Raw genomic sequence first — 57,671 nt, forward strand, 5'->3', positions numbered from 1 at the left:
GAGGGGCTCCAGCCTGGAGGACACGTCCTGGCTGCTGGGTCTGTTGGACGGTGTGCTCGATTGCCGTGACAGCCGCTGGCGTCAAAGCGTGGTGTCCGGCGTGGACATGCCGGGGTCAGACTGGCGCGGTGCCCGCTTGGAAGAAAGCAATTTGCGTGGGCTGGACTTGTCGCAATCCTGTTTTGAACAGGCCCAACTGATTCGCTGTGATTTATCCGGTGCCAATCTCCAGGGGTCGCAATGGACGCAGGCCCGCCTAAGTGACTGCATTCTGATCGAGACTGACTTTAGCCAAGCCATCATGAACAAGGTGGATATGAGCAATAGCCTGGCCGGGGGCGCGAATGTTCAAGGCACGATGCTGGATACCGTGAACTTCTTCCGCGCTGATTTGATGGGTTTGCAAACGGATGCGCGTACCCGCAGCCGCAATCTGTATTTACGCACGGCACGTCGCGACCCTGCTGGGGGGCAAGCCTGATGGACGCACATGCTTTGCGTTTGCGCATTCGGCAAGGCGAGCCTTTGCTGGGGCTGGACATCAGCGATCTGTATTTGCCACCGGGCGATTATTCAGGAGCGGTGTTCATCGCTTGCCGCCTGCCGCGTGTGCAAGCCTTGGGTGTCAATCTGGCGGGTAGCCGCTTTCATCAATGTGACTTGAGCGGAGCAGTACTGGACGCCAGTGTGCTGGATGGCTGCGCCTTTATGGAATGCGTGTTGATCGGCTTGTCCTGCAAGCATGTCCAGGCCAGGGAGGTGATGTGGCAGGACTGTGATTTACAGGGCGCTATCTGGCAAGGCGGAGCCTGGAGCGACACTCACTGGGCGCAATGCATCTTGCAATCGGGCAACTTCGACCAAGCTCTTTTGCAGCGCTGCACTTGGACTGGCTGCCGCGCAGGGGGCTTGTCCTTGCAGTCGACCCGTCTGGAAGATGTGGTGGTCACCGAAATGGATTGGCGGGGCAGCACTCTGGCCGGTAGTCGCTGGCACAGGGTGACGGCCAAAACCTGCAATTTCCAGGGCATGGATCTGTCGGGGCTGGATTTCAGCGGCAGTGTCTTGATGGAGTCCGACTTTACTCAAGCGGATCTAAGCCACGCTCGTCTTTGCGGCACCAATTTCAAGTCTGCCATCTTGAATCAGGCCGTGCTGAACAAGGTCCAAGCCAAGCAGGCTTTATTTGTTCAGGCACAGGCTCAAGGACTGCAGATTCGGGAGGCGGATCTGACACAAAGTCTGTGGGCTCAAGCCCACGCTCCCGAGGCAGATTTTCGTGGCTCTTTTTTGCAGCAGGCCTACTTCGCGCAGGCAGTGTTGGAGCGGGCCCGTTTCGAGCATAGCCAACTGCGCTATGCGGATTTCTCGTATGCAGATTGCCGTCGTGCTCGCTGGGATGGCGCACATTTTGAGCGCACCCAGTTTCATCGTTGCTTGCTGGACAAGGCCGGGCAAGAACAGGCCGCAGGCTGCCTGCCCAATGACCCGGCTTTGCACGAGTCTGAGAGCTGGACTGCGCGTCACATGAATCTTGAATAAGGAGCCCTGATGTTTGCCAATTGCCAACGGGGCGGCATGGATATTGCCTTCCCCGACATCTGCAAGACACCACCGGCTCTGTTGCCGATTCCTTACCCGAATTTTGCGACGGGCCTGATGGGTATTCCCAATGCCTGGAACATCCTGTTGCAGGGTGGGCCTGCCCATAACTTGCTCACAACGATACCCTTGAGTAATGGTGACAATCCGGGTGTGGCTTTGGGCTTGATCTCGCAAACCGTGATGTCGCGCTCGCGCTCCATTACCTGCGTACCTAATGTGCTGTGGAAGGGAATTCCGGCGACCCGTCTGACTAGCTTGAGCATGCAGAACACGGTGAATACGGTGGGCATGCGGGTAGTGCCCAGCCAGTTCAAAGTGCTGTTGCTAGGTGGCGGTGGTGCCGGGGGCGGCGCCGGTAAAGGCGGCAAGGGTGTGTCGGGCAGTGGGCCGGAGGCGGCACGCAAGGCAGCGGCACGCGAAGCCAAGCGGGCACAGCTGAAACGCAACCGGCGTCGGGGTGCGCAGCGAGAGCGTGAGGTCGAGGCCGAGCTGAAGCAGGAAGGCCACGAGGTCATGGGCACGCAGGTGTCTGCAAAAACCCCATTGACCCGCCGTGTGATCGATATACTGATCAAGGACAAGAACACGGGCAAAATCCGGGCGGTCGAAGTCAAGAGCGGGGGAGCGCGCCGCTCCGCAACCCAGAAGGCCAAGGACAAGGCAATGGAGAGCAAGGGCGCAGAGTTGATTGGCAAGAATGCACCCAAGCAGCCACTTCCCAAGAACATACGCATACCTACGGAGGTACGACATTGAAAACGCACACTGATCCCGTTAAATATGACGCTGTGGACTGGCATGTGGGCGGGGACTACCCCTCTGATCTGGGCCCGCAAGGTGGTCGCACGCACATCGGCATGTATCTGGCCTGGCTGGTGGAAAAAGGCCTGCTGGCCAATGCTTTTATGGACCGCTACCCCAACGAGGTGCGCCAGTGCCGTGATCACATGATCAAAGGCTCGCAACTGCTGCAAGAGTGTTGCGACGATGTGCTGGTCAGCGAAGACATGTCCGAGCAGGGCAAAGCCTTTAGCGATTTTTACTACGACGAGCTGTATCTGGATGATTACGTGGATACGCTGGACGACGAGGTTTTGCCATCCATCTATCACGTGCCTGACGATTGGGACAGCTACGAAACCTTGCGGCCGGTTCTGGAGCAACGCTACCAGCACTGGCGACAGGAGCAGGGGTTGGACGACTAGCTTCTCGCCAGTTTTTTTCCTTTGAAAAGCGCTGCCTGCGGGTGGCGCTTTTTCTTTATTTGCTTCAAAAAGAGCGTAAATACATCCATTTTGCAAAATAAGTAAGGAAAAATTTTCGTCAAAAAGGTGTCACCTTCAGTTCCTAGACTGGCTCCATGATCAGTTATCCGAGACGACAGCTATGGTCGAAGGAATACAGGAGCAGTGGCAGCCAGCCTGGATTTTGGCTCCCGAAAACGCCCACTACGGCGAGAACCTGGAATACGAAGCCGACTTTCTGGCCTTGATGCAGGCTTTGCAAGTACAGGGCGAGCAGCAGTTTGGCCAAACCATCATTCCGGCCCAGGTGCCGGAATGGACGCGCATCGTGCGCCTTGTGCAGGACTTGCTGGACCGCTCGGCAGATATTCGCTTGCTGGTGGTGCTGGCCCAGGCGCGTTTGCAGACAGGTGGGCTGCCCGCTTTGGTGGAAGTGTGCGACTGGCTGCTCAGCGCCCTGCAACAAGGCTGGGAGCACGTTCATCCGCGTCTGCACGACGATGGCGAGCTGGACCCCTTGCCGCGCGTCAATGCGCTGGCCGGGCTGTCGGCTATTGATGGTCTGGGTCGCCTGATGCGTGAGGCTCCCGTGGTCAGCCTGGGGCATCGTCAACTGAATTTACGTGAAGTCGGCTATGTGCTGGATGGCAGCCAGAAAGATAGCGGCCTGCCGGGTCGTGACCGTCTGGTTGAAGAGCTGCGCCGTGCCTTTGCCGCCGGCCAAAGCCAGACCGTGGCCTTGAGTCGTTTGCGTCAGTTCCGCCATGAGCTGGAGGCCCTGGTGCATCGCCATCTGGATGCCGAGTGGTCCGTGCGTCTGGACGGAGCCTGGGACACCGTGGAAGCCGCCTGCGCAGTGCTGGACGCGGCAACCTCACTATCTGCTCCTTCCGCTCCCGAACCTGTGCAGGCAAGCGACCCCACCATTCCTGTGCCCCCGCAACCTGCTCATCAGGTCGCTCCGGTGATGGGCTTGGCGAGTTGGCAAAACCTGCATGTTTCATCCCGCGAAGAGGTGGTGTTGTTGCTGGACAAGCTGGTGGCGTATTTCGAACAGCACGAACCCAGCCATCCTGCCCCTTTGCTGCTGCGTCGCGCCCAGCAACTGGTGCCCATGGGTTTTCACGAGCTGATTCGTGACCTGGCTCCCGGTGCCTGGGATCAGATCCAGGTTTTCATGCCTCGATCCGAAGTGGCGACAGCCGCTTCTTAATTCCATAAATCAACTGGAGAAGACCTGATGTCTGTGAAATCCAATTCTGGCAGCGGCCAGAAATTCCTTGGGCGCAATCGGGCTCCGCGTGTGCAAATTGAGTACGACGTTGAACTGTACGGCGCCGAGCATCGTGTGCAACTGCCTTTCGTGATGGGTGTGCTGGCGGATCTGGCCGGGCACAACACGGAGAGCCAGCCGGAGCTGGGCGAGCGCAAGTTTATGGAAATCGACGTGGACAACTTCGATGACCGCATGAAGTCCATCGCACCCAAGCTGAACATGCAGGTTCCCAACAGCCTGAAGGGCGATGGCGTGCTGGGTGTGGAAGTGTCTTTTGACTCCATGGACAGCTTTTCCCCGGCTGAACTGGCCCGTCAGATCGAACCTCTGGCCCGCCTGCTGGAAGCTCGTACACAGCTGGCGAATTTGCTGACTTATATGGATGGCAAAAGCGGGGCGGAAGAACTCTTGTCCCGTCTCCTGCAGCAGCCCGAACTCTTGCGCGCCCTGGCTGGCCGCCCGCCTCAGGCCCTGACGGTGGACGAGTCCCAGCCCGATCAGGACAACGAGCCCAAAGCATAAGGAGCCTATCCCATGACTTCCACCCAGACATTGACCGCAACCCGCGACACGGCCCAGCTGGATGAACTGTCCAGCCTGTTGCAGCAAGAGTTTCGTCCCAAAACCGAGCAGGCCCAGCAGGCGGTTGAGTTTGCTGTTACCACGCTGGCCGAGCAGGCGTTGGACCAGTCCGTGACCTTGAGCGACGACGCTTATCAAACCATTCAGGCAGTGATTGCCCAGATCGATCAGAAGATGACCGAGCAGATCAATCACATCCTGCATCACCCCGAATTTCAGCGCCTGGAAGGGGCATGGCGGGGCCTGCACCATCTGGTCAGCAATACCGAAACTGATGAGCTGCTGCGTATCCGCGTGATGCCTGCGACCAAGAAGGAATTGGCGCGCAACCTGAAGCGCTACAAAGGCGTGGCTTGGGATCAAAGTCCCTTGTTCAAGAAAGTGTACGAACAGGAATACGGCCAGTTTGGTGGCGAACCCTTTGGTTGCCTGGTGGGGGATTATCACTTCGACCACAGTCCGCCTGATGTGGAAATGCTGGGTGAGCTGGCTCGTATCGGCGCTGCCGCGCATAGCCCCTTTATCGCCGGTGCTGCGCCGTCCGTGATGCAGATGGAATCCTGGCAGGAGTTGGCCAATCCGCGTGATCTGACCAAGATTTTTTCCAATACCGAGTACGCCGCCTGGCAAAGCCTGCGCGAATCTGATGATGCCCGTTATCTGGGCCTGGCCATGCCGCGTTTTCTGGCGCGCTTGCCCTATGGCGCACGTACCAACCCGGTTGATGAGTTCGACTTCGAGGAAGACACCGACGGAGCCAGCCATGACCGCTACACCTGGGCCAACTCGGCCTACGCCATGGCGGTCAATATCAACCGATCCTTCAAGCATTTTGGTTGGTGCACGGCAATTCGCGGTGTGGAGTCGGGCGGTGCGGTCGAGAACCTGCCTTGCCATACCTTCCCCACGGACGATGGCGGTGTGGACATCAAATGCCCCACGGAAATTGCCATCAGCGACCGCCGCGAGGCCGAGCTGGCCAAGAACGGATTCATGCCCTTGGTACACCGCAAAAACTCCGATTTTGCGGCCTTTATCGGCGCCCAGTCCTTGCAGAAGCCCCAGGAGTACTACGACGCAGACGCTACCGCCAATGCCCGTTTGGCTGCGCGCTTGCCGTATCTGTTTGCCTGCTGCCGTTTTGCGCATTACCTGAAGTGCATTGTGCGCGACAAGATCGGTTCCTTTCGCGAGCGCGACGATATGGAGCGTTGGCTAAACAGCTGGATCATGAATTACGTGGACGGCGACCCGACCAACTCTTCGCAGGAAACCAAGGCACGCAAGCCGCTGGCCGCCGCCGAAGTCTCGGTGCAGGAAGTGCCGGACAACCCCGGTTATTACGCTGCCAAGTTCTTCTTGCGCCCGCACTACCAGCTGGAAGGCCTGACGGTTTCCCTGCGCCTGGTGTCCCGCTTGCCGTCACTGAAAGGCGAGCAGAACTGATTCCCACCCTGGCCTTTTGATGGCCTTATTCGACCTCCAAGGAGAAAAGCGTGTCTGTTGATATGTTCATGAAAATTGAAGGCGCCAATGGCGAATCCAAAGATTCCAACCACAAGGATTGGACCGATATCCAGTCCTTCTCGTGGGGCGCTTCGCAACCCGGCAGCATGAGTTCGGGCGGCGGTGGCGGCCAGGGCAAGGCCAATTTCAACGATCTGCATGTGGTTGCCCGCATCGACAAGGCCGCCCCTGCCGTGATGAAGCATTGCGCCAGCGGCAAGCACCTGGGCAAGGTGGAGCTGTCGGTGTGCAAGGCCGGTGGCGAGCAGGTGGAATACTCCAAAATCACCCTGGAAGAAGTGCTGGTAACTTCGGTTCAGCTCAATGCCGAGCGCGATGTGGAAAGCGTAATGGTCAATTACTCCTTCCAGGCCGCACGCGTCAAACAGCAGTACTGGGAACAGTCCGACCGCGGCAGCAAAGGTGCTGAAACGCTGGTGGCCTGGGACATCAAGCAAAACAAAGAAGCCTGATCGGGCTTGGGTTTTCAGGCAGGGCCGCTATGGACCGCTTTCGCTTACCGGGACGCCGCGGGGCCGCGCTGATGCGCGGTCAGGCGGATCGCTTGCAACCTTGTCTGCTGGACAGGCTGACCGACGAGCGGCCCGATCAAACCTGGGAGCCTCCTCAGCCCATGAGCCAGTACCAGATGCGTCAGGCGGTATTGCGCGATCTGGGCCATTTGCTCAACACGCCCAATCAGGGGGCCACCCCCTTGATGCAGGCCTTGGCTCATGTGCGCCGCTCCTGCCTGAACTACGGCATGAGCCCGCTGGCGGGCAAGACCATGAGCGAGGTGGAGTGGCTGGATGTGGAAGAAGCGCTGCGTACCGCCATCCTGCATTTCGAGCCTCGCATTTTGCCCGATACCTTAGAAGTGCATTGTCTGGATCACAGGGCTCAGCGCGATTTGCATAACGTCTTGAGCTTGCGTATTCAGGGCCATGTCTGGTGCGAGCCGTATCCGCAGGAATTCTTGCTGCGCACCAGTATTGATCTGGAAAGCGGGCAGTTGGACCTTGAAGAGAGTTACGCGTCGGGATGAATCCGGAGCTGCTGCATTACTACAACCGTGAATTGGCTTACCTGCGCGAGCTAGGAGCCGAATTTGCGCAAGCCTACCCCAAAGTGGCGGCTCGTCTGGGTGTGCACGATACGGCGGTGGCTGACCCCTATGTCGAGCGTCTGCTGGAAGGCTTCAGCTTTCTGACGGCTCGCATTCAGATGAAGATGGACGCGGAATTTCCCCGTCTCAGCCAGCAATTGCTGGATGTGATTCAACCTTCCTGGTTGATGCCCACCCCCAGCATGGGACTGGTGCAGTTTCGTCCCAGCATGAGCGAAGGTGCTCTGGCCAAAGGTTTTACCATGCCGCGCCACACCGCCTTGCGCTCCCGTATTCCAGCCGGAGAACAAACCGCCTGCGAGTTTTCTACTTGCCATGCCGTGGACTTGTGGCCCATGAGCTTGTCGCAAGTCCGTTTGGGGGATGTGGCGGCTGATCTGCCTCTGGCGGCTTTAGGTAGCCGACAGGCTGCACAAGCTCGTTCGGCCTTGAAACTGGATTTCACGGTGCATGGCGGTTTGACACTGGAGGAGCTGGCTCTGGATGAGCTTAGCCTGCATCTGGACGGCCCGGAATCTGACAGCAGCTTGCTGCTGGATGCCTTGCTGCGGCAGGCGTTGGGGGTGTTCATCCAAATGGAGGACGAGGCCCCACAATTTCTGGCTACGTCTGATTGTCTGAAACACGATGGCCTGGAAGATGATCAAGCCATCTTGCCCATGGTGTCTCACGAGTTCTCCGGCCATCGCTTGCTGCGGGAGTATTTCGCCTTGCCGGGCCGTTTTGCTTTTGTACGGCTGCGTGGTCTGCAAGCAGCTATCGCCAGAGGACGTGCGCAGGAGCGAAAAAGCCGCCGCTGGAGCCTGCATATTGTCCTTAAGCAGGCTTGGCCCGATCTGGCGGCACGCGTTGGCCCTGGCCATGTGCGTTTGTATTGCACGCCGGTCGTGAATTTATTTCGTCGACGCAGTGAACGCATGGCCTTGCGCCCTCAGGCAACAGATCATCATGTGGTCATGGACAGAACGCGTCCCATGGACTTTGAAGTTTGCTTGATGGAGCAAGTGCAAGGACATGGCCGACAGGGAACAGACGATGTGCTGTTTCGACCCTTGTATGCCAGCACGGCGCAGGATGCAGGACGCTATGGCAGTTACTACACTGTGCGACGCGAACCGCGTGTCGTGTCTGATACCCAGAAACGCTGGGGTGGCCGCAGCAGTTATGGCGGTAGCGAAGTGTATTTATCGCTGGTGAATCAGCACGAGCAGTCCGAGTTTTTTGGCATGAATCAGATCAGTGTTACGGCCTGGTGCAGCAACCGTGATTTGCCCTTGTTGCTGCCGCGCTCGCCCGAGTCTGACTTCAGCCTGCAAGTCTCGGCGCCCGTAGCCGGTGTCAGTTTATTGGGTGGTTTGACCCGTCCTCGACCTGCGTCAACCGGCGGTCGTCAGGCCTGGGATTTGATTTCACAGATGAGTCTGGCCCAGTTGGGTGTGGCCCAGTCCGACCCTAAGCAGGCTGCAGGTCGCTGGCGTGCCTTGCTGGCCCCGCATGTGGACAGCGCGGATGCCGGTGCCTTGCGTCAGTTGGCTTCCATTGTGGCGGTGCAGGCGCGGCCTGTGCAGAGGGCCATGCCGGTGCCAGGACCCTTGGTGATGGCGCGTGGCGTGCATTTTGAGGTCACGCTGGACCAAAGCGGTTTTCCCGGCGGTCGTCCTTTTGTTCTGGCCGCCGTGCTCAGTCGTTATCTGGCCCGTCATGTCAGCCTGAACAGTTTTGTCTCTACCGAGTTTCGTTCCGAGACAGGGGTGGAACTGGGAGCGTGGGGGCCGCAAGCAGGTACGCGGGCGGTGCTGTGAACCGGGCCGAGCAGGAGCAGCTAAAGCCTCAGGCTTCTTTGGAAGAGCTGGGCCGGATCATTCAGCAATGGCCTTATGGCCATGATCTGTTTCGCGTTTTGCGGGCCGTCGATGCCTTGCAAGCCGCCCAGGGCCAGCCTCGTTTGGGAACCGCGTCTACGCCTCGCCAAGAAGATGTGCGGGTAGGCCAGCCGCCTAGTTTGGCTTTTGCGGCCTCCAGTGTGCAAACCGCTCGTTGGGACGATGAACAACTGCATCTGGATGTGCAGGGCTTTGGTTTGTGGGGGCCCAATGGCCCTTTGCCGCTGCACATGACGGAGTACTTTTTTCAGCGTAGTCGCAACTTTGGTGACCGTGCTGGTGTGGCCTTTCTGGACCAGTTTCATCACCGTCTGTTTTTACTGTTTTTCAGAGCCTGGGCACAAGCGCAAGCGGTCTGTGATCTGGAACATGATCAGGATGGTTTTACGCGCTGGCTGGCCAGCCTGGTCGGAGTCGGGAGCCAGAGCGAATCGGCTCCCATGAGCGACCATGCGGTCCATTTTCAGGCACCTGCGCTGGCGTCTCAAACCCGTAGTGCGCCTGCTCTGCAATCGCTTCTGGCCAGCTATTTCCAATTGCCCGTCAGCATTCAGCAGAACGTGCCTGTGTGGGTGTCGCTAGATGATCAAACCCAGGTCAGCCTGGGTCGCAGTTGTTCGGGGCTAGGGAAAAATTCCGTTCTGGGTGCACGTATTCTGGACGTGCAGCAAACCATACGAATACGGATTGGCCCTTTGAGTCGGCAGGACTATGGCCGCTTCTTGCCAGGTCGTCCGGCCTGGCGGCAATTGCGCTATTGCCTGGCTTTGTATCTGGGCTTGGAGTGGTCGGTTCAGTTGCAATTGGTGCTGCAAGCCAGCGAACAGCCTGATCTGGGTTTGGGGGCGGGCTTGGGCCTGGGCCAGGAAACCTGGCTGGGCTCGCCCGGCACGCAGGACAGAGCGGATCTGTGCCTGTTTCTGGACAGCCGTCCAGATTGGCAAGATCCGCGCAGCTAAGGCCTAGGCCTGACGCATTCCCTGCAAAAGATCGAACTCGTTTTCCTTGTCGGACAAGGTGCTGACCCACTCCGGGGCGCGACCCAACTCTGGCTGCCAACTGGCTGCCGGAATGGTGCTGTCGGTGCTGGGTGAGCTGGCTGGTTTGGCTGCTGTATCGAAGGGATGCTTGTCCGAGGGCGCAGGCATGGGACCACCGACCGGGACCATGCCGGGAACATGCAGATCTGCGAAAGGATCGGCCGCCGGCGCAGCTGCCAAAGGCGTTTCATCCTGTGTGACGGGGCTGACTCCCGATTCCACCCGGTAGTGCATTTCCCCCAGGGTCAGGCGATCCCCATTCTGCAAGGTCTTGACCTGTGCCAGTGCCAATTCGATGCCATTCACGGCGACCTGACCGTCTGAGCTGGCTCGTTGAATCGTCAGCACATCGTGCTGGCGACGCAGGTAAGACAGCACGGGCGGCGTTTGATTGTTATCGGGCAAAACCAGATCAGCCTGAGTCCAGGAACCGCAGACCAGACCAGGTTCAGGAACAGGGCGCGCAGCTCCACCGGACTCTGCTTGCAAACGCCAATCTACAGTTGTGCTCATGGCTGTGCTCCTGCCACTTTTTCATAAACCGGGCCCCAGGTGGGATGACCGCGCTCGGCCTGGGCCAGGGTAAAGCCAGGGTCTACAGCCCGTGCCTGCTTGAAACGCTCTTCACACAAAAAAGTGTAGTCGCGCACGCAAAAGCTGAAGGCCTGCAGTTTCAAGGCTTCGCTGTATTGATTGGGCGCGGCAGCAGGCAGGGTGCTGGAGCGGCCCACTTGCCGGATCACGGTGCTGTAGTCACCTTCATTAAAGGCAGAGCGTATTTGCTCCAGTTCAGCTTCGGCAGTTGGGCTGAAAACAGCCACTGGCTTGTTCTGGGTTTGGGCGCAGGCTGTCAGTAAAAGGGCCAGAGCCGGAACGATCAGGCGGGCAGGTAAATACATGGCAGGAAAAAGAAAAGTTGTACTTGCCCTCAAGACTAGGAAAGGAAAAAGACAGCCACATGACATGACGCGGACGGTTTTGTAAGAGTTGTTGCGCAAGGGTAAGCACCGAAACACCCCGTGTCCTTAACAAAGTTGTCGCATTCATGCTTTTAGATGGGGCGCATTGCCATTCAAGGAGACATCGTGACCGCTTGCCGATTGCTTCGTGTGTGTTCGCTGCTGATGCTGGGTTTGCTGGCCTCATGCGCGTCCACCTCCAGTCGCATGGCCGTGCCCTACGAGATTGTTCTGACTGCTGATGAACAGCTCAACCCGGATGCCACGGGTCGGCCTTCCCCGGTACAGGTGTTTGTGTTCGAGCTGCGCTCGGGCAGCACCTTTGAATCCCGGGACTTCTTTGCCTTGCAGTCTGACCCGCAACAAGCCTTGCAGGCGGATCTGCTCAATGTGGAGCAGATCGTGCTGCGCCCCGGCCAGACTCATACCTTCAAAAGGCCAGGCGATTTGCAAGCCACTGCTGTTGGCGTGGTCGTAGGGTATCGCGAGCTGGATGCCAGTGTGTGGCGTGTCCTCTTGCCGCTGCCCGAGTCGCGCACCACCAATATCTACAAGTTCTGGCAGTCGGCCCCGGACGCCGTCCAGGTCAGTCTGCAATTACGCAAGAACGCCATTCATGTCGTTGATTGATGGGCGTGGAACGGATTATTTCAATGGATAAAGTCATTTGGACCGAAGGGCTGTTTTTACGGCCTCAGCATTTTCAGCAGATGGAGCGCTATCTGGAGCACTATGCCCACGCCGGAAGGCGGGCTGCGCAGCCGTTTTGCTGGGGCTTTGAAACCTTGAGTCTGGACGAACAGGCCCTGAGTATGGGCAGTGTTGCATTGCGCGAAGCCTGCGGCTTGTTGCCGGATGGCACGCCCTTTGATTGCAGGCCGGGAGCGATGCAGATTGTGGCCTGGACAGCCCCCGAAGTGGTGCGTCCCGAGCGTCTGATGCTGGTGCTGCCTCGTCGTCAGGCCGGGCGGGCAGAGATTCAGTTTGATGGGCACAGCTCGCGTCGTTCCCGTTATGTGGTCAGCGAGCAGGATTTGTATGACAGCAGTGGTTTGTCACCTGAACCGTGCCTGTCGCAACTGGGGCGTTTGCAGCCTGTTTTGCTGCCCGAATCCGAGGTGTATGAAGACAGTGTTGCCATGCCCGTGGCCCGCATTCTGGAGCGCAGACCCGACCGCTCGCTGGTGTTGGACCCGGAATTCATTCCCCCTATCTTGTCCATTCAGGCCCATGCCCGGCTAAGTGCTCTAAGCGCGGATGTGCAGGCTTTACTGCAGGCCCGTGCCCAAGCTCTGGCAGAACGCCTGGGGCCGGGAGGGCGCGGGCAGGGCGATGTGGCCGACTTCATGATGCTGGAGCTGGTCAATCGCTATCGGGCTGCCTTGTGGGCCATGGAGCAGCGCGTACACGTACATCCTGGCGAGCTGTATCAGGCCTGGATGGAATTACATGGTGCTTTGGCTACCTACACCCAGGACGGGCGTCAGCCGCTGATCTGGCCTTCCTATCAGCATGACGATCTGGCCCAGTCCTTCTTGCCGCTGGTGCTGGAGTTGCGCCGTGCCTTGTCCGTGGTCCTGGAACAGCAGGCTGTGTCGATTGCGCTGGAGGACAAGGGGCAGGGCGTACGTCTGGCCCAGATTGCGGATCGTGCGCTTTTGCGACAAGCGGGTTTTGTATTGGCCGTGCAGGCCGATTTGCCCGCCCAAACTGTGCGGCAGCATTTTGCGGCACAGGTGAAATTGGGGCCGGTAGAACGCATCCGCGATCTGGTGCATCTGCAATTGCCGGGCATCGGTTTGCAGCCTTTGTCTGTCGCGCCACGAGCCTTGCCGTATCACGCAGGATTCACCTACTTCGAGCTGGAAAAAGGCGGCGAGCTGTGGCGTCAGCTGGAGCAGAACGGCGCATTAGCCCTGCATTTGGCCGGAGACTTTCCTGGCCTGCAACTTGAGTTTTGGGCAATACGCCGCTGACCCGGAGCATGGCTATGAATGAGACAGTTTCCTGGAATAACGGCCCGGTCCCGGACGAGCGCCGATCGCGGGCGGATGCACCGCGCTTTGTTGCGCAGGGGGCCAATCCCCTGTTGGAGGCCGCCAACCCTTTGCTGGTGATGGTGTCCGATATACGCCGCAGTGCCCGACATGCAGACCCGGCGGGTCTGCGTGCCAAGCTGGTCGCTGAAATCCGTCAATTTGAATTGCGCGCCCAGGCCGTGCCAGTGGCCAATGAAACCATTTTGGCGGCGCGCTACTGCCTGTGTACGACCCTGGACGAGGCGGCTGCGCTCACCCCTTGGGGGCAGGCCGGAGTCTGGTCCTCGCACACTTTGCTGGTCACCTTTCACAACGAGACCTGGGGCGGGGAGAAGTTCTTTCAGCTTCTGGATAAATTGATGCAAAGCCCGGCAGCGCATTTGCAGTTGCTGGAGCTGATGTACTTTTGCCTGGCTTTGGGGTTTCAAGGCCGCTATCGCGTGCATGAGCAGGGTGCCAGCCAGCTGGAAACTGTGCGTCAACGTCTGTACATGAGCTTGCGCCAGTATGGGCAGACGGTGCCAGCTGCTCTGTCCCCGCACTGGCGCGACAACCCGGCGCAGAAAGTTGGCAAGCCTTTGCCTGTGCCCATCTGGGTAGCTGTTTGCGTGGCCTTGCTGCTGTGCTTGTTGATGTATCTGGGGGCCAGTCTGTTGCTGAACCGGCAGTCTGATGAGGCTTTCGAGGACATCGTGGCCCTGCGCCTGCCAGCCTTGCAGACACAGGGCCAGCCGCCGTCCAGTGGCGTTGCGCCGCAGGCACCCTTGGCCTTGGCAGAGCTGCTGGCCCCCGAGGTGGCCGAGGGTCTGCTGACCGTGCGAGATCAGGCCGATCGCAGCGTCATTATCCTGCGCGGCGACGGCCTGTTCGATTCAGGAGCTGACCAGATCCGTGCGCCGTTGCTTCCCGTTATTGCACGTATCGCCGATGCGGTGGAAGCCGCGCCGGGCTTGGTGCTGGTAGATGGCTATACCGATAACGTCCCCATACGCAGTGTGCGCTTTCCTTCCAATTTTCATCTCTCGCAGGCTCGTGCCGACTCGGTCAAGGCCGTCTTGCAGGAGCGCTTGAGTCAGCCTGAGCGTGTGCGCGCACAAGGCCGGGCCGATGCTGCGCCTGTGGCGGACAATGGCACTGCTCAAGGTCGGGCACAGAACCGACGGGTGGAGATCACGATCGTGCCCTTGAGCAAGGAGGCCGGGCAATGACACGTCTTTTGAGTCTGGTCTTTAGCCGTAGCGTCTGGACCTTTGTGGGTGTGCTGATTCTGCTGGTGCTGATCTGGTTGCTGGGGCCTTTGTTGGCGATTGGCCAAACCCGGCCATTGGAAACCGAGCTGTCACGCTGGATTGCGATGGCTGTGGTGGTGGTGTTCTGGTTGCTGCGCTTGTTGTGGCGCAGCTGGCGAGAAGGTCGCCTGAACGCGCAGTTGCTAGGCCAATTAAGCCGCCCGGCGCAGAAGGCGTCTGCATCGAGCAATACGGCTACGCCGCATCCTTTGCAAAGCCAGTTTGATGAGGCCATCGAACTGCTCAAGCGGATTCGCTTCGGTTCGCATATGGGCGGACGCTTGCGCTCCTTGCTGTCGCGTCAGTACGTGTATCAGTTGCCCTGGTATGTGTTCATCGGTGCACCCGGAGCAGGTAAGACCACAGCGCTGGTCAATTCCGGCTTGCAGTTTCCCTTGTCGGAGCGCTACGGAAAAACGTCGCTGCGAGGTGTAGGGGGCACGCGCAATTGCGACTGGTGGTTTACTGACGAAGCCGTCCTGCTGGATACGGCAGGACGCTACACCACGCATGAAAGTGATCCGGTAGGAGATGAGCAGGAATGGCGTGGTTTCCTGGGCCTGCTCAAGCGCTATCGCCGCAGGCAGCCGATAAATGGCACTTTGCTGACTATCAGCGTGCCAGATTTGTTGTCCAGCACGGCCGCGCAACGTCACGATCATGCGCAGGTCTTGCGCCAGCGCCTGGCCGAATTGCGCGAGCGTTTGGGGATTCAGTTTCCTATCTATGTGCTGGTCACCAAAATGGATTTGCTCCAGGGCTTTCAGGAGTATTTCGACCATTGTGATCGTCAGGAGCTGGAGCAAGTCTGGGGCTTCACCTTGCCCTATGAAAGCTCGCGCGAAGCGGGATTTTCCTTGTCGCATACCTATGGGCGCGAGTACGAAGCCTTGCATCAACGCCTGGAGCGTGGTCTGGCGGCCGTGATGGCCGAGCAGCCCAACGAAAGCGTGCGCGCCGAAGCCTATCTGCTGCCACAACAGTTTGCTCGCCTGGGGCCGGTGCTGGAGGAGTTTCTGGAACAGGTGTTTAGCCAGTCCCGCTTCGAGGCACCCCTGTTGCTGCGCGGCGTGTACTTCACCAGTGGTCGGCAAGGAGGTGTGCGTCTGGATCAGGTGCGGGACTCCATGCGCGAGTATCTGGAAGTGGATGTGCAGGCGGATCAAGCGCAGCCGGTGGCCGGTCAGGGCCGCAGCTATTTTCTGACCCAGCTGCTGAAAGAGCTGATCTTTCAGGAGGCCGGTGTTGCAGGCCGCGACGAGCGCTGGGAGCGCCGCGTGCGCTTGCGTCATTTTCTGGTCTACGGTCTGGTGGCGGTGGGTGTGTTGCTACTGGGGCTGGCCTGGAGTCGCAGCTTTCTGTTGAACCGCAGTTATGTGGAGCAGGTTGAAGGACGTGTTCCGCAGGCTCAGCAACAGGCGGACCAAACACAGGTGCTGGATACCACACCGGCGGTCGGCTTGCTGCCTTTGCTGGATATGTTGTCGCTGCTACCGCAAAGCGATCAGTTTCCCTTGGATGCGCCCGGTCTGGAGCGGCGCATGGGCCTGTATCAGGGCGACAAGATGAAGGCCGCCGCCGATACCGTCTACCAGCGCGCATTGGAAAAACTGCTGGCCCCCTTGCTGGCGCGTCGTATCGAAACCGTGTTGCGTAGCGAGCAGGCGCAGGATCTGGAGTACGGCTACGAGGCCCTTCGCGCCTATCTGATGTTGTACGACACGCGACGTTATGACGCGGCCCATTTGCAGACCTGGTTGCTGGGTAGTTTGAAACAGGACTTGCCGGCAGGCTTTACCCAGTCGCAATACGACAGGCTGGAGAGCCATGTCCGTGCAGTGACACAGGCGGGCTTGCTCTTGAATCCCTTCCCGCGCAATGAAGCCTTGATTGAGCAAAGCCGAGAACGTCTGGCGCGTATCAGCCTGGAGCAGCGCACTTACAGCCGCATGCGCCGTATTCTGGCGGCCACGCCCGGTTTGATACCTATGTCGGTCTCAGGCATGGCCGGGCCATACGCGGCCTCTGTATTCAAGCGTGAAAGCGGCAAACCGCTAACTGAAGGAATAGACGGTCTGTACACCTACGAGGGGTACTGGACCGTGGTTGAACCACGCATCGACAGCGAATTGCAGCAGATGCGCGAGGATGACCGCTGGATTCTGGGGCTGGATACGGGCGCAGGGCAGTCCGAGGCGGCGCGTCGTGCGGCAAGCCAGGAGCTGCGTCGTCTGTATCTGCTGGATTATGTGCGTGTGTGGGATGAGTATCTGGCTGACTTGCGCCTGCTGCAAGGCGGCAGCTTGCTGGAAAACATTCAGCTGGCCCGCACCCTGTCCATGGCCGATTCTCCCTTGAAGCAGTTGGTCCAGCAGGTGGCTTTGCAAACTCGTCTGTTGCGAGAGGATGCGCAGCAGGGGGCCTCCTTGGGGGCACAAGCCAAAGTGCGGCTGGACGATACCCGGCAGGCGCTGGAGCAGATGTTTGGCCCGGTCGGGTTGGAGGGTAGTCGTCGTAATGAGCCTCAGGCCAAGCAGGTAGAGGCCATCGTGGATCAGCACTTCGAGCCTTATCACCGCCTGGCTTCCAGTAGTGGCGGGGCACCAGCGCCTATTGATGGAACCCTGGAGTTGCTGGATGAGTTCTATGCTTTTTTGACCTCCTCGGATGCTGCTCTGCGCAGCGCGGGTACACCGCCGCAGTCCAATGTCTTGACCAAGTTGCAGGCAGAGGCAGGTCGGTTGCCTGGGCCTTTACGTGATGCGCTGGATCAGTTTTCGGTAGGTGCTTCTGCCGAGATCGCGTCGCGGACTCAAGCCAGTTTGGGGCAGTTGGTAAACGCCACTATCGGTCAGTTTTGCCGTAGTGCGATTGCGGGGCGTTATCCCTTCGCCGCTCAATCCAGGCAGGATGTCGCACCTAACGATTTTGCCCGCATGTTTGCGCCGGGTGGCTTGATGGATGCCTTTTTTCAAGAGCATCTGATGCACCAGGTGGATATGTCAGGTGGACGCTGGCGTTTCAAACCGGGCATAGATGGGCAGGCGGCGGCCAACTTCCGTTATCTGGATGCGTTTCAGCGTGCGGCTGTGATTCGGGACGTGTTCTTCCCGGCAGGCAGTAATCAACCGCGTATTGATATGGCGTTCACCCCGGTTCAGCTGGATGCAGAACTGGCGCAAGTGCTGCTGGATGTGGATGGCCAGGTGCTGCGTTATGCCCATGGCCCGCAGGTCGCCATGGGCGTGCAGTGGCCGGGGCCGCGTGGGGGCCGTCAGGTCAGTCTGGAGGCACAGCCACAATCCGAAGGGTCAGGGATGAGGGCGACAGGTGCCTGGGCGTTGTTGCGATTGCTGGACAAGGCACAGCCTGTATCGGGTGCGTCTGCTGGGGCACAGCGCTTGTCTTTTGCTTTGGGGAGTCGTCAGTTTGTGGTGGATGTGGTGGCCAATAGCTCCAGGAATCCGTGGCGTTTGGCGGAGATGAGAGGGTTTAGCTGCCCAGGGAGCCATTGAGATGCGCCAGGATGATTTCGACTCCAGCCCGGAGGTGATGTGGTACGGCAAGATTCCGGCCATGGGGGACTTTGTGCGCAGACGTATGCCCGAGCCGATTTTGTTGCCGTGGGAGCGCTGGTTCAGCAGTGGTGTCAGCCAGATTCGTTCGCCCAGCAAGACGGCTGGAGCCAATATGCCCAGCTCGCCCGTCCATGCCTGGGGATTTCTGATGTCCTTGCCGCATGGGGGTGTGCAAGCAGGGGCGGTCATGCCCAGTCAGGACCGGGTTGGGCGCGAGTATCTGGTGTGCGCTTTGGTGCCTTTGAATGCCGAGCAATGTCGGCGTGTCCGTCTGCCTGTACTGGCCAATATGGTTGAGCAATTGGGCCTGTCCTTGCAGCAAGGGGTGCGGTTTTGCTGGGCGGCAACCCAGTTGGATCAGACTTTGTGTAGTGCCGTGCCTTATGCCGGTTTGCTGGCGGAGAGTGCCGCCGCCCAGTCCGAGCAGCGTGATGCCGGGCAGGACATTCTGGATGTTTTGTATGGCTCTCGTGCGCCGTCTGTGCCACAAGACCCGTGGGCTGTCCTGCAGCCTTGTCTGGAGCCCGGCTCCCACCGTAGTTACTGGTGGTGCCTGGGCATGAACAATCCTAGCTGGCGCAGCGTGACGCACAGTGGCGAGCTAAGTCTGGCTCTGTTTCGGCGCTTGTTCGTGTCAGCAACAGCGGCAGATGCAGCAAACCGCGCCTATCAACCATGGTGAGACCTTTCATGAAACGTACAAACTCTGCCAAGGATATTCAAGGTCGCCCTTTGGGGCAGATTCTGGACTCTTTGCTGCTGGACCAACGGCTGGTGATTCTGGATCAATTGGCTTTGCAACTGGCCGAGCTGCATGAGCACCAGGAATGGTATGGCGTGCTGGGGCTGGATACGGTGGTTTTGAGTGATGAAGGTCTGGTTCAGTTATTGCCGCTGGAGCAGAGCATGCACAAGCGCAGTCTGGCACAGGCGCGTGCTCAGGGTATGGCCTTTGATGAGCCTTGCGCGGCCCCCGAGCAATATGTGGATGATCCTGTGCGGCCTGCCGGTCCCTGGACGGATGTCTACGCTTATGCGGCCTTGCGCTGGCAACTGACAACGGGCTTTCCTCTGATGGCCGCCCCTTGGCGGCAGTTGAAAGATCCTGTGGTGATGGACGAGGACGCGGACGGTCCGACGCAGGCCATGTTGCAGGGGCTGGCCCTTGACTGGGTGCAGCGGCCTCAGTCCATGGCTTCTTACCGAAGGCTGGAACGATTGGGGCAAGTGCCAGAGCCTGTGCCCGCACATGCTCCCGCTGCGCAAACTGTGCTGCCGATTACGCCTGAACGCCGGTCTTCCTTGCCATTGTGGCTGGCGGGCTTGGCAGTAGTCGTTCTGGCAGGGCTGGGGGCGGCGTATTGGAGCGGTGATGGCGATACTTCCGGGCCCGCTGTTGCATCGTCTGATGCCGATCGTCCGGCAGTGGTGGGCGCCACGCCTGAAGAGTCCACATCAAGGCCGGGACCGGGATCAATCACGTCGGAGTTGCAGGGCGGGCTGGTAGCGGATGGAGAGTCCAAGCCGAATGATGTGGCTGCTTTGGGTGCAGGGGTGGGGTCTGCTTCCCAATCGGGGCAGCCTTTGGAGGCAGGATCAGATCAGCTTGGGTCGCAGTCGACAGGTGCACAAAATGACTCGGTGGCAGGGCAGCAATTAGCCCAGGCTTCGGGCTCGCAAGCCGCGACAACACCGGAGTTGAAACTGCTGGCCGAGTCGGGAGCTATGCAGCCTGCTTTGCCAATTCAAACACAAAACACATCGGATGATGCAGCTCGCCTGGTTTTGGCCGATCATGCTGCCGGAACAGCCGGAACAGCCGGAACAACTGACGCCTCTGGAGCTACGGGAGGAGAAGTCGCAGCAACGGGAAGCCCGGGTGTTAGTGAAACCATCGGAGCCGCGGGAAGTGCCGGAGCAACGGGAGCTACTGGGATTAACACGTCTGCTGCTTCAGGAGTTGCCACAAGCACGCAGGCCGAATCCTCAGCACCTTCCGCGCAAGTTGATCATGTGGAACAACTGGAACCTGTCGCTGCCAAGCCCGCGCCACCTGCCAAGGGCACCGTCGCCCTGGATGTACGCCCTTGGGGGGAGGTTTATGTGAATGGCCGCAAGCAAGGTGTCAGTCCGCCTTTGAAGTCCTTGTCTCTGGCTCCAGGCTCGCACCGCATCGTTATCAAAAATGCGGGCTTGCCGGAGTTCAGCACAACAATACGGGTACGCTCAGGAAAGACGGCCAGCGTCAGTCACGAGTTCAAATAGGCTACGAGAACCGAGAACCGAGAACCGAGAACCGAGAACGAAGACGCTCGAAGGCGGCGTAGCTGACTTACGTCGTCTTGCGCTTGCCGATCAGCCCTGTAGCCAGCAATGTCCCGAACAGAACGGTACTCATACCGATCAGCATCTGCGCGGTCAGGGCCTCGTCCAGCAGCAAGGCACCCCACAACACCCCAAAAGGCGGCACCAAAAAGGTCACCGTAATGGTTTTGGAGGGGCCGACATTGGACAGCAGGCGGTAAAAAATCAGGTAAGCGACTGCTGTACACAGCAAGGATAAGGACAGCGCAGCCCCCCAGGCATGCAGGCCCGGAAACTGTGCGGGCCACCAGTAAATGGCTGCGGGCAATAGAACCAATGTTGCGCTGACCATGCTGCCTGCTGCTACTGCCTGTGGCTGCACGCCGCGCAGATAGCGGGCGGTAAAGTTGGCGGCAATACCGTAAAACACTGTGGCCAGCAAAGATGCCAGCACAGCCCAGCCTTCGGCGCCTTTATTGAAGCTGAGCTTGTCGTACACCAGAATCAGAATGCCCAGGAAGCCCAGACACAGGCCCAGAATGCGGCTGGGTGTCAGGCGCTCTTTCAACCAGACTCGTGCCACCAGTGCGCCGAACAAGGGAGCCATGGCATTCAAGACGGCCAGCAAGCCCGACTCCAGTCGCAAGGCTGCGAAGGCGTATAAGGAGAAGGGCACGGCGGCATTCAGAATGCCCAGCGCAAAGATGGGTTTCCAGTTCGCCAGAAAGATGGGCAAGCGTCCCGTGGCGGTGATGTAGCTCATCAAGGCCAGGGCGCTGACACCGACCCGTATGGCGGTCAGGGGAAAGGGGCCAAAGTCGGGGACCGCTTGCAGCGTAAATAAAAACGAGCCGCCCCAGATGGCGGCCAGCAGGAATAAATCGCGTAAGTCTTTGGGGGACATGGGAGTCAGATTGGTGGCGGCGGTCCGCATGGGCCGCAGAACAGAGCCGATTGTAATCCTCTGGCCGCGACCAGGACACCGATGCGGGACGTTCAAGTGGAAGGTCTGAAATCCCTTGATGCTTTAAACAGACAGCTCGTTGTTCAAAGCCCGTTTCAGGACGTTGAAGACGCGTTTGTCCCCGCATTGAGCGACGTTGAAGCGCAGAAACTGGGCAGCATCAGGAGCTTGGCTGAAAACAGGGCCAGGGGCCAGCACGATGCCATGGGGTAGACAGGCGCGTGTCAACGTCAGGGCATCATGCCCGGCGGGCAGGCGCACCCAGAGAAACATGCCCTCGCGGGGGCGCAGCCATGGCGTCAGGCCAAGTTGCTGCAGCTGTGTCACGGCGTGATCCATGGCTTTGGAGAGCCGGTATCGAACTCGTTCCAGATGTTTGCGATAGCCGCTGTCGCCAAGCGCGCTGTTCAGAATATGCGAGGCCAGGCGGTTGCTGCTGAAACTGGTGGCGGTACGCAAGTCGACCAGGCTCTCGATCCATGGAGTCTGGGCCGCGATATAACCGCAGCGCAAGGCGGCCGACAGTGTTTTGGAAAAACTGCCTATCTGTACTACGCGGGACAGCCCATCCAGTGCCGCCAGTCGGGTAGCGGGTCGGGTCTCCAGATCTCCGAAAATATCGTCCTCAATAATGTAGAGGTCGGCACGTTGCGCCATGGCCAGCACGCTATGGGCCGTCATGGCCGAAAGGCGTGCGCCGGTTGGATTGTGTATGCCTGAATTGGTGATGTACAGGCGGGGTTTGTGTTCTTCAAGGGCAGCCTCAAAGGCCGCCAGATCAGGACCCTGATGGGTGTAGGGCACGCTGGCGATCTTGGCCCGATGTGCTCGCAGCAGCGCATGGAAATTGAAGTAGCAGGGGTCGTCCACCAGGACCGTATCGCCTGGCTCCAGAAAGAAGCGACAAAGCAGGTCAATAGCTTGAGTGCCCGAGTCGGTCAGCATGATGTGATGCGGGGCAGCATCTATTTCGGACTGCACGAGACGACGGGCCAGCATTTGTCGCAAGGGCTCCAGGCCCAGAGGCGAGCCGTAGTCCGTCAAGTCCGCGCTGGGGCTACGGGCGGCCTTGCGCAAACCGCGGCGCACTCCTTGGTCATACATCCAGTCCGAGGGCAGCCACCCGCAGCCGGGCATCAGGACATCGGCCTCGGCTTCCAGAGATTGGCGCGAGATCCATAAAGGATCGATATCCTTTTCCAGAGTTGGTTCCAGGGCGGCCAAGCTGAGTGGAGCCAAAGGAGCCGTCACATAAAAGCCGGAACCTGCGCGAGCCTCGATCAGACCTTCGGCGGCCAGCCTGCCATAGGCTTCGACAATCGTGGACACCGACACGCCCGCCGATTTTGCTTGTGCGCGTACGGATGGCAGGCGGGTGCCGGGCGGGTAGGTCCGTGCCGCGATGCGTTCACGTACGGATTGCATGATGTGGTCGATACGGGTCAAAGCAGACATGGGGCGGGCTCGGGCACGGTGTACGGGTCTGGTAAGCAGTACAGTTTTTTAAAACTGTACTGGACTGTGCCTGTGTATGCTGGCATAGCTGTGTTGTACTGACAAGCATCTTTGTTGGAGAGTGAATGATGGATAGCAAGGCAGTCAGCTGGCTAAATGGCTTTATAGGCGTAGCAATCTTTGCCGGATCTCTGCCGGCTACACGTGTTGCTGTGCTGGGCATGGATCCTTTTTTCCTGACTGGCGCGCGAGCGGTAGTCGCTGCCTTGTTGGCAGCTGTCTGGTTGCTGATCGGGCGTGTGGCACGGCCAAAGCGATCAGACTTGTTACCCCTGGCCGTGGTTGGTTTTGGTGTCGTGCTGGGGTTTCCCTTGTTGACGGCGCTGGCCTTGCAGTACATCACTTCGGCGCATTCTATTGTGTATGTCGCCTTGTTGCCTTTGTGCACAGCCCTCTTCGGGGTAGTCTTGGCCGGAGAGCGGCATAAGCCCGTGTTCTGGCTGTGCTCTGTTTTGGGCTGCTTGCTGGTGATGGCCTATGCTGCGCGAGAAGGTCTGGATGCGGCCTGGCAAGGGGACCTGTATATGCTGGCCGCCGTGGTGGTGTGTGGCTTGGGTTATGCCGAAGGTGGACGCCTGTCGCGTCGTTTGGGTGGCTGGCAAGTTATTTGCTGGGCCCTGGTGCTCTCCTCGCCTTTCATGTTCGTCATGATGCTGTGGTTCTGGCCGCAAACATTCAGCAATGTGAATACAGCAGCCTGGTTAGGTTTCGGCTATGTGTCAGTGTTCAGCATGTTCCTGGGATTTGTGTTCTGGTATCGGGGGTTGGCGCAGGGAGGGATTGCCGCAGTGGGGCAACTGCAGTTGTTGCAGCCTTTTATGGGCCTGGGACTGGCTGCCGCCTTGCTGGGTGAGTCCGTCAATGCCAGCATGATCTGGGTGACTTTAGGCGCTGCCTTGTGCGTGGCGGGGGCGCGGCGCTTTGCTTCGTGATGGCAGAAGCCGGACGATAAAAAACCGGCCTGTCCCATTCATGGACAGGCCGGTTTCAAGACAAGCTGAGCAAGCGTTTTAGGCTTCCGCGTGCTTGGCTGCTTCTACCGCTGCATGCGTATCTTCTTTAGCACCATTAAAGAACAAGTTCAGCAGAACGGCAGCAATCGAGGTCAGCAGGATGCCCGATTCGATCAGCGGGTGAATGGCGTGAGGCATCCACTGCATGTAGTTGGGCGCAACCAGAGGAATCATGCCCACGCCAATGGAGATAGCCACAATCATGGAGTTGTTGCGGTTGGTCTTGTAATCCACGCCGGACAGAATGCGGATACCAGTAGCCGTCACCATACCGAACATCACAATCCCGGCACCGCCCAGAACCACGGTGGGCAGGGACTCAACCAGGGCAGCCATTTTGGGCAGCAGGCCCAGAATGATCAAAATCACACCCCCGGCCACGCAGACAAAGCGGCTGCGCACGCCTGTCACGGCAACCAGGCCCACGTTTTGCGAAAAGCTGGAGTAGGGGAAGGTGTTGAAGATACCGCCCAGCAAGGTGCCCAGACCGTCGGTGCGCAGGCCGCGTGCCAGATCTTTCTGATCCACTTTCTTGCCTGTCATGTCGCTAAGAGCCAGGAACATGCCGGTAGACTCAATCAGCACCACAATCATGACCAGTGTCATGGTCGCAATGTGCAGGATATTGAACTTGGGCATCCCGAAGTGGAAGGGCAGAACCAGATCAACCCAAGCTGCATTGGCGACTTTCTCGTAGGTCATGATGCCCATGGCCGAGGCCACAACGGCGCCAATAACAATACCCAGCAAGACGGCCACGTTAGCCAGAAAGCCTTTGGCAAATTTGGCGATCAGCAGAATCGAGGTCAGCACGATGGCGGCAATACCCAGGCCAGTCAGGTTGGCGTAGCGCGGGTTCGGTACCGTTGCTTTCAGGGCCAGACCTTCTGGAGGTGGGGGCAAGGCCGAGCCGGGCATGGCCGCGGCCGATTGTGCGTGCTGAATCCAGGCCAGGTGGTCGGGGTTGATGACCGTGGGGGCGGTAGGGCCAACAGGGTTACCGAAAATCCAGTTGATCCCCACTCGCATCAGCGTAATGCCGATCATGGCAATAATGGTGCCGGTGACCACAGGCGGGAAAAAGCGCAGCATGCGGCTGACGGCAGGGGCGATGATCATGGTGATGATCCCTGCCCCGATGACCGTGCCAAAGAGCAACTGGGCTCCTTCCTGGCCGGGGTTGGCCTGTGCCATGGAGACCATGGGGCCGACAGCGGCAAAGGTCACACCCATCATGACGGGCAGCTTGATACCAAAATACTGCGTAAAGCCCATCGATTGGATGATGGACACGATGCCGCAGACAAACAGGTCAGCAGCAATCAGGATCGATACTTCTTCAGACGTCAGGTTTAATGCCCGGCCCACAATTAGTGGAACCGCGACGGCACCGGCGTACATTACCAGAACGTGCTGCAAGCCCAGTGCAGCAAGCCTGCCGTTCGGTAATCGTTCGTCGACGGGTGCGGTGGTCGCGTTCGTACCCATGAAATGTCTCCAGAGTGGATTAATTATTAGATGAAGCCATTTCAATGTAACGGCGTGCGACAGCCCTGTCATAAGACAATTCGTATAGAGCCTAGGTGGACCTAGCTATAGATGAGGGATAACCCCCAAAAAAAACGCCCTGATTTGGGCGTTTTTGATGCGGCTAAGGGAAAACACTGCTTTGGTGACACATGGTCAGGTCATGGGGGAAGGTCGTTGTATACCGGCACCAGTAACGGGTTCGCGCTCGTCGCGCGTATGTCGTGTTTGTATCAAAAATGAGTTTTTCACTACGACTTGATGGTTGTGTCAGGCCTATTGGAACGTCAGCAAGTGACAGTTATGACTGCCTTGTAAGCTGCCTGATAGTCCTGAAAAAGCTCGTCTGGCGGCTTTAGCACAGCATCGGATTGTTACAGTGCGGCCCTGCCCGATTTCAATTCTTTATAGATTAGAACAACTGCGTAATGGTAACATTCGCAGCTGCTAATCTTTTTGCAGTGCAGCAGGCTACCGCCAAGTAGGCAGGATTTTTTGGCGAAGAACAGTCTTTGCTTAATGTCGAATTGAAGTTTTTATTTCGCTAAAGGTGGCGACGAAATAAAAAAATCTTTGATATTTTGCCTAGTGTCTTGATTAGACAGCCTTGGTAAATATACCCAAGGCTTTGTTATTTTTCAAACACTCGTTTTTTTTGGTTAACAATAAATAGAATAATATCGTCAGGGAATATTTTATTTGAATATTTTATTTTTAGCATTATTGCCTAAATAAAATTCGAAAATAAATATCATCGAATTGCATAGAGTTTATATATATTCCATGTAATTGGGGTTTGTAAATCATAGTAACGGGATGTAAGTTTCGCCATTGTTTACTGGTGTGCTGCCTGCGACACGGCTATGTCAGAAGTCGTTGTCCGAAATAGCGTTTTATCAAATATGACTATTCCGTGCTCCGCGGTGACAGGGCAAGTCAGTAAAGATCGAAAGGGTAGGGTGCGTGTCTCAAAATACAGGCAAGGGTGCTAAGGAGTTAGAAGCATCCCGTACGGATATTAATAAAAGCAATACTGCGTCTGGAGCAATCGCCATTATTGGTATGGCGTTTCGCTTTCCGGGTGACCTGTCGCAGCCCGACCAGTTCTGGAATGCCTTAATTGAAAAACGCGACCTGGTTACGGAAATCCCGGCGGATCGCTGGGCGACGGCCGAGTTGCAACACGATAAAAGGTCCGAGCCGGGGCGTAGCATTACTTTTTCGGCTGGTGTCTTGTCGCGCATCGACGAGTTCGATGCGGACTTTTTCGGCATTTCCCCTCGCGAAGCCGCCTGGCTGGACCCCCAACAACGCTTGTTACTGGAGCTGTCCTGGGAAGCCATGGAGAATGCGGGCGTCTTGCCCTCCAGCATGGCCGGTAGTGACTGTGCGGTTTATGTTGGTATTTCCGGCCTGGATTACGGCATGCGCGGCTTGGATGATTTGTCCAGCCTGACAGCCCATATGATGACCGGCAATACCATGAGTATCGCCGCCAACCGTCTGTCCTATATCTACGACCTGCACGGTCCGTCCATGGCGGTGGATACCGCCTGCTCGTCTTCTTTGGTCGCTTTGCATCAAGCCTGCTCAAGTTTGCGCAATGGCGAGGCTTCAACCGCCTTGGTCGGTGGCGTCAATCTGTTGCTGCACCCTTATCCCTTTGTCGGCTTTACCAAAGCGTCGATGCTATCGGCGGATGGCCGTTGCAAGGCGTTTGATGAGGCTGGTAATGGTTACGTGCGGTCCGAAGGTGGCGCGGTACTGATGCTCAAGCCCCTGGAGCAGGCGCTGGCCGATGGCGACCAGGTACAGGCCGTCATTTTGGCAACAGGCGTGAATGCCGATGGGGCTCGCAAGACCGGCATTACTATTCCTAGCTGCCAGGGACAAATTGAGTTGATGCGCTCCGTGCTGGAGCGCAGTGGCCTGACAGCGGCTGATGTTGACTTTGTAGAAGCCCACGGTACCGGTACAGCCGTAGGCGATCCTGTTGAAACCACCGCCATCAGCGCGGTGTATGGCAAATCGCGTGAACAGCGTTTGCCTATTGGTTCAGTCAAAGCGAACTTGGGCCATATGGAATCGGCCTCCGGCATGGCTGGCCTGGTCAAGACAGTGCTGGCATTGCAGCACCAAGCCTTGCCGCCCGCTTTGCACTTGAATACCCCCAATCCCGCCATTGATTTTGATGGTTTGAATCTGGAGCTGCTGCCCCAGGGCCGCGAGTTGCAGCGCACCGATGGCAAGCCTTTGGTCGCAGGACTTAACTCGTTTGGCTTTGGTGGTGCCAACGCCCACGTCTTGTTGCAGGCTCCTGTAGCGACAACTGCCCAATCGGCAACGGTGCCGAACTCGGGTTTGCCGCCTTTGGTCTTGTCGGCCAAGACAGAAGCCGCTCTGCGTGAGCAAGCGGGTAATTATGCGGACTTGCTGGACGGCAAGACGGCGCAAGATTTTTACGATGTCAGCTACGCGGTCACTCACCGTCGTCAGACTTTGGCTCGTTGTTTGATCATTCAGCCCGAAACGGTTGAAGAAGGCGTGGCGCAATTGCGTGCTTACGCGCAAGGCCAAGCCCCACAAGGTTTGCAAACCGTAGACGCCCTGAGCAAAGAAGGCCAATTGGCCTTTGTCTACGCCGGTAACGGAGCGCAGTGGCTGGGCATGGGCGTGACCTTGTTGCGCGAGTCCCCTCGTTTTGCGGCTTTGCTGTCCGAACTGGACGCCATGATGCAGCCCTTGGCGGGCTTTTCGCTGCTGGAGCAATTGCAGGCCGAACCTGCCGCTTCCCGCATGGACGACACGACAGTCGCCCAGCCTTTGTTGTTTGCTGTACAGGTTATTGTGACGCGCATGCTGCGCGAAGATGGCATTGAACCTGATGCCGTGGCTGGCCACAGTGTGGGCGAAATCGCTGCTGCCTGGGCCGCTGGTGCCTTGGATCTGGAACAAGCCATACGCGTTATTTGTGCCCGTAGTCAGGCTCAAGGTCTGACTCGTGGCCAAGGCCGGATGGCCGTTATCGGTCTGTCGCACGAAGCGGTGAACACCTTGCTGGAAGGCTTGGGTGCGGACTTGGGCGTGAATGTGGCGGGGGTAAACAGCCCTTCCAATATCACTCTGTCCGGCAGTCTGGACGGCTTGCTGCGCATTCAATCTGCCTTGGAAGGCCAAAGCGTTTTCTTCCGCCTGCTGGATTTGGATTACGCCTTTCACAGTCCCTATATGGATGGCTTGCTGCCGCATCTGGAAAAGAGCCTGGGCGATTTGCAGCCCGGTCAGCAGGCTCCACAAGCCCGTTTTGTCTCGACCGTTACGGGCGACGAACTGTCCCCGCAAGAGCTGGGCGTGGATTACTGGTGGCGCAATATTCGCGAACCCGTGCAGTTCGAGCAGGCTATTGCCTGTCTGGCGAACCAGGGCTGCCGCGTATTTCTGGAAATTGGCCCGCACGCCATTTTGCAGCGCTACATTCGTGAAACCCTGACTCAGTGTGAGGTTCAGGGTGTGGTGTTGTCCAGCTTGCGCAAGCATGACGATGGCCCGCAGCGGCTGACTGATACGGCCTTGCATACCCTGGCTTTATTGCCGACCCAATTGAAAGCCCGTTTTCCCGTTGCTGGCAATCCAGTGGAGCTGCCCGTTTACCCATGGCAGCGCGAGCGTCATTGGTACAAGAGCAGCACAGAAGGGATGCGCTCCATCGAGCGTCGTCGTGTGCATGATTTGCTGGGTTGGCGTTTGCCGGATAGCGATATCAGCTGGGAAAACGTGATGGACCCGGTGATTTTGCCTTGGCTGGCGGATCACAAAGTGGGTGGTGCCATGGTGTACCCAGGTGCCGCCTATCTGGAAATGGCTTTGGCTGCAGCCCGCGAGTGGCTGGGCGAAGCACTGATCCTGGTGGACGAGCTGGATATTCTGGCTCCGCTGGTTTTTGATGGTGAACATGCCCGCAGCCTGCGTTTTGTGCTGAGCCCGCGTGATGGCAGCTTCCATATCAAGAGTCGCCAACGCTTGAGCCAGGACGAGTGGGTGGTACACGCCAGCGGTCGTATTCTGGCTTCGGATGAACGCATGCCCGTGGCGGAGCTCTCGCCCCTGGCCTCGGCTGAACTGCAGATTGATCGCGATCGACACTATCGCTTGGCGCATTCCCTGGGTCTGGATTACGGTCCGGCCTTCCAGGGTTTGAAAGCATCGCAGGTGCAAGGTACTTATCTGAATGCCGAACTGGAGATGCCCGTCAGCCTGGAGCAAGATGGCTATCTGTTGCACCCGGCCTTGATGGACGTGTGCTACCAGTCTCTGGTGGATTTCTTCGCACAAGATATTGAAGCAGGCCAAGGCGTGGCCTTGTTGCCTGTGAAAGTAGGCCGTTTCACCCTGTCTACAGAAGGACAGGTAACGCATTTCCGTGCCCACCTGCGTCGTAGCAGTGCCCGTTCGGTACTGGCGGATTTCGAGTTGTATGGTGCTGATGGCCGTTTGTTGGCCAGCGCCCAGGCCTGCCGTTTCCGCGCTGCGTATTTCTTGCGCCAGGATCGCCACGCGGTGTCGAACTGGCAAATTACCCCATATCTGCGTCCTCATCCTCGCGATGAGCGAGTTGCCGTTACGCTCTCGCCTGAGCAACTGGCCCAAAGCGGCTGGGCAGCACTGGCTGACCAGCAGCAAGAGCGAGAAACCTGGTTCCAGCAGACTTTGCCTTTGCTGGATGCCTTGAGCCTATCCTTTATTTATGAAGCCTTCCAGAATGTAAAGCCTTCCGAACTCAGCACCGAAGTATTGAATAGCCCGTATGGCCGCTGGCTAAGCGAGCTGTTGCGCGCTGAAGAGTTGCTGCAAGATGACGAAGGCTATCGTGTGGTGGAGCAGGCCGATATGCCTGCCGCCCAGGACTTGTGGCGCACAATTTTGCAGGATTCGCCTAGCAGCTTGCCGCAACTGACCCAGATTGGTTCGGTCGGACGCCAATTGCCGGCCTTGTTGCGTGGCGATATTTCAGGCGAAAAACTGCTGGCTTCCTTGCGCCGTTCCCCCGTGGTTGAAGTGCTGTATGACGATGACCCCATGTATCTGGGTGTGCGTCTGGCACTGGAAACCCAGTTGCGAGAACTGGCTGCGAACTTGCCTGCCTCCCAGCGACTGCGCGTGCTGGAAGTCGCCGTAGGCCCAAGCGATTTACCCAAGACTCTGGCTGCTTGCCTGTCCGAAGACCAGTTTGAATACGTATTGGCTTTGCCAGATGCTGATTTGCAGGCTCGTCAGGCGACGCAGCACCATACTTTGGCCAACGTGCAGGTGCTCGGTTTTGATCTGCAAGACTGGCAACTGGAGCAGGTCGATAAGCCCCAGTTCGATGTCGTGATTTTGCGCCACAGCCTGCACCGTACCGTGCATGTGCCTCCCGCCCTGATGCGGAGCAAGCAATGGCTGGCTACGGATGGAGTATTGCTGGTGGCCGAGTGTCACCCTGACTGGCATGCAGACTTCTTGTCCGGTCTGGACCAAAGCTGGTGGCACCCCGCCGGCGAGTCGCAATCCTCCTCCTTGTTGTCGCCCGAAGGCTGGCACAAGGCGTTGGAGCAAGCAGGTTTTGAGCAGGTGCAAACTGCGCAAGAGCCTGCCGCACAGGAATTGAGTGAAGGAGCCTATTTGTTGCTGGCCAAGGCCGCGACAACGCAGGCGATTCCAAACCAGGAAGCCGTCGCTGCAGCGAAATGGGTCTTGTTGTTTGATGAGGCTTCTCAAGTTCAAGCTCATTCTTTGCAAGCCCGTTTGGAAGCAGCTGGCCAAACAGTTAACGCTCAAATCTGGCCGCTCAGTGCCGACATTTTGGCTGATGAGAGTCCTCTGAATGTAGTGCAGATGCTGGGGTGGGCCGATACTGCTGCTGCGGTCAGCCAGACCAGCGCGCAACTGCTGAGCCTGACGCAGGACTTGTCCGCCCGTACCGTTGCAAGTCGCCTGTTCCTGGTGACGCAAGGCGGTGCCTTGCCGGCGATGGCAGAGGAATTGGATTGGGCGGTGAATCCCGCCCAGTCGGCCTTGTGGGGCTTTGGTCGCGTCGTGATGAACGAGCTGCCCGCCTTGTCCTGCACCTTGATTGATCTGGCCGGTGATGTGAATGCCAGCGATATCGCTCAGCGTCTGGAACTGGAGTTGCTGTGGCCGGATGAAGCAACAGAAATTGTCTTGTCTCAAGACGCACGCCATACCTTGGTACTGGAAGAGGCTACTGCGGCAGCGACTGCCCCGCTAAGCCAAGATGCGCGCTTCAAGCTGGACTTTCAGGTGCCCGGACAACTGCGCAATCTGGAATGGCAAGCTGTTCAAACGCCGAGCCTGGCTGCGGATCAGGTTGAAGTCCGTACCATGGCCGCGGGCCTGAACTTCCGTGACGTGATGTATTTGATGGGCTTGTTGCCGGACGAAGCTGTAGAAAACGGTTTTGCCGGTGCCAGCCTGGGCCTGGAGTTCTCGGGTGTGGTTACACGCGTTGGTGCTGATGTCACCAATTTGACGGTAGGCCAGCCGGTGATGGGCTTTGGGTCCTCCTGCTTTGCCAGCCACGTGGTGACACGTGCGGATGCTATCGCTCCCATGCCTGAAGGTTGGGATTTTGAGGCTGCTGCCACCGTTCCCACTGTGTTCTTCACCGTGTACTACGCGCTGACGCATCTGGCTCATATCCAGCCTGGTGAAAAAGTATTGATCCACGGTGCTGCTGGCGGCGTCGGAATTGCAGCAATCCAGCTGGCCCGCCATTTGGGCGCAGAGATTTATGCCACCGCTGGTACGGACGAGAAACGCGTGTTCGCTTCCTTGCTGGGTGCCGACCATGTATTTGATTCGCGCAGCCTGAGCTTTGCTCAGGACGTGATGGATGCTACTGGCGGCGAAGGTGTGGACGTAGTGCTGAACTCGCTGGCGGGTGAGGCCATGCGCCGCAGCCTGGACGTCTTGAGTCCCTTTGGCCGTTTCCTGGAGTTGGGCAAGCGTGACTTCTTCGAGAACACGCCGATTGGTCTACGTCCCTTCAAGAGCAATATCAGCTACTTCGGTATTGATGCCGACCAACTGCTGACGGGACGCCCAGCTTTGGCGGGACGTTTGTTCAAGGAAGTCATGGAGCTTTTCCATGATGGCGCGCTGTTCCCACTGCCTTACCGTAGCTTCGGTGCCGAGCATGTGGTTGATGCATTCCGCGCCATGCAGCAGGCTCGTCACATCGGCAAGCTGGTGGTCTCCCTGAAGGATGCCCAACCCCGTTTGCCTGCAACACAAATCGCTGCCCCTCTCGACTTGTCCGAACAGGGCACGTGGTTGGTTACGGGTGGCTTGTCTGGCTTCGGTTTGGCTTCCGCCCAATGGCTGGTCAAGCGTGGCGTGCGCTCTCTGGTCCTGGCTGGTCGCCGCGGTGCCGACACCCCTGGTGCACAAGAGCTGCTGGAGCAGTTCCAGGCACAAGGCTGTCGCGTGCAAATCGTGGCGTGTGACGTTACGGATTCCGCAGCAGTACAAGCTGTTGTCGCGCAGATTCAGACGAGTTATAGCCCACTGACTGGCGTGCTGCATGCTGCCGCCGTGTTTGATGATCGCCTGATCGCCAATATGGATCAGGACAGCTTGAACAAGGTGCTGCAAACCAAGTTGGTGGGTGCATGGAATCTGCACCTGGCTACTCAGGATTTGAAGCTGTCCCACTTCGTGCTGTATTCGTCTGTGACGACCTCTATTGGTAACCCCGGACAGGCGAACTATGTGGCCGCCAACGCGGGCCTGGAAGGTTTAACGCGCTTGCGCCAGAACCTGGGTCTGGCGGCGTCCTGCATTGCCTGGGGACCGATTGGCGACGCAGGTTACCTGACCCGCAATGAAACTGTGAAGGACAGCTTGGGCAAACGTCTGGGCAAGGCGCCGTTGCAGTCGGATCAGGCACTGGATCAACTGGATCGCGTCCTGGCCGTCAATGGCGAAGTGTCCATTGTGGCCAACTTCGACTGGAATGCCTTGGCCCGCTTGCTGGCTTCGGCTCAGAGCGAACGCTTTGCCATCTTGAACCGTGCCCGCAAGGATCACGACTCAGGCAGCGATGGCCAGGATATTCACACCTTGATCGCGGGTAAAACGCCCGAGCAAATTCACGCTTTGGTGGCCGAGTGGGTGGCGCAGGAAGTTGCCAACATTCTGCGCACCGAAGTAGACCGTATTGAAACCCAGCGCTCCTTGCATGATCTGGGCATGGACTCCTTGATGGCTGTGGAACTGGCCCTGGGGTTGGAGCAACGCTTTGGCGTGCAGTTGCCCGCCATGGTGCTGAATGATTCTCCCACCGTCTGGAACGTTGCGGCCCGCATTGTGGACAAACTGACGGGCGGTAGCGAGGACTCGGCAGAGCAGGACGCTGGGCATTTGGTAGCCGATGTCGTACGTCAGCACGGAGATGATATGTCCGAGGCGGACTTGCAAGGCTTGGCCAAGGATGTACAGCGATTGGCAGAAAAAGGAACATCACTGATCCATGAGTAAGAACGATCTGGCGCCAGGCAGTAAAGCACAACTGATCCAGCGCATTCTGGGACGTAAAACCGGGCAAGCGGCCAGCGATGGCCGCATGGCCGAGCAGTCCGCAACCCGTCAGGCTGCGGCCATCCATATTCCGGAGTCCTTCACCCGCTTTGACCGCCATCCCGGTTACGAGAAAATGCTGGTGCCCAAGGCTATGGCAGATCGTATGGGCGTGCGTAACCCCTTTTTCCGCAGCCACGACGGCGTGGCCGCTGCGCACACCCGTATTGACGGGCGCGACTATCTGAACTTTGCCAATTACAACTATCTGGGTCTGTCTGCACACCCGGAAGTGAATGCGGCCGCCAAAGCCGCGATGGACCAGTACGGCACATCGGCCTCGGCCAGCCGTTTGGTAGCGGGCGAGCGCCGCGTACAGCGTGAGCTGGAAGAAGAGCTGGCGCAGAACTACGAGGTGGATGATTGCGTGGTTTTTGTCAGTGGACATGCCACTAACGTCAGCACCATTGGTTACTTGTTCGGTCCCAAGGATCTGGTGATTCACGATAGCCTGATCCACAACAGTATTTTGCAAGGCATCCAGTTATCGGGTGCCGCCCGCCGTTCCTTCCCTCACAACGACAGCGCCGCCCTGGAGCGCATTCTGGCCGAGATACGTGGCCAGTTTGAACGTGTGCTGATTGTGATCGAAGGCTTGTACAGCATGGATGGCGACATTCCGAACCTGCCTGCATTTATTGACATAAAACGGCGGTATAAAGCGTTTTTGATGGTCGATGAAGCTCACGCCCTGGGCGTGCTGGGTAAGACGGGGCGCGGCTCGCACGAACATTTTGGTGTGGCAGGCCGCGATGTCGATATCTGGATGGGCACCTTGAGCAAGACCCTGGCAAGCTGCGGCGGCTATATCGCTGGCGACCGCGCGCTGGTGGAACTGCTCAAATACGCCGCCTCCGGCTTTGTGTACAGCGTGGGGATTTCTCCCGTGCTGGCGGCTGCTTCGCTTAAAGCCTTGCAGATCATGCGCCGGGAACCCGAACGTGTGCATACCCTGCAAGAGCGTGGCAGTCAGTTTCTGAATTCGATGCGATCAATGGGAATCAATACCGGCTTTGCCGAAGGCTACGCCGTGATTCCCGCGATTACAGGCAGTTCTCTTAAAGCAGTCAAACTGTCCGGCCAGTTGTTTGATGCCGGTCTGAATGTGCAACCCATTATCCATCCTGCGGTGGAAGAAAAAGCAGCGCGTTTGCGCTTTTTCCTGTCCTCCACGCATAGCCAGGATGACATAGACCTGGCGTGTGAAACCGTTCACACGCTCATGAAGAAATAAGCATGGCTCAATTACTACACACAGCAGTAAGCAAGATTGCAGCAATGGGACGGCCAGTACTGGCCAGCACCCTGGTCGCCGTACTGGCCGGATGTGCCACGATGCCCGACTGGATGCCTGCAGACGGCCCCAGCCGCCAGCAAGTACAGGAACGACGTGAAGGCCGTATCGAAGGCATCACCCTGGTCAACGTGACAGACGAGTTGACCAAGAAGTTGGCCGCTAAAAAGCGCATGGGTGACTTTGCCGCCCAGTTCCCCAGCTCCGGCTCGAATAACTACCTGATTGGCCCCGGCGATGTGCTGGAAGTGTCGGTTTGGGAAGCGCCGCCGGCCATGCTGTTTGGCAGCATTTCCCTGGATCCCAAGGCAACGGCAGCAACCACCAATGCAGTCGCTTTCCCTCAGCAGATGGTCACGCCCGACGGCATGATCAGCATGCCTTTCGCTGGCCGTATTGCCGTCAAAGGCCGCAACACCCAACAGATTGAAGAAAGCATTGCCAAGCGTTTGCAAGGCAAGGCCAATAATCCGCAGGTTCTGGTGCGCGTCATTCAGAACAACACCTCGAACGTGACGGTCGTGGGTGAGGTCAATCAAAGCGTCTTGATGCCCTTGACGCCTAAAGGTGAGCGTTTGCTGGATGCCCTGGCCGCAGGCGGTGGCGTCAAGCAAGCAGTCAACCGCATCGCCATTCAGCTCTCGCGAGAGCTGAACACATCCACCATGGCGCTGGATACGATTATTCGTAATCCGAATCAGAACATCATGCTGAAACCGGGTGATGTGATCACGGCGCTGTACCAGAACCAGAGCTTCTCCATTTTGGGTGCCACCGGCAAGAACGAAGAAATCCCATTTGAAGCTCAGGGCATTTCCCTGGTACAGGCCCTGGCCCGTTCGGGTGGCCTGGATACGTCACGAGCTGATGCCCGCGGTGTGTTTGTCTTCCGCTTTGAGGATGCTGCGTTGGTGGACGGTGCACCTGAATCGACACTGCTGGACAAGAAGGGCGTCGTGCCCGTGGTGTATGAAATCGACCTGCGTGACCCGGCTTCTTTCTTTGTCACACAGAACTTCCCGGTGCAGGACAAGGACGTGATCTACGTGTCCAACTCGCCAGCGGCGGAGTTCCAGAAGTTCCTGCGTCTAGTGGTGTCGGTGGCTGTGCCTAGTACGACCTTGAACAACATGATGAAGTGATCTTGCGCATGTTTAAGAACAACTCCTTCAACAGAGGCCGAGATGAATAAACAGGTGCGCAGCCCCATGGCCGTCACTTGGGCGGTCTGGCGGGCGTTAGTTTTGCGAGAGTCCCTGGATCGCTTGTTTGATATGCGGGCCGCCTGGTTCTGGTTGCTGATGGAGCCAGTGCTGCATATCAGTTTCATCACGTTCATCTTCACAGTGATTCGTTTGCGTACAGTCGGTGGCATTGATGTCACTGTCTGGATTGTGGTGGGGATGTTGGCGTTTTTCATGTTTCGCCGTACAGCGATGCAGGTGATGTACGCGGTCGATAGCAATAAGCCTTTATTTGCATACAGACAGGTGCAACCTTTTGATACCTCTATAGCTCGTGGAGTATTGGAAGCATTTCTAATGACCTTAGTGTCCGCAATTATTTTGACGGGCGCGGCACTGCTCGGGCATGACGTGCGGCCTGACGATCCTTTGCAGGTTGTGGTGACGATGTTCGGGTTATGGCTCTTTGGCGTGGGCTATGGCTTGGTTGCCTCTGTATTGATGGCCTTGGTGCGCGAAACTGAGCACATACTGAAAATCATGATGATGCCTTTGTACTTGATCTCCGGGGTCATCATGCCGATTTCTGCTGTTCCCCAGCCTTATCGGGATCTGCTCTTGTTCAATCCTTTGGTGCATGGACTGGAGTTGGTGCGCAAAGGGTTTGCGAATTACTACCACATGGTGCCTGGCGTCAGCATGGGATACCTGTATCTGTGGGGGATAGTCAGTCTGTTTTTAGGCCTGATTTTGTATAGACGCTTCACACAGCAGTTGGTGATGAAATGATCGTCGTCAATGATGTTTATAAGCGCTACAAGACCGCCCATGGCGTGGGCCGTTGGGTATTGGAAGGAGTAAACCTGACAATCCCACCCAAGGTAAATGTGGGTTTGATTGGCTCTAACGGTGCTGGGAAATCTACCTTGCTGCGCTTGATTGGTGGGGTGGATCACCCCAATAAGGGAACAGTGCAGCGTATGTGCAGGGTGTCGTGGCCTATGGGTAACGGGGGGTTGGAGGGGACCTTGACCGGCCGCCAAAACGCCAAGTTTGTGTGCAGAGTGCATGGTCATCAAGAAGATCTGGCAGATCGGCTGGCTTTTATTAAAGATTTTTCTGAACTGGGTCGAGCTTTTGAGGAGCCGGTCTATACCTATTCCTCTGGAATGCGCTCCCGCCTTCAGTTTGCGCTGTCGTTTGCTTTTAATTTCGATGTGTACATCTCGGACGAGGTGACGGCGGCGGGTGATGCGGCATTCCGTAAGAAAGCAGCTGATGCTTTCAAAACCATGACAAATCGTGCAGGCCTGATCATGGTGGCCCACGACAACAACACCTTAAGACAATTTTGCCAGGCTGGAGTCTGGCTGCATCAAGGGCGAGCGCACTGGTTTGACCAGATTGACGATGCGCTCAATGCCTACAAGGATTCACTTCCAAAATGACAGATACACCTCAAGTCACTACGCAGGCTGCTAGTGCCGCTCCCGATAAGGCTGTTTCAAAGAAACCTTCTTTTGGGGCCCGCCTCCGCTCATGGTTTTCATTGCGCTTATTTGATTATGCCGTACGTGTGATTCTGATCCTGGCTGTTTTGGCTTCGGCGTATTGGTTAGTTTTTGCCTCGAACCGCTATGTATCCGAGGCCAATGTGATTATTCGAAAGACAGACTCGGTAGGGGCACCGTCTTTTGACCTAGGGTTGTTGGTATCGGGTGTCGCTACTGTTGATCGCGCGAATCAGCTGTTGTTACGTGATTACTTGTTGTCCGTGGACATGCTCAAGAAGCTTGATGAGTCTTTGGACTTACGTACGCATTACAGCTCCTCGGACCATGATTTTGTGTCACGGATGTGGTTTCAGGACGCTTCGCTAGAGTGGTTTCATCGTCATTATTTGCGTCGTGTAGAGGTGGAGTTTGATGACTTCTCTGGTGTGTTACGTATCAAGGTCCAAGCTTATAGCCCCGAGATGGCTCAGGCGATTACGGAGCTGCTGGTTAAGGAAGGCGAGCGTTATATGAACGTCTTGGGTCATGAAATGGCCCAGGTGCAGGTCGACTTCTTGGTTACCCAGGTTGACCAGGCTCAGGAGCGTTTTCAAAAAGCCAGCCAGGATCTGCTGAACTATCAGAATGAAGCCGGTTTATTGTCCCCTCAGGCCACAGCAGAAAGTATTAATGCGATTGTGGCTGCCTTGGAAGGGCAGCGGGCTCAGTTGCAGACCCAATTGGCCTCTTTGCCCAAGTCATTGGATCGTGACCATCCCAATATTCTGATGCTCAAGCAGTCACTGAGAGCAGTGGACCAACAGATCAAGCAGGAAAAGCTGAAGTTGGCGACGCCGTCAGGTGGAACTCTGAATGCCTATGTGGAAGAGTTTTATCGCTTGGATATGAATGTGAAGTTCACACAAGAGCTCTACAAGTCGTCTTTGACTGCTTTGGAGAAAGGCAGGATTGACGCCACTCGCATGTTGGAGAAAGTGTCTGTGCTGCAGTCCGCCACGTTGCCCGAGTATCCGATGGAGCCACGCCGCCTCTACAACACCTTGGTGACCTTGCTGTTGGCGTTGATCCTGGCCGGCATTTTGAAATTGCTCAAGAGCATCGTCCTGGACCATGTGGACTAATAAGAAAGATAGGAAATCTATTTAAATGTCTATGTCACCTGTTGTGCCTTCTGAATTAGGTCATGAGAAGCTGGTATCCACGCATGCACAATGTATGGAAGAGGAGAACCGGCTGTTGTTTGATCAACTGCAAGTCGTGCAGGAAGAGTTAGGGCGCTTGCACGATCATCCTCAAGGAGTTGGGAGTGACTTGAAGCCGACAGTCATTAATGTGGCACCTGTGGATGTGCGGCTTATCGAGGTCCAGGCGGAAAGTGTGCGCTTGGAGTGTTTGCTTAAGGTGCAAACCCAGCTACATGATTTAAAGACTCAATATGCTTTAGCTAAACAGCTTGGCGACATTTTGATTGAGGGTGTGCAGTCTACAGGCTCGTTGATCTCGGTGCCTGGGCGTTTGCGTCAGGCTTGGCGTCAAAGTCGTCGCATCCAGCCTCCTGCTGCATTGGGAGGGAAATCTTTCGACAAAGTTATTCAGGCGTATCAGCAAGGAGGGGACCAGCAGGTAGAGGCCTTGCTGAATCAGGCTTCAGTCTCAAAAAGCGTGCAAGCCAGTGCGTGGACAGCTGTGGCCCGGACGTATATAACGGCTGAGCCAACCTTGGTTGCGGCGATGGCGCGCCGTGCCTTTGCGTTGGAGCCACGTGGGTTCCGCCAAAAATGGTTGGCGTTCCGATTGCATGAGTCTGGTGATTTACTTGAGGCAGAAGCACTCTTGGCGCTCTTGCCCGAGGATGTGTCTTTTACTGACTCTGAGGCGCGTCAGCGTGATCGTTTGCTGAAGCAGGCGAAAGAGTTTCGTTTAGATCAAGTCCGCTCTGTATCTGAGGTTGAGGCGCAGCATGCAGCGGTGCAGCGTCAGTGGGCGGAGTTGGCTGAATCACGCAACGAGATGGTCAGTACTCTTAAACAGCAAGGAATACAGCTGTCTAGCGTGCGCGATGAGGTGCAGCGTCTGAATCAAGAAAAACAAGAGCAACTTGTAGTAGTTGAAGCATTGCGAGTACAGATCCAGCGATTACAGCAGGATCATCAGAAAACCCTTCAAGAGCGAGGCCAGCAAGAAGATCAACAGCGACAGCTCCTGCTTCAGGAGCAGGGCAATACGCAGGCAGCACTCAAACAAGTAGCGGATTTGAAGCGTGAGCTGGAGCAAGAAGAACAGTTGAAGTTACAGAAGCAACGTGAGTGCGTGGGTTTGCAAGCTGATCTGAAACGGATCAGGCAAGTTCTGGAGGGCAAAGAGGCACAAGCAGGGCAATGGTTTGAACAATGTGTCACTGTGCAAGGTGGCTTGGCGGATATGGCCCAGCAATGTGAGCAGCTTAAGGATGAGCTGCAGATGCATCACCGCGAGAAAGAGGAGGCCTTGTCGCAGCTTCAGATTTTGCGTATCGCTCATGATGAGTCACTTGCAATTGCAGAGCAACGTTTGGAGGAGGTTGAGTCCCTGTTGGTGCAGTTAGAGGAATCAGTTGCAGAGTGTGAGGAACTTCGGGTGCAACTGCGGGATACTCAGGAAGCAAAGGACTCTTTGCTTTTGCAAGTGCAGGAGTTGATGGAGGTCCGTGATGGGTTGGATGTGCTTGCTGGCCATCGCTTGGATGAAGTGCACGCGTTGCAATCTCAAGTGCAGGCAATAACGCAGGAACGAGATGAGGCAAGGCAGCAAATCAATGTGGAGCGAACAGACTACAAGTCTTTGCAGGCTCAACTGAATCAAGCTTTTCAAATTCGTGATGAGTACATTGCTTTAGCCGCACAGCGTCAGGGAGAGTTGTTGCAGCAAGCTAAAGAGCAACTGAGCTTGGAAAAGAGTAAAGCCGCACTGGAGGCACGCCAACTGGAGTTACAGCAATTATTGTCGGCACAGGCTGCTCGTGAAACAGATTTGCTAGAGCGCTTGAGTGCTCAAGTGCAGTCCTTGGTCGCTCGTGACGTGGCAGCTCCGGGGATACAAGAGGAATTGTTTAAAAAACAATCCGAAGAGCTACTCCGTGTTCGTCGCCATCTTGAAATAGTAGTGAAGAAGAATAGTGCTAATGCTGTACGTCAGCTCCAGTCTTTTGTTGGGATGCAAGAGTATTTCGCCACCGGAGTGCTACCTGCATTTAACTGTGAGGCCCACAGCTGGCCAGTCTCTGCAGACTTTGCATTATGTTTGATGCGGCAACTGGTGCTTATACCCTACGACCTTGTCATTGAGTTTGGGTCAGGTATGTCCACCGTTATTGTGGCTAAGACATTGGCGTTGATGGCGGAGCGAGGTGATGCCCGGCAGACCCAGTTCGTGTCCTTCGAGCATTTGGATTCGTACTACGAGCAAACCTTAGCTCATCTCCAACAAGCAGGGTTGGAGCAGGCTGCACAGCTGACACTGGCGCCACTCAAGGACTGGCAGTCTGCGGACGGCCAAGTGTATCCGTATTACAGCTGCCAAAGCACCTTGGTCAAATTGGCCAAACAAAAGCAAGTTACTCGCAAACGCATTTTGGTGATTGTAGATGGCCCTCCAGCGGCTACGGGCCCTCAAGCTCGATACCCCGCAGGTCCTTTGTTGATGGAGCATTTCCCTAATGCCCAGATTGATTTTTTGATGGATGACTATATCCGTGAGGATGAAAAACAAATCGCTCAGCATTGGTTGGCAGATATAGAAGCCCGAGGACTTGCTGGTACATCCACTGAATACAAACTTGAAAAAGATGCCTGTTTATTAACTGTTCACCCTAAAGACACAAAGTAATTTTATGAAGATTTTGACTGTATTTGGCACACGACCGGAGGCCATCAAAATGGCTCCGGTGGTTAAGGCTTTGGCTGCCGACTCTGCATTTGAAGCACGTGTTTGCGTCACGGGTCAGCACCGTCAGATGCTGGATCAGGTTCTGGATATTTTTTCCATTAAACCTGATTTTGACTTGAACCTGATGAAGCCAGGCCAGGACCTGTATGACATCACCAGTAATGTGTTGTTGGGTATGCGTGATGTGTACAAACAATGGCAACCAGACATGATCCTGGTGCATGGTGATACGACTACCACCATGGCCGCAGCTTTGTCGGCCTATTACGCCAAGATCAAGGTCGGTCACGTAGAGGCTGGCTTGCGTACTCATAATAAGTACTCGCCGTGGCCAGAGGAAATGAATCGCCGCCAAGCAGGCGTACTGGCTGATGTGCACTTTGCTCCAACCGAGCAATCACAGTCGCATTTGTTGCGTGAAGGTGTAGATCCCAAGACGGTACACATTACGGGCAATACCGTCATCGATGCGCTGCTGGATGTGGCAGCACGCGTACGTCAGGACTCGGAACTGCGCAGCCGTTTTGAGGCTCAGTTCTCTTTTATCAATCCAGCCAAGCGCTTGGTTTTAGTGACGGGGCATCGTCGCGAAAACTTTGGCTCTGGCTTTGAAAACATCTGCCTGGCCTTGCGCCAGATTGCCTCCCGTGGCGATGTGCAGGTGGTGTATCCAGTGCACTTGAATCCAAATGTTCAGGAACCAGTACGTCGTATCTTATCCGACGTTTCCGATGTTCATTTGATCGAACCACTGGATTATTTGCCCTTTGTTTACCTAATGGATCGTTGTGACCTTTTGGTCACCGACTCCGGGGGCATTCAGGAAGAAGCGCCTTCTTTGGGCAAACCGGTATTGGTGATGCGTGACACGACCGAGCGCCCTGAAGCCGTGGATGCAGGAACTGTGCGTTTGGTGGGAACAGAAACACAAGCCATTGTCAGCGCTGCCACGCAGCTGCTGGATAACGCTGCTGAATATGAGCGTATGGCACGGGCGCACAACCCTTATGGGGACGGCAAGGCCGCCACCCGCATTAGTGAAATTTTAAAAACCTTGATCTCTTGATTCGGAAGACCAGCATGTTTGAAACTCTCTCCATGATCGGCTTGGGCTATATCGGCCTGCCTACTGCAACATTATTTGCCTCACGCCGCAAAAAGGTCATTGGCGTTGATGTGAACGCTTACGCGGTTGACACGATCAATCAAGGCCGTATTCATATTGTTGAACCTGAACTGGATATGCTGGTGCAGGCCGCCGTGCACGGTGGTTACTTGCGCGCTACGCTGACCCCGGAACCTGCGGACGCGTTTCTGATCGCCGTCCCGACCCCCTTCCTGGAAGGCAACAAGCCTGACCTGAGCTATATCGCCGACGCCGCTAAAGCCATTGCGCCAGTGCTGGCCAAAGGCAATCTGGTTATTCTGGAGTCGACGTCTCCTGTTGGTACGACCGAGCAATTGGCGCAGTGGCTGGCTGAAGCTCGTCCGGACCTGAGCTTTCCTCAGCAAGCGGGCGAGGAGGCTGATATTCAGGTGGCCTACTGCCCAGAGCGTGTTTTGCCCGGTCGCGTAGTCCATGAGCTGGTTAGCAATGACCGTGTTATTGGTGGCATGACTCAAAAAGCTACCGAGATGGCAATTGAGCTGTACCGAATTTTTGTGGAAGGTGCTTTGGTGCCAACCAATGCCCGCACCGCTGAAATGTGCAAACTGACAGAGAACAGCTTCCGTGACGTCAACATCGCGTTTGCCAACGAGCTGTCTCTGATCTGCGATCGCTTGAATATTAATGTGTGGGAACTGATCAGCCTGGCTAACCGTCACCCACGCGTTAATATTTTGCAGCCTGGTGCAGGGGTTGGTGGGCACTGCATTGCTGTCGATCCATGGTTTATTGTGGATAAGACACCTGAAGAGGCTCGTATTATCAAGCTGGCTCGCGAAATAAATGATTTTAAGCCTGAGTGGGTGGTAGGAAAGGTAAAAGCAGCTATCTTGGACGTGGTGGAGAAGAATGTTAGTAAGTCAATTAGCGATATTAAGGTTGCTTGCTTAGGTTTAGCATTTAAACCTGATATTGACGATTTGCGTGAAAGCCCAGCAATGGGGATTTCAAAGAAAATCAAGGAAATTGGGTGCCAGGTTTTGGCAGTTGAGCCGAATGTGAATTCCTTGCCCAAGCCCTTGGTTGGCGATAATGTTTCTTATGTGGAGTTTGAGGAAAGCCTAAATGAGGCGGATGTTGTACTAGTTCTCGTAAAACATAAGGAGTTTATCGCAAATAAAAACATGATAGAGTCTTGCGCTAATATTGTTGATGTCGTTGGATTGCTTGACTAAATGTCTGCGTGATTTGTGTTTTTATTGGTAAACAGCCAGCTGTGAGAAACACAGCTGGCTATGAGGCGAAAGAGATGAATACTGGTAACGTGGTGTCTCAGGCTTATGAGAGTTACAAGGCGGGGGATTTTTCTAAGGCAAAAAGTCTTTATGGGGAAGCAGCGCGTATTTATGGTGAAAAATTTTTTGCTTTGAACTTGGAGTTGTGCCAGAGGGAAATTAATAAAAAAATTGAGAGTGATTTTGTTTTTCCGTATGTCGGCGTCGATGGGTTAATAGATGTTCTATTAAAAATTGATGATGGCTGGGTGGATGGAAAAATACTGCAGATTAAAAATAGCCTAGAAAGTAAGGAGATGGGGGTCAGTAGTTATTCACAGGCTGCTCTAAGGCTGATCTTCTGGGTGGAAATAAAGAATAAGAATAAAAGTTCTGCTGGGAAAATTGTACGGGCTATGGATTTTAAATCGCCTGGATTAGATGTATTTGTACTTGAGGTTTTAGAGGCTTCTGCTTATTTCAAGAGCATAGGTGAGTCGCCTGATGCGTTAAAAGTGGTTTTAGGGTTGTATGAGCTAAATAAAGCAGAGCGAACTCTCAGAGCGCTTTATTGGGCTGGCTTTAACTCAGGAAAAAATGAGGTGGCTAAGTTTGCCCTAGCCAAGATTGTTGAAATTGGCAATGAGAGATCTAGTACAGATCAATGGCTAAAACTTGCCCATGAAAGATTAAATAATGGCTCGTCGTTATTGAGTGAAGTAAAAAGACGGCTGAGCGAACGTAAAGATGCTCCGGTCTATCAGCCTGTATCTCGCAGAATTGCCTATTTTTTACATAATAGCCTGCCTTATTCGTCGGGAGGGTATGCTACCCGTGCCCAAGGAATTGCTGCAGGTTTAATGAAGGCGGGCTTTGATGTGTTATGTACGTCTCGCCCTGGATTTCCATTAGATATTGCTGGTGATCACGTGGGGCGCGATTTGACACCTGGCGATATTGTTGATGGTGTGAAGTATCTGCGAATTTTTGAGCCACTACGCAAAAATATAAATGGAAATGTTTATATGCTGGCTGCAGCAGATGAAATTGTCCAATATCTAAAAAAACATCGCGTGGAGGCTGTTTTAGCTGCCTCTAATCACCTAACAGCTATTCCGGCTGCTATTGCTGCGCGGGAAGTAGGGATACCATTTTTTTATGAGGTTCGCGGGTTTTGGGAGATTACGAGGATATCGAGGGAGCCTGCATATAAGACTACACCCCAATACGCTGGCCAGGTGGAAAATGAGCGTTTAGCAGCAGTAAATGCCGACGCAGTATTCACGTTAACAACCCCGATGAAAGAAGAGCTGGTAAAAAGAGGTGTTAATGAGCAGAGTATTACAATTTTGCCAAACTCTTGTGATCCTACAAAGTTTTCTCCAAGGGGTAGAGATAGAGCGTTAGCTGAGAGTTTGGGGATCCCTAATAATGTACCCGTTATTGGTTATATTGGCAGCTTTGTACAATACGAAGGGCTGGAAAATCTTGCTCAAGCATGTGCAGAGCTAATTAAAAAAAATATAGATTTCCGTCTATTGCTTGTCGGTAATGAAAATGCCTCTGGATCTGAAAGGGGGCCGATTACTGAAGAGATATTGAGAGTTGCCTCCGAGGAAGGGCTTGCCGATAAATTAATTATGCCAGGTCGTATTCCACATGATCAGGTTGAGTCTTTTTATTCATTAATTGATATTGCCCCGTTTCCGAGAAAACCTCAGCCAGTTACTGAAATGGTATCTCCAATGAAACCGCTGGAAGCTCTCGCTATGGAGAAGGCAGTGGTTGTATCGTCAGTAAGAGCCTTGACGGAGATGATCATTGAAAATGAAACTGGCTTGGTTTTTGAAAAAGGAAATATTAAAGACCTAAGTGAAAAGTTAGAAGTTCTGATTAAGGATGAACAGTTGAGATATAGGTTGGGAAAAAATGGTAGGTATTGGGTGGAGAATGAGCGCACTTGGAATAGGACTTCAGAAAAAGCAAAGGACGTAATTAATAAATTTCTGCTGTGATATTTTGAAATTGTGCGTTTTTAAGAGGCTTTAATGGCGGAAATCACTGATATTTTTTATAAAAATAATAAGCTGGAAATCTTAAGTGAAGCAATGGCTGGCGTTCGCATTGCGTATAGGCTCTTTAAAGGTAATGAGCTAGTTGATAAAAAAGGTTATCTGGATGCGGGAGAGAGCTGCTTTTTTTATATCCCTCCTTCTAGTGGTTTGTATAAAATCCGAGTTTATAAGAAAGATGTTAAGGGGATAAGTAAATTTTGGACTAAAGAGTTTCTTTTGTCTGATGTTGAAAAAAACCAGAGTGATAGTTTTTCTGAGAATTTAGAACTCTCTTTTTTTGAGATAAGGAAATTCAAGAATCCAGGTGTCGAAATTTCAGAGTATATGAATAAAGGTTTTCTGCCCATGGGTAGAAAAGATCTGACTCGAAAATTATTGCGATTGCCTATTGAATGGGGGAGGGATGTTTTTTCTGATAGAAATTGGATGTTCCAGCTGCATGCTTGGAGAATGCTAGACCCATTTTTACAGCGGTTTTTGCCGGAGGATGTAGATTATATATCCGAATTAGTTAATGATTGGAGCATGTGCGAGAATGCTGTAGATCGTTCCGGTGAAGAGGCAAGATGGTTTTGGTATGATATGTCAACGGGATTGAGAGGGTTGAAGCTGGCTTATTTCTCGTTGATGTGTCAGAAGAATAATGTAACGCATTCTATTGTTGGCTTTAATGAATTAGTTCGTGCTCATATCGAGAAGTTGGCTGATGCTGAAAATCTGAACCCCGGGAATCATGGGCTATTTCAAATTAACGGTTTAATGGCATTAATTTATGCTTGGCGTCATCAGCACGGTTTTGGGTTTGATGCCGAGAGAGATTATGCTCTTAAGACGATGCAGACTTTGTTAGGCGAACAACTGGGAGCTCATGGAGTACATACGGAAGACTCTCCTGAGTATCATTTTTTCGTCACAAAAAAGATTACAGGTATTTTGTTTTCTCCGTGGTGGTCGAATAAAAGCCTGGGTTCTATTCCGAGCCTGTTGGCCAAATCTCAAATCGCTAAGTCCTGGCTAGTTGATCCACTTTTGAGATGTGTTCCTGTAGGGGATTCGGGTAGCACCGGTGTATTAAAAGAACTGGGCCCTCTTAGAGAGTGGCCGCATAAAACTTTCGCTGGCTCGATGGCTGCAGTTTTGGATGGTTATGGGGTTGTCCGATCAACTCCTGAAACAGATTCTTCAGAAAGCCATTTTCTTTTTTTTCAGGGAGGCTTTCATAGTAATGTCCATAAACATGCAGACTGTTTATCTTTTGTTCTTCAGGAAAACGGTCGCAACATTCTTATAGATTCTGGAAAATACGGCTATAAATCTGATAAGTATCGTGGTTATTTTCAAAGTAGCTACGCGCATAATACAATAACAGTTGATAGAAAAAGCCTTTCAAGAGTAAAAAGAAATCCATATGGTTCTGCTATTTTTGGTGATATAAATTATGTTTCTGGTTATTGGGTTTTAAAGGGATATGTCGAGCATACGGAGGCTGGTTATTCTCACGGCCGTATAGTGGTTTATTCGCCTAATTTAGATTTGTACGTAATTGATGTCTTAGAGAATAAGATTAAAAATCGACCTCGACGTTCAGTGGAGCTTTCTTGGAATTTTGACTCTAGATTTTTTGTTTCTGGTAGAGGCGGCCGAATTCAAGGTTTTGATTCTGTGAGTAACGAGAATTTTATGTTGACTTGCGCTTCGACTAAGAATGATGTTGATAGCCAGATCTATGTAGGAAATGATGGAGAGGATGGGCTGCGTGGCTGGGTTTCAACGTCTTATTTAACATACGAACCCTCTCCTTTAGTCGTGCTTGGTTCACATCTAGATGATAAACAGGTTTTTTTGACTCGTATTCAGGCCGCCGAAGATAACGATGCTTTAATTTCCATTCAACAGGGAGTAGTGGTTTGTAATGATCCTGAACTGTCTAAAGAAATCTCATTAGATAATTTTTGTGTTTCTGATTGGAAAACAAAAAAAGCCTCTCATTACAATGATATTATTTATAATGATTATAAAAATATAAATCATTACTTCAAGGAAGCTCCAGTTAATTCTGAGAATTTGTTTGTTTCTTTCCATGGCGCTATTAAGCCTGATACTCCAAATTCTCCTGGAAGTGTTTTACCAGTTTTTAGGTTTCATAATTTAAATTTTCCGAATCGCCCTCATGTATTGTGTTTTTCAGATTTGATTTTAGACATTTACCGTAATGATAAAGTATATCTTGCGTGGTTTTTAGATACAAAAAAAATAAAACAGCGAGATGTTATTGAGTTTTTGATTGGTTTTTACGTAAAAAAATACTCTATAAAAAATATACTATTTTATGGCAGTAGTGGCGGAGGCCACGTTGCTTTGGATATGGCTGCTAGATTTAATCAACCAGTTATGTTGTCTAATTGTCAATTTGACTTGCCGAAGCACTCTCAGTTTTCTGCGCTAGATAGAGCAGTATCTGCGGCGAAAGATAGCATTATGCCTTTTGATTTGGAGACTGTTTTTAATGGGAGGTTGGGTCCTAGTGAGTGTATAAGTTATTGCAACGTTGATGATAATACTTTGGAGCATCATCAGAGAATGGAGGACTTTTTGTCTAAGCGTCAGGTGAAATTATCTAAAATTCACTTTAGCGGTGACGCTATTGCAAAGAAGAACGGTGTTAGAAACCATAGCGTAGGTTTTCCTGATGGTGTCCGCGCGCAAGTAGCGATAGAAAAGTATTATTTATCTCTTATATAATCTTTAAAAAATTGGTAATAGACTTTTGTTTGGCTACCAGCGATTCATCGTATTGACTATAGATACCGAGGCTCTTCCTAAACGAGCTGCTGACAATCACGTCCAGCGTTTAGTTTGGGGAGATTATCCGAATGGTTCGGCGGGTATCCGCGAAATGAGCTCCATTGGTGACGAGTTCGGTGCAAAGCATGTGTTCTTTGTGGACTTATGTGCCACTATTGCGCAGCAGCCTCAGATGTTGGAAGCGGTTCGCTGGTTGGATCAGCAAGGTCAGGATGTGCAACTACATACCCATCCTGAAACCTTGCCCAAGTCTTTTTGGGCTAAACATCGTTTGCCTCCCAGTCCCGGTTTGATGAACCAATACAAGGACCAAGCTCGTGCCGAATTCGTTTTTCGGCACTTTGGCAAGCTGATCTCGGACGTTACCGGCAAACCCATCCTCGCCCACCGCGCAGGCTCATTCCGCTGGAATGCCCTCACAATCCGTGCTTTGCAGGCCGTCGGTATTCCTTTGTCCTTCAACCAGTCCATGCGGGCTGCCTTGTTAAAACGCTGCCCAACAGGCCAGCCTGATTGCTTGCCTTATGCCTGGTCGAACGGAACGATTGAAGTGCCGGTCACAGAGCGTTTTAAGCCCGGTGAACCGGGGGGTAAACCAGATCGCTGGTCCAGCCTGACTTATCCGGAATCTTCTTATTTTCAATATGGTTCGCGGCCTACGACTTTCTGGAAGGATCCCTTGTGGTCCTTGCCCAAGGTCTCAGTGGTGTTGATGCACTCCTGGTCCTTGTTGGATCTGGATGAAAACGGTCATTTCCAGTACACCAACGACCGCTTGCTGGAGGGTTACCGCCTGTTCTTGCAACGAGTTGTTAAGGATTACGACGTGATCACCACAGCAGATTTTTTAGATCTGCAGGCGCGGGGTAAAATCCGTCTTTCGCGAACAGTTAACTTAGAGCAGGTAGAAACACAGGTATGAGGGATCGCTACGCAATGATTACGGTCGACACAGAGGCGCTGCCAAAGCGGGCCTCTGACGACCATGTTAATCGTCTGATCTGGGGGCGATTTCCAAAGGGTACGGCCGGGGTGGCCGAAATGTGCAAGATCGGTGACGAGTTCGGCGTCAAGCATGTGTTCTTTACGGACTTGTGCGGGGCTTACTCCCGTCTTGACGAGCTGAAAGAAGTGGTGCGTTGGCTGGATGAGCAAGGTCAAGATGTACAACTGCATACCCACCCGGAGTACTTGCCCGACAGCTTCTGGAAAGAGCATGGTTTGTCGAACCGTCCGCAGTATATGAACCAGTACACCGAGCAGGCCCGTGCAGAGTTTGTGTTCAGGCACTTTGCAGGTGTGATGTCCGAGGTAACAGGCAAGCCGGTTCTGGCTCATCGGGCGGGTTCATTCCGCTGGAATGCGGATACGATTCGTGCTTTGAAGGCAGTGGGTATTCCTCTGTCCTTCAATAACTCTGTATGCGCTGTCCACAATAATCAGTGCGTTTACAGCAAACCCACAAATAATCCTTTTGTTTGGTCTAACGGCGTGATCGAAGTGCCTACGACCGAGAAGCGGATTTTAGGTAAGGTAGGCAAGCCTGAATGGTGGGCTCGCCTCACTTACCCAGAGTCCAGCTATTTCCGCTTCCGCCCCTGGTGGGGGCAGTTGTTGTTGAATACGCTTAGCGGCAACCCTTCATTTGCGGTTTTCTTGCTGCATTCCTGGTCCTTGTTGTTCTGGGACGAGAACGGTCTGGGTGAATATCGTGACGATAGCCGTATGGAGGGGTATCGCAAATTGCTGGCCCGCCTGACTAAGGACTATGACGTGATTACGACGGCAGAGTTTCTGGATTTGAAGGCTCGCGGAAAAATTGTTGTGCCTGATACGGTGGACTTGTCATTGGCAGAGCTGAAGGCAGAACCGGACAATAAAATTCAGAAAAAGGCCTGAGGAACATGTTCTTTAAGTTATGGCGTGGGCTGGTGCGCGAGCCTTGGATGGCTTTGAGCCGGCGTTTGACCTTGTTTACTGTGCGTCGGCAAACCCGACGCGGTCAGCGTCGCCTGACACCTTACGAACCCGTGCCAGGACGTTTGCTGTATGTGCCGGCTAGTGCCTTGCCGTATCACATCAGTGGCTACACTACCCGAACCCATGAGATTATCCGTGCCATGCAAGCGGCAGGCGGGGATATCTGCGTGCTGACTCGTCCCGGCTATCCATGGGATCGTAAAGACAGACTGGTGGAGGCCGAGCAGGATGAAACTTTGGTGGATGGGGTGCGTTACGCACATGCTCGCAGTCCTTCCAACAAGCGCCCCGTCATGCAGTTCGCCATAGAAGCTGCCGCCTCCATTGCTCAGGAAGCCATCAAACAGCGTGTCGCCGTCATTCATGCCGCCTCTAATCACGTCAATGCCTTGCCAGCCTTGATCGCCGCACGTCAGTTAGGCATTCCGTTCCAATATGAAATGCGTGGCTTGTGGGAGCTGAGCCGAGCCTCCCGCATGCCGGAGTTCCGTGACTCGCAGGGCTTCAAGCAGGGTCTGGAGCTGGAAGGTCTGGTTGCCAGTCAGGCAGACCGCTTATTTGTGATTTCCGAGCAGTTGGGGCAGTACGCTCGCGAGCATTGGAATGTTGACCCGGCACGCATGGGCCTGATGCCCAATTGTGTCGACCCCTCGCGCTTTACCCCTGGCGCTGCCCAGGATGTGCAGCCCAACACGATTGTTTATGCTGGCTCCCTGATTGTTTATGAAGGGCTGGATGTCTTGATCGACGCCGTGGCGGATCTGGCTGGCCGTGGCAAGGATGTGACCCTGACCATTATTGGAGATGGGGAGGCGCGCGCTCAGTTGCAGGCTCAGGTGCAAAGTCTGGGTATGGAAAAGCATGTGCTGTTTGCTGGTCGGGTCTCGCCTGAGGAGGCTCGCGCCTTGCAGGCCAAGGCCGCGCTGGTATGTATTCCTCGTCGTCCCTTTGAGGTGTGCCGTATTGTGCCCCCCATCAAGCTGGTTGAGGCGATGGCGATGGGCAAGCCTGTTCTGGTGCCGGATTTGCCGGTGTTTCAAGACGAAGTTGGGCCATGTCGTTCGGTGCGTTTTTTTAAAGCAGGGGATGTGCAGGACTTGGCTCGTGTGCTGGAGGAAACGTTTCAGGCTGGTCCGGAAGTGTTGGCCCAGGATGGTGCCTTGGCACGTGAAGAGGCCACGCAGCGTCGTAGTTGGGCTGACTTTGTGGTGCATGCTTTGCCGACCGGGGCTAATTCATGATTGGTCGCGCAATCCGGGCTTTGGGGGCGCGCATCTACACGCACCCAACCGTCAGTGAAGACGGCAAGCCCGCGGGGCAGTTTGGGCAATTGAAAGTAGCCTTGGTCTCGGACTACTTCACCGCAGACTGCCTGTCAGCCGAATGCTCTATCCGTATTCTTAACCCGCGCAATTACGAGGAGGTCATCTCCTCCTGGAAGCCTGATCTGCTTTTTGTGGAGTCCGTGTTCCATGGGCTGGGTGGCGCGTGGCGCTACGAGCTGGCCAAGCAGTCGCGACTGATCCGTTTGCGTACGCCTCGCACGATTTACAAGCTGGTGCAGTTCGCTAAAGATCAGGGTGTGCCCACGGTGTTCTGGAACAAGGACGATGGGGCGTATTTCGAGCACTTCATTGATGTGGCCAAGGCCTTTGATTATGTGTTCACCACGGACAGTGATTGCCTGCCGCGCTATCGCGCTCGATTGAATCCTGATGTGCCTGTGAACACCCTGAGCATGCCGTATCAGCCTGCGTTTCATAACTTCACGGGCTTTGATTTCACACGCAAGGAAGGGTGCTTTACGGGCAGTTATTACCGTCGCATCCTGAGTGAACGTAGGCGTTTTCTGGACATGATTTTCGGGGCCTGTGAGGATGCGCAGATGCAGCTTAATGCCTACGACAGAAATCACGACAGATTGTCCCGGCATATCGAATTCCGCTTTCCGCGCTCGACGCATGTGCAGGTTCATGGTCAGGTTCCGCACCGCGAGACGGGGCGTATCTACAAAGAACATGTGATGTGCCTGAACGTGAACTCGGTCACGGATTCTGACACCATGTGCTCGCGCCGCTTGCTGGAGATTCTGGCCAGTGGGGGCATTGCGGTGACTAATCCCGGTCGTGCGGTGGATCGTTATTTCCGCGATTTCTGCCACGTGGTGCATTCCCGTGAGCAGGCCACTGAGTTGTTTGCACGTCTGCGCCAGGGCCCCACCGCGCAGGATTGCGAGCGTGCGGCGGCGGGGGCGGCGTATGTGCGTCAGTTCCACACCTGGGAGCATCGCCTCCAGGAGCTGGCTGATGTGGTCGGCTTCTAGGGTGCGCTTGTTTCCATGATTGTGAGCATTTTTGCGTACCTGATTCAGGCGCTGTTCTTGTTGGTTGTGGGGGCCTTTGCCCTGTACGTGGTTCTGGAACTGCGGGTACTGCTGATCTCGCGACGGGTGGAGCGTCGTAAGCTAAGCGAGCTGGTGCAGACGTCCGCCTCCTTGCAGCAGGATTGGTATCCCAAGGTCAGCGTTTTATTACCGATTTATAACGAGGCCGCTGTTGTCGAGCGTTTGATCGATGCGGCTTGTCGTCTGGATTATCCGGTGTCCGCGCTGGAAATTCTGGTGCTGGACGACTCAACAGACAAGACTGCGCTGTTGGCCCAGAACAAGGTGGATCAGTGTGCTCGGCAAGGTGTGCCCATTCGCCGCATTCAGCGTGCTGATCGTGCAGGCTACAAGGCCGGGAATCTGGTGCATGGCATTCAGCATTCCCAGGGCGAGTTTTTTGCGATCTTCGATGCGGACTTCTTGCCGCCTGCCGATTTTCTGCAGAAAACGATCCCTCCTTTCAAGGACGAGAAGCTGGGGTTTTTGCAAACGGGTATTGGCTATGAGAACCGCGACCATTCTTTTCTGACCCGTTTTCAGGCCATGGAAATGGGCCACCAGCAGTATGTGACGGTGGGGCTGAGTGAAGATGGGGACATGGCCTCGCTAAGTGGCAGTTCCTGTGTCTGGCGACGCGCTTGCGTGGAAGCCCTGGGGGGCTGGAATGCCTCTACCATTACCGAGGACGTGGACCTGGGCTATCGAGCTCAGTTTGGTGACTGGAAATACGCTTATTTGCGCGATGTGGTGTCCATGTCCACTTTGCCCGAGAACATCAGTGCGTTCCGTGTGCAGCGGGAGCGCTGGGGGCGGGGTCTGATTCATAGTGCCTTCAAGCACCTGGGGCAGATGTGGCAGCAGGACATGCCCTTGATGAAGCGCATGCATGCGTTTTCCATGATGTTTTCATCGGTCATGCTGGCGTCGATTTATGCTCTGGTCTTGCTAAGCCTGCCGCTGAATTATTTGCTGAATTTTGACCATGTCGTCTTGCAGTGGGGCGCGCCGCTATTCTTTTTGCTGGTCGCTGTCTGGGCGTTGAATAATGCTTTTGGTGCCCGCAAGGGAGCACGTTTTGATGACAGGCCGGGGGTGTTGGGCACCTTGTGGCATACCTACTTGTATGTCGCCATGTTCCCGCCCATGGCTTGGTATTATTTTGTCGGTGGTGTGCGAGCCGCCTTCAAGGTCTACGGGGAATTTAACCGTACGCCAAAAGGTGAGGGCGAGAAGGTGGCAAGACAGCCTCGCATCAATCTTTATTTGCTGATTGGTGAAGTGTTCACTTTCCTGTATTCGGCATTGGCCTTGTATGTGGCCATACGCATGGGCAATTACTTGTTGATTCCTTTGAATGCGACGGTTTGTGTAGGCTTTGGCATGGTTTTGTACTGGTCCTTCCAAGAAAGGAGAGCGCGTGGGCGTAGCTGAACCAGCAGAGCAGGAACGGATTCTGATTACCGGTGCCACCAGTGCCATTGGTGGCGAGCTGGCGCTTTACTACGCCAAGCCCGGTACAGAGCTGACTTTGCATGGTCGCAATGCTGCGATTCTGGAACCTCTGGCCGAGCGCTGCCGACAGGCGGGTGCGCAGGTACAGACTCATCAGCTGGATTTGCGTGATCTGGATGCCTTGCATGACTGGTTGTCGCAATGCGCTGCGTTTGATCTGGTCATCGTGAATGCGGGTATGAATATCCATGTAGGTCCCAATGGCGAGCCGGAGGCCTGGGAAGATACCGAGCTGCTGCTGGATATCAACGTGAAGGCCTCGCTGCGAGTCGTGCAATCTGTGCTGCCCGCCATGCGGGCGAAAGGGCGCGGTCAGATCGTCTTGATGAGCTCCTTGGCCGCTTATTTTGGTCTGCCCACCACGCCGTCCTATAGCGCCAGCAAGGCGGCGGTCAAAGCTTATGGTGAAGGTCTGCGTGGTTGGCTGGCTCCGGAAGGAATCAAGGTTAATGTGGTGATGCCAGGCTACGTTAGCTCGCCCATGTGCGATGCCATGCCGGGCCCCAAACCGTTTCTGTGGACCCCGCAAAGAGCAGCCAAGCGTATTGCCCGTGGCCTGAAAGCCAATAAAGCGCGTATCAGTTTTCCGTTCCCTTTGAACCTTGGTTGCTGGTTTCTCGCCGTGCTGCCCGCCCGGGTGTCTGTATTTATTCTGAGCAAGATCGGTTATGACGCTTGAGCCCGGATTCTGGACTGCAATCCTGGCTGCCGTGTCGGGACTGGCCCTGACAGTCGGTCTGGAGCGTTTTCTGCAAACAGCAGCCAGCTTGCGTCGTCCTGCAGCGGCCTGGGCCTTGCACATAGGCCTGTACGGTTTGGCATATGTCGCCCTGGTTTTTTTGCTGGGACGGCCTGTCTTTGCCACGGCCTTGCTGTGCGCTTTTTTCCTGTTGCTGGTCGTGGTCAGCAATGCCAAGTTCAAGGCTTTGCGTGAAGCTTTTGTATTTCAGGACTACGAGTATTTCACGGATGCGATTCGTCACCCTCGGCTCTACATTCCTTTTCTCGGGTGGGGGAAGTTCTTTCTGGCAGCAGCGGGTTTTATTGCCGCGTTGACGATTGGCTTGTGGCTGGAGGCCGTGCCTGCCTTGCGGGCTGCCTGGACAGCGCAATGGGGAGCCTTGGCTCTGCTGGCTGTGCTGAGTCTGGGCTTGCTGCTTTGGGGCAATAGTGCGCGTTTGATGGTGCAGATTGCACCTGAGCAGGACGTGCAGGCCTTGGGGCTGTTAGCCAGCTTCTGGCGTTACTGGCAGCAAGGGCGAGAGCGCCCCAGCTTGTCCTCCCCTTTTGAAAGTGTTGCTCCAACGTCTGCGTCTGTTTTGTCCGGTGCGGATTCTTCGGGGGATCTGCCGCATCTGGTTTCCGTACAAAGCGAGTCTTTCTTTGATGCCCGGCGAATTTCTGACGGGATTCGACCAGAAATTCTGGCGGAGTTTGACCGCTTCAAAGCTGAAGCGGTTGCCAGCGGATACTTGCAGGTCCCCGCTTGGGGCGCGAATACCGTGCGCTCGGAGTTTTCCTTCTTGAGCGGTATTGAAAACAGCGCTTTGGGCGTGCATCGCTTCAATCCCTATCGCGCAGTATGCGCGGGATGGTCGGTGGGGACCTTGGCTTCCTGGTTGAAGCAGCAGGGTTACCACACGATTTGTATCCACCCTTATCCCGCCAGTTTTTACCAGCGCAACCGTGTATTTCCGCTGTTTGGGTTTGACGAGTTTCTGGACATCAAGGCCTTTGCGGATGTGGAACGTACAGGCCCTTATATTGGCGATCTGGCGGTGGCGGATAAAGTCGCCAGTGTGCTGGAGCAGGCTACAGGGCCGGTATTCATTCATGTGATTACGATGGAGAATCACGGGCCTTTGCACCTGGAAAAGGTTGCAGCGGGGGATATCGAGGCCTTGTACCATCAGCCACCTCCACCAGGTTGCGAAGATTTGACGATTTACTTGCGCCATATGCGCAATGCCGATGCCATGCTGACACGTTTACGCGTAGCCTTGAGTGCATCGGATAGAGCCGCCAGCCTGTGCTGGTATGGCGACCACGTTCCCATCATGCCTTCGGTCTACGCGGCTCTGGGGACGCCGTGTGGGGATGTGGATTACTTTGTCTGGAACTCCGCAGGGAACCAGACAAAAACGCCGCATCGGGATGCGGCGATTCATGACCTGGCGCGGGAGTGGATGTGTTTAAGCGGAGTGATGTTCAAGCAGACGTTGTAAGCGCCTGCTTGGGGTCAATCTTTGAAAACGTCTATCCAATGCCGAGTAGACGCATCATGCTCAGCAGAGACTTTTTTCTCTCCCGACAGTTCCTGCAAAATCCCGTTCGCCAGTACTTTCCCGTATTCCACCCCCCACTGATCGAAGGGGTTGATCCCCCAGATCAAGGCCTGCACAAATATCTTGTGCTCGTACAAGGCCAGCAGGGCGCCTAGCGAGAAGGGGTTCAGGCGAGGTAACACAATTAGGGTGTTAGGGCGGCCGCCCGAGTGCACGCGATGGTGGGCCAGTTCGGCAGCCTGC

42 protein-coding genes (2 of these 42 running past the window's edge) are annotated in these 57,671 nt (G+C 55.2%); 36 read left to right on the plus strand and 6 right to left on the minus strand.

Features of this window, described 5'->3' with window-relative positions:
- The 11 genes from M2Q46_RS13765 to tssG form a co-directional block, all read left to right on the plus strand.
- A protein-coding gene (locus M2Q46_RS13765; RefSeq protein WP_302357456.1) for a pentapeptide repeat-containing protein crosses the window boundary here: on the plus strand, positions 1-481 show its final stretch. It extends 2,042 nt beyond the left edge of the window; the window shows 481 of its 2,523 coding nt (coding positions 2,043-2,523); its start codon lies off the left edge, out of view; the stop codon is at positions 479-481.
- Positions 481-1,542: a pentapeptide repeat-containing protein gene (locus M2Q46_RS13770; protein ID WP_302357457.1), complete on the plus strand. Its 1,062-nt coding sequence runs from the start codon at positions 481-483 to the stop codon at positions 1,540-1,542. Before M2Q46_RS13765 ends, M2Q46_RS13770 begins: the two co-directional genes overlap by 1 nt.
- Positions 1,543-1,551: 9 nt before the next feature.
- Entirely contained in the window at positions 1,552-2,361 is an 810-nt protein-coding gene (locus tag M2Q46_RS13775; protein ID WP_026483655.1) for a DUF4150 domain-containing protein, read from the plus strand.
- On the plus strand, positions 2,358-2,810 hold the full coding sequence (locus tag M2Q46_RS13780; RefSeq protein ID WP_009455524.1) for a hypothetical protein: 453 nt from the start codon (positions 2,358-2,360) through the stop codon (positions 2,808-2,810). The genes M2Q46_RS13775 and M2Q46_RS13780 overlap by 4 nt, the downstream gene beginning before the upstream one ends.
- A gap of 181 nt (positions 2,811-2,991) precedes the next feature.
- Positions 2,992-4,062 carry a type VI secretion system protein TssA gene (tssA, locus tag M2Q46_RS13785; RefSeq protein ID WP_302357458.1) on the plus strand — a complete coding sequence of 357 codons (1,071 nt, stop codon included), beginning with the start codon at positions 2,992-2,994 and terminating at the stop codon, positions 4,060-4,062.
- A 27-nt stretch (positions 4,063-4,089) separates the two neighbouring features.
- Entirely contained in the window at positions 4,090-4,647 is a 558-nt protein-coding gene (gene tssB, locus M2Q46_RS13790) for a type VI secretion system contractile sheath small subunit (RefSeq protein ID WP_152602594.1), read from the plus strand.
- A 12-nt stretch (positions 4,648-4,659) separates the two neighbouring features.
- The gene (tssC, locus tag M2Q46_RS13795; RefSeq protein ID WP_009455530.1) at positions 4,660-6,153 is read left to right on the plus strand and encodes a type VI secretion system contractile sheath large subunit; all 1,494 of its coding nucleotides are present in this window, start codon (positions 4,660-4,662) and stop codon (positions 6,151-6,153) included.
- A gap of 50 nt (positions 6,154-6,203) precedes the next feature.
- On the plus strand, positions 6,204-6,686 hold the full coding sequence (locus tag M2Q46_RS13800; protein ID WP_035270090.1) for a type VI secretion system tube protein Hcp: 483 nt from the start codon (positions 6,204-6,206) through the stop codon (positions 6,684-6,686).
- A 29-nt stretch (positions 6,687-6,715) separates the two neighbouring features.
- Positions 6,716-7,258: a type VI secretion system baseplate subunit TssE gene (gene tssE, locus M2Q46_RS13805; RefSeq protein ID WP_083054902.1), complete on the plus strand. Its 543-nt coding sequence runs from the start codon at positions 6,716-6,718 to the stop codon at positions 7,256-7,258.
- Positions 7,255-9,141 carry a type VI secretion system baseplate subunit TssF gene (gene tssF, locus M2Q46_RS13810; protein WP_302357461.1) on the plus strand — a complete coding sequence of 629 codons (1,887 nt, stop codon included), beginning with the start codon at positions 7,255-7,257 and terminating at the stop codon, positions 9,139-9,141. Before tssE ends, tssF begins: the two co-directional genes overlap by 4 nt.
- Complete coding sequence (tssG, locus tag M2Q46_RS13815) at positions 9,138-10,181, plus strand: type VI secretion system baseplate subunit TssG (RefSeq protein WP_302357462.1); 1,044 nt, start codon at positions 9,138-9,140, stop codon at positions 10,179-10,181. Before tssF ends, tssG begins: the two co-directional genes overlap by 4 nt.
- A gap of 3 nt (positions 10,182-10,184) precedes the next feature.
- Here the strand turns inward: tssG and M2Q46_RS13820 are convergent, their stop codons facing one another.
- Entirely contained in the window at positions 10,185-10,775 is a 591-nt protein-coding gene (locus tag M2Q46_RS13820; protein WP_257112599.1) for an FHA domain-containing protein, read from the minus strand.
- Positions 10,772-11,161, minus strand: coding sequence for a TssQ family T6SS-associated lipoprotein (locus M2Q46_RS13825; RefSeq protein ID WP_060185441.1), 390 nt, complete (start codon positions 11,159-11,161; stop codon positions 10,772-10,774). The genes M2Q46_RS13820 and M2Q46_RS13825 overlap by 4 nt, the downstream gene beginning before the upstream one ends.
- A 186-nt stretch (positions 11,162-11,347) precedes the next feature.
- Between M2Q46_RS13825 and tssJ the strand changes: the two genes are divergently transcribed.
- The 6 genes from tssJ to M2Q46_RS13855 are packed head-to-tail and all read left to right on the plus strand — an operon-like array spanning position 11,348 to position 20,392.
- Positions 11,348-11,851, plus strand: coding sequence for a type VI secretion system lipoprotein TssJ (gene tssJ, locus M2Q46_RS13830; protein ID WP_302357463.1), 504 nt, complete (start codon positions 11,348-11,350; stop codon positions 11,849-11,851).
- Positions 11,852-11,874: 23 nt separating this feature from the next.
- Positions 11,875-13,197 carry a type VI secretion system baseplate subunit TssK gene (gene tssK, locus M2Q46_RS13835; RefSeq protein WP_302357464.1) on the plus strand — a complete coding sequence of 441 codons (1,323 nt, stop codon included), beginning with the start codon at positions 11,875-11,877 and terminating at the stop codon, positions 13,195-13,197.
- Between the two features lie 14 nt (positions 13,198-13,211).
- Positions 13,212-14,468 carry a DotU family type VI secretion system protein gene (locus M2Q46_RS13840; RefSeq protein WP_302357465.1) on the plus strand — a complete coding sequence of 419 codons (1,257 nt, stop codon included), beginning with the start codon at positions 13,212-13,214 and terminating at the stop codon, positions 14,466-14,468.
- Complete coding sequence (gene tssM, locus M2Q46_RS13845; RefSeq protein WP_302357466.1) at positions 14,465-18,064, plus strand: type VI secretion system membrane subunit TssM; 3,600 nt, start codon at positions 14,465-14,467, stop codon at positions 18,062-18,064. The genes M2Q46_RS13840 and tssM overlap by 4 nt, the downstream gene beginning before the upstream one ends.
- Position 18,065: 1 nt before the next feature.
- Positions 18,066-18,809 carry a type VI secretion system-associated protein TagF gene (tagF, locus tag M2Q46_RS13850; RefSeq protein WP_115634528.1) on the plus strand — a complete coding sequence of 248 codons (744 nt, stop codon included), beginning with the start codon at positions 18,066-18,068 and terminating at the stop codon, positions 18,807-18,809.
- Positions 18,810-18,817: 8 nt separating this feature from the next.
- Positions 18,818-20,392, plus strand: coding sequence for a PEGA domain-containing protein (locus M2Q46_RS13855; RefSeq protein WP_302357467.1), 1,575 nt, complete (start codon positions 18,818-18,820; stop codon positions 20,390-20,392).
- A gap of 67 nt (positions 20,393-20,459) precedes the next feature.
- Here M2Q46_RS13855 and M2Q46_RS13860 read toward each other — a convergent pair whose 3' ends face one another.
- Together M2Q46_RS13860 and M2Q46_RS13865 are read right to left on the minus strand one after the other, a co-directional pair.
- Entirely contained in the window at positions 20,460-21,335 is an 876-nt protein-coding gene (locus M2Q46_RS13860; protein ID WP_198317547.1) for a DMT family transporter, read from the minus strand.
- A gap of 123 nt (positions 21,336-21,458) precedes the next feature.
- Complete coding sequence (locus M2Q46_RS13865; protein WP_302357469.1) at positions 21,459-22,850, minus strand: PLP-dependent aminotransferase family protein; 1,392 nt, start codon at positions 22,848-22,850, stop codon at positions 21,459-21,461.
- Positions 22,851-22,978: 128 nt separating this feature from the next.
- Here M2Q46_RS13865 and M2Q46_RS13870 point away from each other — a divergent pair, with 128 nt between their 5' ends.
- Positions 22,979-23,842, plus strand: a complete 864-nt coding sequence (locus tag M2Q46_RS13870) for a DMT family transporter (protein ID WP_035270575.1) — start codon at positions 22,979-22,981, stop codon at positions 23,840-23,842.
- 78 nt (positions 23,843-23,920) lie between these two features.
- Here the strand turns inward: M2Q46_RS13870 and M2Q46_RS13875 are convergent, their stop codons facing one another.
- A complete protein-coding gene (locus M2Q46_RS13875; protein WP_125301999.1) occupies positions 23,921-25,411 on the minus strand; it encodes a nucleobase:cation symporter-2 family protein in 1,491 nt (496 codons plus the stop codon).
- Between the two features lie 1,002 nt (positions 25,412-26,413).
- Here M2Q46_RS13875 and M2Q46_RS13880 point away from each other — a divergent pair.
- The 18 genes from M2Q46_RS13880 to M2Q46_RS13965 all read left to right on the plus strand — a co-directional run bounded on the left by M2Q46_RS13880 (position 26,414) and on the right by M2Q46_RS13965 (position 57,368).
- Positions 26,414-33,988 (plus strand): type I polyketide synthase, encoded by a 7,575-nt coding sequence (locus tag M2Q46_RS13880; protein WP_302357470.1) that lies wholly within the window; start codon positions 26,414-26,416, stop codon positions 33,986-33,988.
- Positions 33,981-35,321 carry an aminotransferase class I/II-fold pyridoxal phosphate-dependent enzyme gene (locus tag M2Q46_RS13885; RefSeq protein WP_302357471.1) on the plus strand — a complete coding sequence of 447 codons (1,341 nt, stop codon included), beginning with the start codon at positions 33,981-33,983 and terminating at the stop codon, positions 35,319-35,321. The genes M2Q46_RS13880 and M2Q46_RS13885 overlap by 8 nt, the downstream gene beginning before the upstream one ends.
- Before the next feature lie 2 nt (positions 35,322-35,323).
- Positions 35,324-36,523, plus strand: coding sequence for a polysaccharide biosynthesis/export family protein (locus M2Q46_RS13890; RefSeq protein WP_302357472.1), 1,200 nt, complete (start codon positions 35,324-35,326; stop codon positions 36,521-36,523).
- A gap of 42 nt (positions 36,524-36,565) precedes the next feature.
- Positions 36,566-37,354 carry an ABC transporter permease gene (locus tag M2Q46_RS13895; protein WP_302357473.1) on the plus strand — a complete coding sequence of 263 codons (789 nt, stop codon included), beginning with the start codon at positions 36,566-36,568 and terminating at the stop codon, positions 37,352-37,354.
- Positions 37,351-38,013 (plus strand): ABC transporter ATP-binding protein, encoded by a 663-nt coding sequence (locus M2Q46_RS13900; protein ID WP_302357474.1) that lies wholly within the window; start codon positions 37,351-37,353, stop codon positions 38,011-38,013. The genes M2Q46_RS13895 and M2Q46_RS13900 overlap by 4 nt, the downstream gene beginning before the upstream one ends.
- A gap of 101 nt (positions 38,014-38,114) precedes the next feature.
- Positions 38,115-39,200 carry a chain-length determining protein gene (locus M2Q46_RS13905; protein ID WP_302357475.1) on the plus strand — a complete coding sequence of 362 codons (1,086 nt, stop codon included), beginning with the start codon at positions 38,115-38,117 and terminating at the stop codon, positions 39,198-39,200.
- A gap of 25 nt (positions 39,201-39,225) precedes the next feature.
- On the plus strand, positions 39,226-41,943 hold the full coding sequence (locus tag M2Q46_RS13910) for a hypothetical protein (protein WP_302357476.1): 2,718 nt from the start codon (positions 39,226-39,228) through the stop codon (positions 41,941-41,943).
- Between the two features lie 4 nt (positions 41,944-41,947).
- Positions 41,948-43,069 (plus strand): non-hydrolyzing UDP-N-acetylglucosamine 2-epimerase, encoded by a 1,122-nt coding sequence (gene wecB, locus M2Q46_RS13915; RefSeq protein WP_083054873.1) that lies wholly within the window; start codon positions 41,948-41,950, stop codon positions 43,067-43,069.
- A gap of 14 nt (positions 43,070-43,083) precedes the next feature.
- Positions 43,084-44,346 (plus strand): UDP-N-acetyl-D-mannosamine dehydrogenase, encoded by a 1,263-nt coding sequence (gene wecC / locus M2Q46_RS13920; protein WP_302357477.1) that lies wholly within the window; start codon positions 43,084-43,086, stop codon positions 44,344-44,346.
- A 74-nt stretch (positions 44,347-44,420) separates the two neighbouring features.
- Complete coding sequence (locus tag M2Q46_RS13925) at positions 44,421-46,400, plus strand: glycosyltransferase family 4 protein (RefSeq protein WP_302357478.1); 1,980 nt, start codon at positions 44,421-44,423, stop codon at positions 46,398-46,400.
- A 33-nt stretch (positions 46,401-46,433) separates the two neighbouring features.
- Positions 46,434-49,202, plus strand: a complete 2,769-nt coding sequence (locus M2Q46_RS13930) for a heparinase II/III family protein (RefSeq protein WP_302357479.1) — start codon at positions 46,434-46,436, stop codon at positions 49,200-49,202.
- Positions 49,203-49,356: 154 nt separating this feature from the next.
- Entirely contained in the window at positions 49,357-50,187 is an 831-nt protein-coding gene (locus tag M2Q46_RS13935; RefSeq protein ID WP_302357480.1) for a polysaccharide deacetylase, read from the plus strand.
- A 14-nt stretch (positions 50,188-50,201) separates the two neighbouring features.
- Entirely contained in the window at positions 50,202-51,164 is a 963-nt protein-coding gene (locus M2Q46_RS13940; protein ID WP_240688318.1) for a polysaccharide deacetylase, read from the plus strand.
- A 5-nt stretch (positions 51,165-51,169) separates the two neighbouring features.
- On the plus strand, positions 51,170-52,486 hold the full coding sequence (locus M2Q46_RS13945; RefSeq protein WP_302357481.1) for a glycosyltransferase family 4 protein: 1,317 nt from the start codon (positions 51,170-51,172) through the stop codon (positions 52,484-52,486).
- Positions 52,483-53,568 carry a glycosyltransferase gene (locus M2Q46_RS13950; RefSeq protein WP_021447224.1) on the plus strand — a complete coding sequence of 362 codons (1,086 nt, stop codon included), beginning with the start codon at positions 52,483-52,485 and terminating at the stop codon, positions 53,566-53,568. The genes M2Q46_RS13945 and M2Q46_RS13950 overlap by 4 nt, the downstream gene beginning before the upstream one ends.
- A 15-nt stretch (positions 53,569-53,583) precedes the next feature.
- Positions 53,584-55,062 (plus strand): glycosyltransferase, encoded by a 1,479-nt coding sequence (locus M2Q46_RS13955; protein WP_268379628.1) that lies wholly within the window; start codon positions 53,584-53,586, stop codon positions 55,060-55,062.
- Positions 55,049-55,822: an SDR family oxidoreductase gene (locus M2Q46_RS13960; RefSeq protein WP_137430571.1), complete on the plus strand. Its 774-nt coding sequence runs from the start codon at positions 55,049-55,051 to the stop codon at positions 55,820-55,822. Before M2Q46_RS13955 ends, M2Q46_RS13960 begins: the two co-directional genes overlap by 14 nt.
- Entirely contained in the window at positions 55,812-57,368 is a 1,557-nt protein-coding gene (locus tag M2Q46_RS13965; protein WP_302357483.1) for an LTA synthase family protein, read from the plus strand. The genes M2Q46_RS13960 and M2Q46_RS13965 overlap by 11 nt, the downstream gene beginning before the upstream one ends.
- Before the next feature lie 14 nt (positions 57,369-57,382).
- Here the strand turns inward: M2Q46_RS13965 and pgi are convergent, their stop codons facing one another.
- A protein-coding gene (pgi, locus tag M2Q46_RS13970; protein WP_302357485.1) for a glucose-6-phosphate isomerase crosses the window boundary here: on the minus strand, positions 57,383-57,671 show its end. It continues 1,283 nt past the right edge of the window; the window shows 289 of its 1,572 coding nt (coding positions 1,284-1,572); its start codon lies beyond the right edge, outside the window — the gene reads right to left on this strand; the stop codon is at positions 57,383-57,385.

The sequence above is a fragment of the Alcaligenes sp. YSL9 genome (assembly GCF_030515105.1).
Lineage (GTDB): Bacteria > Pseudomonadota > Gammaproteobacteria > Burkholderiales > Burkholderiaceae_B > Alcaligenes > Alcaligenes phenolicus.

What these genes read in the sequence shown, in the direction of transcription:
- M2Q46_RS13770 (WP_302357457.1), top strand. Translation starts at nt 481, where the DNA reads ATGGACGCACATGCTTTGCGTTTGCGCATTCGGCAAGGCGAGCCTTTG.
- M2Q46_RS13775 (WP_026483655.1), top strand. Translation starts at nt 1,552, where the DNA reads ATGTTTGCCAATTGCCAACGGGGCGGCATGGATATTGCCTTCCCCGAC.
- tssA (WP_302357458.1), top strand. Translation starts at nt 2,992, where the DNA reads ATGGTCGAAGGAATACAGGAGCAGTGGCAGCCAGCCTGGATTTTGGCT.
- tssB (WP_152602594.1), top strand. Translation starts at nt 4,090, where the DNA reads ATGTCTGTGAAATCCAATTCTGGCAGCGGCCAGAAATTCCTTGGGCGC.
- tssC (WP_009455530.1), top strand. Translation starts at nt 4,660, where the DNA reads ATGACTTCCACCCAGACATTGACCGCAACCCGCGACACGGCCCAGCTG.
- tssE (WP_083054902.1), top strand. Translation starts at nt 6,716, where the DNA reads ATGGACCGCTTTCGCTTACCGGGACGCCGCGGGGCCGCGCTGATGCGC.
- tssF (WP_302357461.1), top strand. Translation starts at nt 7,255, where the DNA reads ATGAATCCGGAGCTGCTGCATTACTACAACCGTGAATTGGCTTACCTG.
- M2Q46_RS13820 (WP_257112599.1), bottom strand. Translation starts at nt 10,775, where the DNA reads ATGAGCACAACTGTAGATTGGCGTTTGCAAGCAGAGTCCGGTGGAGCT.
- M2Q46_RS13825 (WP_060185441.1), bottom strand. Translation starts at nt 11,161, where the DNA reads ATGTATTTACCTGCCCGCCTGATCGTTCCGGCTCTGGCCCTTTTACTG.
- tssK (WP_302357464.1), top strand. Translation starts at nt 11,875, where the DNA reads ATGGATAAAGTCATTTGGACCGAAGGGCTGTTTTTACGGCCTCAGCAT.
- M2Q46_RS13840 (WP_302357465.1), top strand. Translation starts at nt 13,212, where the DNA reads ATGAATGAGACAGTTTCCTGGAATAACGGCCCGGTCCCGGACGAGCGC.
- tssM (WP_302357466.1), top strand. Translation starts at nt 14,465, where the DNA reads ATGACACGTCTTTTGAGTCTGGTCTTTAGCCGTAGCGTCTGGACCTTT.
- tagF (WP_115634528.1), top strand. Translation starts at nt 18,066, where the DNA reads ATGCGCCAGGATGATTTCGACTCCAGCCCGGAGGTGATGTGGTACGGC.
- M2Q46_RS13855 (WP_302357467.1), top strand. Translation starts at nt 18,818, where the DNA reads ATGAAACGTACAAACTCTGCCAAGGATATTCAAGGTCGCCCTTTGGGG.
- M2Q46_RS13860 (WP_198317547.1), bottom strand. Translation starts at nt 21,335, where the DNA reads ATGTCCCCCAAAGACTTACGCGATTTATTCCTGCTGGCCGCCATCTGG.
- M2Q46_RS13865 (WP_302357469.1), bottom strand. Translation starts at nt 22,850, where the DNA reads ATGTCTGCTTTGACCCGTATCGACCACATCATGCAATCCGTACGTGAA.
- M2Q46_RS13870 (WP_035270575.1), top strand. Translation starts at nt 22,979, where the DNA reads ATGGATAGCAAGGCAGTCAGCTGGCTAAATGGCTTTATAGGCGTAGCA.
- M2Q46_RS13875 (WP_125301999.1), bottom strand. Translation starts at nt 25,411, where the DNA reads ATGGGTACGAACGCGACCACCGCACCCGTCGACGAACGATTACCGAAC.
- M2Q46_RS13885 (WP_302357471.1), top strand. Translation starts at nt 33,981, where the DNA reads ATGAGTAAGAACGATCTGGCGCCAGGCAGTAAAGCACAACTGATCCAG.
- M2Q46_RS13890 (WP_302357472.1), top strand. Translation starts at nt 35,324, where the DNA reads ATGGCTCAATTACTACACACAGCAGTAAGCAAGATTGCAGCAATGGGA.
- M2Q46_RS13895 (WP_302357473.1), top strand. Translation starts at nt 36,566, where the DNA reads ATGAATAAACAGGTGCGCAGCCCCATGGCCGTCACTTGGGCGGTCTGG.
- M2Q46_RS13900 (WP_302357474.1), top strand. Translation starts at nt 37,351, where the DNA reads ATGATCGTCGTCAATGATGTTTATAAGCGCTACAAGACCGCCCATGGC.
- M2Q46_RS13910 (WP_302357476.1), top strand. Translation starts at nt 39,226, where the DNA reads ATGTCTATGTCACCTGTTGTGCCTTCTGAATTAGGTCATGAGAAGCTG.
- wecB (WP_083054873.1), top strand. Translation starts at nt 41,948, where the DNA reads ATGAAGATTTTGACTGTATTTGGCACACGACCGGAGGCCATCAAAATG.
- wecC (WP_302357477.1), top strand. Translation starts at nt 43,084, where the DNA reads ATGTTTGAAACTCTCTCCATGATCGGCTTGGGCTATATCGGCCTGCCT.
- M2Q46_RS13925 (WP_302357478.1), top strand. Translation starts at nt 44,421, where the DNA reads ATGAATACTGGTAACGTGGTGTCTCAGGCTTATGAGAGTTACAAGGCG.
- M2Q46_RS13930 (WP_302357479.1), top strand. Translation starts at nt 46,434, where the DNA reads ATGGCGGAAATCACTGATATTTTTTATAAAAATAATAAGCTGGAAATC.
- M2Q46_RS13935 (WP_302357480.1), top strand. Translation starts at nt 49,357, where the DNA reads ATGAGCTCCATTGGTGACGAGTTCGGTGCAAAGCATGTGTTCTTTGTG.
- M2Q46_RS13940 (WP_240688318.1), top strand. Translation starts at nt 50,202, where the DNA reads ATGATTACGGTCGACACAGAGGCGCTGCCAAAGCGGGCCTCTGACGAC.
- M2Q46_RS13945 (WP_302357481.1), top strand. Translation starts at nt 51,170, where the DNA reads ATGTTCTTTAAGTTATGGCGTGGGCTGGTGCGCGAGCCTTGGATGGCT.
- M2Q46_RS13950 (WP_021447224.1), top strand. Translation starts at nt 52,483, where the DNA reads ATGATTGGTCGCGCAATCCGGGCTTTGGGGGCGCGCATCTACACGCAC.
- M2Q46_RS13955 (WP_268379628.1), top strand. Translation starts at nt 53,584, where the DNA reads ATGATTGTGAGCATTTTTGCGTACCTGATTCAGGCGCTGTTCTTGTTG.
- M2Q46_RS13965 (WP_302357483.1), top strand. Translation starts at nt 55,812, where the DNA reads ATGACGCTTGAGCCCGGATTCTGGACTGCAATCCTGGCTGCCGTGTCG.